The sequence below is a fragment of the Nonomuraea sp. NPDC050680 genome, from assembly GCF_040654555.1.
Classification (GTDB): domain Bacteria; phylum Actinomycetota; class Actinomycetes; order Streptosporangiales; family Streptosporangiaceae; genus Nonomuraea.
In genome coordinates this window covers 111,759-164,079 of sequence record NZ_JBFAIF010000020.1, presented here as the reverse complement: position 1 = coordinate 164,079, position 52,321 = coordinate 111,759, and the positions used below count along the sequence as shown (strand labels likewise).

Annotated in this window: 57 protein-coding genes and 8 pseudogenes (1 of these 65 running past the window's edge); 28 read left to right on the top strand and 37 right to left on the bottom strand. The window is 68.7% G+C overall.

What is annotated here, in order from left to right; genetic code table 11:
- A partial coding sequence (locus tag AB0H88_RS42015; RefSeq protein ID WP_357654187.1) for a ricin-type beta-trefoil lectin domain protein occupies positions 1-539 on the top strand: 539 nt, incomplete at its 5' end.
- Between the two features lie 205 nt (positions 540-744).
- Here AB0H88_RS42015 and AB0H88_RS42010 read toward each other — a convergent pair.
- Complete coding sequence (locus AB0H88_RS42010) at positions 745-2,574, bottom strand: ABC transporter ATP-binding protein (protein WP_357654186.1); 1,830 nt, start codon at positions 2,572-2,574, stop codon at positions 745-747.
- Between the two features lie 543 nt (positions 2,575-3,117).
- On the opposite strand from AB0H88_RS42010, the gene rox reads away from it, so the two are divergent.
- Positions 3,118-4,542, top strand: a complete 1,425-nt coding sequence (gene rox / locus AB0H88_RS42005; protein ID WP_357654194.1) for a rifampin monooxygenase — start codon at positions 3,118-3,120, stop codon at positions 4,540-4,542.
- Positions 4,543-4,681: 139 nt separating this feature from the next.
- Here rox and AB0H88_RS42000 read toward each other — a convergent pair whose 3' ends face one another.
- Positions 4,682-4,939: a DUF4158 domain-containing protein gene (locus AB0H88_RS42000; RefSeq protein WP_357654185.1), complete on the bottom strand. Its 258-nt coding sequence runs from the start codon at positions 4,937-4,939 to the stop codon at positions 4,682-4,684.
- 27 nt (positions 4,940-4,966) lie between these two features.
- Positions 4,967-5,554, bottom strand: coding sequence for a TetR/AcrR family transcriptional regulator (locus tag AB0H88_RS41995; RefSeq protein WP_357654184.1), 588 nt, complete (start codon positions 5,552-5,554; stop codon positions 4,967-4,969).
- 88 nt (positions 5,555-5,642) lie between these two features.
- Here AB0H88_RS41995 and AB0H88_RS41990 point away from each other — a divergent pair, with 88 nt between their 5' ends.
- Positions 5,643-6,434: an alpha/beta hydrolase gene (locus AB0H88_RS41990; RefSeq protein ID WP_357654183.1), complete on the top strand. Its 792-nt coding sequence runs from the start codon at positions 5,643-5,645 to the stop codon at positions 6,432-6,434.
- 22 nt (positions 6,435-6,456) lie between these two features.
- On the opposite strand, the gene AB0H88_RS41985 is transcribed toward AB0H88_RS41990, so the two are convergent.
- Genes AB0H88_RS41985 through AB0H88_RS41970 form a run of 4 tightly spaced genes read right to left on the bottom strand, consistent with a single transcriptional unit; the run spans position 6,457 to position 9,702 of the window.
- Complete coding sequence (locus AB0H88_RS41985; protein WP_357654182.1) at positions 6,457-6,741, bottom strand: inositol monophosphatase family protein; 285 nt, start codon at positions 6,739-6,741, stop codon at positions 6,457-6,459.
- A 47-nt stretch (positions 6,742-6,788) separates the two neighbouring features.
- Positions 6,789-7,547, bottom strand: a complete 759-nt coding sequence (locus AB0H88_RS41980; RefSeq protein WP_357654181.1) for an ABC transporter permease — start codon at positions 7,545-7,547, stop codon at positions 6,789-6,791.
- A complete protein-coding gene (locus AB0H88_RS41975; protein WP_357654193.1) occupies positions 7,544-8,488 on the bottom strand; it encodes an ATP-binding cassette domain-containing protein in 945 nt (314 codons plus the stop codon). Before AB0H88_RS41975 ends, AB0H88_RS41980 begins: the two co-directional genes overlap by 4 nt.
- A 5-nt stretch (positions 8,489-8,493) precedes the next feature.
- Positions 8,494-9,702 (bottom strand): cytochrome P450, encoded by a 1,209-nt coding sequence (locus tag AB0H88_RS41970; RefSeq protein ID WP_357654180.1) that lies wholly within the window; start codon positions 9,700-9,702, stop codon positions 8,494-8,496.
- A gap of 146 nt (positions 9,703-9,848) precedes the next feature.
- Between AB0H88_RS41970 and AB0H88_RS41965 the strand changes: the two genes are divergently transcribed.
- Entirely contained in the window at positions 9,849-10,532 is a 684-nt protein-coding gene (locus AB0H88_RS41965) for a helix-turn-helix domain-containing protein (protein ID WP_357654179.1), read from the top strand.
- Between the two features lie 279 nt (positions 10,533-10,811).
- Here the strand turns inward: AB0H88_RS41965 and AB0H88_RS41960 are convergent, their stop codons facing one another.
- The 4 genes from AB0H88_RS41960 to AB0H88_RS41945 all read right to left on the bottom strand — a co-directional run bounded on the left by AB0H88_RS41960 (position 10,812) and on the right by AB0H88_RS41945 (position 14,552).
- The gene (locus tag AB0H88_RS41960; protein WP_357654178.1) at positions 10,812-12,047 is read right to left on the bottom strand and encodes a DUF6596 domain-containing protein; all 1,236 of its coding nucleotides are present in this window, start codon (positions 12,045-12,047) and stop codon (positions 10,812-10,814) included.
- Positions 12,044-12,367 (bottom strand): YciI family protein, encoded by a 324-nt coding sequence (locus AB0H88_RS41955; protein WP_357654177.1) that lies wholly within the window; start codon positions 12,365-12,367, stop codon positions 12,044-12,046. The genes AB0H88_RS41960 and AB0H88_RS41955 overlap by 4 nt, the downstream gene beginning before the upstream one ends.
- Positions 12,368-12,419: 52 nt before the next feature.
- The gene (locus tag AB0H88_RS41950) at positions 12,420-13,016 is read right to left on the bottom strand and encodes a dihydrofolate reductase family protein (protein ID WP_357654176.1); all 597 of its coding nucleotides are present in this window, start codon (positions 13,014-13,016) and stop codon (positions 12,420-12,422) included.
- A 546-nt stretch (positions 13,017-13,562) separates the two neighbouring features.
- Complete coding sequence (locus AB0H88_RS41945; protein ID WP_357654175.1) at positions 13,563-14,552, bottom strand: LysR family transcriptional regulator; 990 nt, start codon at positions 14,550-14,552, stop codon at positions 13,563-13,565.
- Between the two features lie 107 nt (positions 14,553-14,659).
- On the opposite strand from AB0H88_RS41945, the gene AB0H88_RS41940 reads away from it, so the two are divergent.
- The 3 genes from AB0H88_RS41940 to AB0H88_RS41930 all read left to right on the top strand — a co-directional run bounded on the left by AB0H88_RS41940 (position 14,660) and on the right by AB0H88_RS41930 (position 16,930).
- Positions 14,660-15,283, top strand: coding sequence for a LysE family translocator (locus AB0H88_RS41940; RefSeq protein ID WP_357654174.1), 624 nt, complete (start codon positions 14,660-14,662; stop codon positions 15,281-15,283).
- Between the two features lie 740 nt (positions 15,284-16,023).
- Complete coding sequence (locus AB0H88_RS41935; protein WP_357654173.1) at positions 16,024-16,254, top strand: hypothetical protein; 231 nt, start codon at positions 16,024-16,026, stop codon at positions 16,252-16,254.
- 16 nt (positions 16,255-16,270) lie between these two features.
- Positions 16,271-16,930 carry a TetR family transcriptional regulator gene (locus AB0H88_RS41930; RefSeq protein WP_357654172.1) on the top strand — a complete coding sequence of 220 codons (660 nt, stop codon included), beginning with the start codon at positions 16,271-16,273 and terminating at the stop codon, positions 16,928-16,930.
- Positions 16,931-17,065: 135 nt separating this feature from the next.
- Here the strand turns inward: AB0H88_RS41930 and AB0H88_RS41925 are convergent.
- The 3 genes and pseudogenes from AB0H88_RS41925 to AB0H88_RS41915 form a co-directional block, all read right to left on the bottom strand.
- Positions 17,066-17,377: pseudogene (locus AB0H88_RS41925) on the bottom strand (hypothetical protein); the annotation flags it as partial.
- A 204-nt stretch (positions 17,378-17,581) separates the two neighbouring features.
- Positions 17,582-17,938 carry a hypothetical protein gene (locus AB0H88_RS41920; protein ID WP_357654196.1) on the bottom strand — a complete coding sequence of 119 codons (357 nt, stop codon included), beginning with the start codon at positions 17,936-17,938 and terminating at the stop codon, positions 17,582-17,584.
- Positions 17,939-18,041: 103 nt separating this feature from the next.
- Positions 18,042-18,299, bottom strand: a pseudogene (locus AB0H88_RS41915) (helix-turn-helix domain-containing protein); the annotation flags it as partial.
- 231 nt (positions 18,300-18,530) lie between these two features.
- On the opposite strand from AB0H88_RS41915, the gene AB0H88_RS41910 reads away from it, so the two are divergent.
- Both AB0H88_RS41910 and AB0H88_RS41905 read left to right on the top strand, forming a co-directional pair.
- Positions 18,531-19,466 carry an alpha/beta hydrolase gene (locus AB0H88_RS41910; RefSeq protein WP_357654171.1) on the top strand — a complete coding sequence of 312 codons (936 nt, stop codon included), beginning with the start codon at positions 18,531-18,533 and terminating at the stop codon, positions 19,464-19,466.
- Positions 19,467-19,540: 74 nt separating this feature from the next.
- Entirely contained in the window at positions 19,541-20,551 is a 1,011-nt protein-coding gene (locus AB0H88_RS41905; RefSeq protein WP_357654170.1) for an NAD(P)/FAD-dependent oxidoreductase, read from the top strand.
- Positions 20,552-20,577: 26 nt separating this feature from the next.
- On the opposite strand, the gene AB0H88_RS41900 is transcribed toward AB0H88_RS41905, so the two are convergent.
- Positions 20,578-20,877: a hypothetical protein gene (locus AB0H88_RS41900; protein ID WP_357654169.1), complete on the bottom strand. Its 300-nt coding sequence runs from the start codon at positions 20,875-20,877 to the stop codon at positions 20,578-20,580.
- Here AB0H88_RS41900 and AB0H88_RS41895 point away from each other — a divergent pair.
- The 4 genes from AB0H88_RS41895 to AB0H88_RS41880 all read left to right on the top strand — a co-directional run bounded on the left by AB0H88_RS41895 (position 20,876) and on the right by AB0H88_RS41880 (position 24,480).
- Positions 20,876-21,850: an NAD(P)H-binding protein gene (locus tag AB0H88_RS41895; RefSeq protein ID WP_357654168.1), complete on the top strand. Its 975-nt coding sequence runs from the start codon at positions 20,876-20,878 to the stop codon at positions 21,848-21,850. The genes AB0H88_RS41900 and AB0H88_RS41895 overlap by 2 nt on opposite strands.
- A 233-nt stretch (positions 21,851-22,083) precedes the next feature.
- A complete protein-coding gene (locus tag AB0H88_RS41890) occupies positions 22,084-22,491 on the top strand; it encodes a hypothetical protein (protein ID WP_357654167.1) in 408 nt (135 codons plus the stop codon).
- A 284-nt stretch (positions 22,492-22,775) separates the two neighbouring features.
- The gene (locus tag AB0H88_RS41885) at positions 22,776-24,017 is read left to right on the top strand and encodes an FAD-dependent monooxygenase (protein ID WP_357654166.1); all 1,242 of its coding nucleotides are present in this window, start codon (positions 22,776-22,778) and stop codon (positions 24,015-24,017) included.
- Positions 24,018-24,246: 229 nt separating this feature from the next.
- Positions 24,247-24,480: a hypothetical protein gene (locus tag AB0H88_RS41880; protein WP_357654165.1), complete on the top strand. Its 234-nt coding sequence runs from the start codon at positions 24,247-24,249 to the stop codon at positions 24,478-24,480.
- 157 nt (positions 24,481-24,637) lie between these two features.
- Here AB0H88_RS41880 and AB0H88_RS41875 read toward each other — a convergent pair whose 3' ends face one another.
- From AB0H88_RS41875 to AB0H88_RS41855, 5 genes are all read right to left on the bottom strand, one after another.
- On the bottom strand, positions 24,638-24,847 hold the full coding sequence (locus AB0H88_RS41875; protein ID WP_357654164.1) for a DUF4158 domain-containing protein: 210 nt from the start codon (positions 24,845-24,847) through the stop codon (positions 24,638-24,640).
- A gap of 182 nt (positions 24,848-25,029) precedes the next feature.
- Positions 25,030-26,322 carry a cytochrome P450 gene (locus tag AB0H88_RS41870; protein ID WP_357654163.1) on the bottom strand — a complete coding sequence of 431 codons (1,293 nt, stop codon included), beginning with the start codon at positions 26,320-26,322 and terminating at the stop codon, positions 25,030-25,032.
- A gap of 580 nt (positions 26,323-26,902) precedes the next feature.
- Positions 26,903-28,825, bottom strand: coding sequence for a BRCT domain-containing protein (locus AB0H88_RS41865; RefSeq protein WP_357654162.1), 1,923 nt, complete (start codon positions 28,823-28,825; stop codon positions 26,903-26,905).
- Positions 28,826-29,150: 325 nt separating this feature from the next.
- Positions 29,151-29,807: a hypothetical protein gene (locus AB0H88_RS41860; protein ID WP_357654161.1), complete on the bottom strand. Its 657-nt coding sequence runs from the start codon at positions 29,805-29,807 to the stop codon at positions 29,151-29,153.
- A 139-nt stretch (positions 29,808-29,946) separates the two neighbouring features.
- Positions 29,947-30,483: a helix-turn-helix domain-containing protein gene (locus tag AB0H88_RS41855; RefSeq protein WP_357654160.1), complete on the bottom strand. Its 537-nt coding sequence runs from the start codon at positions 30,481-30,483 to the stop codon at positions 29,947-29,949.
- Between the two features lie 87 nt (positions 30,484-30,570).
- Here AB0H88_RS41855 and AB0H88_RS41850 point away from each other — a divergent pair, with 87 nt between their 5' ends.
- On the top strand, positions 30,571-31,317 hold the full coding sequence (locus tag AB0H88_RS41850) for an enoyl-CoA hydratase/isomerase family protein (protein WP_357654159.1): 747 nt from the start codon (positions 30,571-30,573) through the stop codon (positions 31,315-31,317).
- 33 nt (positions 31,318-31,350) lie between these two features.
- Entirely contained in the window at positions 31,351-32,235 is an 885-nt protein-coding gene (locus AB0H88_RS41845; protein ID WP_357654158.1) for an NmrA/HSCARG family protein, read from the top strand.
- 25 nt (positions 32,236-32,260) lie between these two features.
- On the opposite strand, the gene AB0H88_RS41840 is transcribed toward AB0H88_RS41845, so the two are convergent.
- The 3 genes from AB0H88_RS41840 to AB0H88_RS41830 form a co-directional block, all read right to left on the bottom strand.
- Positions 32,261-32,446 carry a hypothetical protein gene (locus AB0H88_RS41840; RefSeq protein WP_357654157.1) on the bottom strand — a complete coding sequence of 62 codons (186 nt, stop codon included), beginning with the start codon at positions 32,444-32,446 and terminating at the stop codon, positions 32,261-32,263.
- A 26-nt stretch (positions 32,447-32,472) separates the two neighbouring features.
- Positions 32,473-33,447, bottom strand: coding sequence for an NmrA family NAD(P)-binding protein (locus AB0H88_RS41835; protein WP_357654156.1), 975 nt, complete (start codon positions 33,445-33,447; stop codon positions 32,473-32,475).
- Positions 33,448-33,573: 126 nt separating this feature from the next.
- On the bottom strand, positions 33,574-34,254 hold the full coding sequence (locus AB0H88_RS41830) for an alpha/beta hydrolase (RefSeq protein ID WP_357654155.1): 681 nt from the start codon (positions 34,252-34,254) through the stop codon (positions 33,574-33,576).
- On the opposite strand from AB0H88_RS41830, the gene AB0H88_RS41825 reads away from it, so the two are divergent.
- A complete protein-coding gene (locus tag AB0H88_RS41825; protein ID WP_357654154.1) occupies positions 34,253-34,549 on the top strand; it encodes a DUF4158 domain-containing protein in 297 nt (98 codons plus the stop codon). The two genes, AB0H88_RS41830 and AB0H88_RS41825, sit on opposite strands and share 2 nt — an antisense overlap.
- Complete coding sequence (locus tag AB0H88_RS41820; RefSeq protein ID WP_357654153.1) at positions 34,537-34,683, top strand: hypothetical protein; 147 nt, start codon at positions 34,537-34,539, stop codon at positions 34,681-34,683. The genes AB0H88_RS41825 and AB0H88_RS41820 overlap by 13 nt, the downstream gene beginning before the upstream one ends.
- A 597-nt stretch (positions 34,684-35,280) precedes the next feature.
- Here the strand turns inward: AB0H88_RS41820 and AB0H88_RS41815 are convergent.
- Positions 35,281-36,837 carry a carboxylesterase family protein gene (locus tag AB0H88_RS41815; RefSeq protein WP_357654152.1) on the bottom strand — a complete coding sequence of 519 codons (1,557 nt, stop codon included), beginning with the start codon at positions 36,835-36,837 and terminating at the stop codon, positions 35,281-35,283.
- On the opposite strand from AB0H88_RS41815, the gene AB0H88_RS41810 reads away from it, so the two are divergent.
- The 4 genes and pseudogenes from AB0H88_RS41810 (at position 36,836) to AB0H88_RS41795 (ending at position 39,285) form a co-directional block, all read left to right on the top strand.
- Positions 36,836-37,549: a TetR/AcrR family transcriptional regulator gene (locus AB0H88_RS41810; protein ID WP_357654151.1), complete on the top strand. Its 714-nt coding sequence runs from the start codon at positions 36,836-36,838 to the stop codon at positions 37,547-37,549. The genes AB0H88_RS41815 and AB0H88_RS41810 overlap by 2 nt on opposite strands.
- 517 nt (positions 37,550-38,066) lie before the next feature.
- Positions 38,067-38,153 (top strand): annotated as a pseudogene (locus AB0H88_RS41805) (hypothetical protein); the annotation flags it as partial.
- Between the two features lie 40 nt (positions 38,154-38,193).
- Positions 38,194-38,460: pseudogene (locus tag AB0H88_RS41800) on the top strand (transposase); the annotation flags it as partial.
- Positions 38,440-39,285 (top strand): Tn3 family transposase, encoded by an 846-nt coding sequence (locus AB0H88_RS41795; protein ID WP_357654192.1) that lies wholly within the window; start codon positions 38,440-38,442, stop codon positions 39,283-39,285. The pseudogene AB0H88_RS41800 and the gene AB0H88_RS41795, both read left to right, overlap by 21 nt.
- Before the next feature lie 54 nt (positions 39,286-39,339).
- Here AB0H88_RS41795 and AB0H88_RS41790 read toward each other — a convergent pair whose 3' ends face one another.
- Together AB0H88_RS41790 and AB0H88_RS41785 are read right to left on the bottom strand one after the other, a co-directional pair.
- Entirely contained in the window at positions 39,340-40,968 is a 1,629-nt protein-coding gene (locus AB0H88_RS41790) for a carboxylesterase family protein (RefSeq protein WP_357654150.1), read from the bottom strand.
- The gene (locus AB0H88_RS41785) at positions 40,965-41,198 is read right to left on the bottom strand and encodes a hypothetical protein (RefSeq protein ID WP_357654149.1); all 234 of its coding nucleotides are present in this window, start codon (positions 41,196-41,198) and stop codon (positions 40,965-40,967) included. The genes AB0H88_RS41790 and AB0H88_RS41785 overlap by 4 nt, the downstream gene beginning before the upstream one ends.
- Positions 41,199-41,290: 92 nt before the next feature.
- Between AB0H88_RS41785 and AB0H88_RS41780 the strand changes: the two genes are divergently transcribed.
- Entirely contained in the window at positions 41,291-41,932 is a 642-nt protein-coding gene (locus AB0H88_RS41780; protein ID WP_357654148.1) for a TetR family transcriptional regulator C-terminal domain-containing protein, read from the top strand.
- Between the two features lie 288 nt (positions 41,933-42,220).
- Here the strand turns inward: AB0H88_RS41780 and AB0H88_RS41775 are convergent, their stop codons facing one another.
- Positions 42,221-42,658 (bottom strand): tyrosine-type recombinase/integrase, encoded by a 438-nt coding sequence (locus tag AB0H88_RS41775; RefSeq protein WP_357654147.1) that lies wholly within the window; start codon positions 42,656-42,658, stop codon positions 42,221-42,223.
- Positions 42,659-42,723: 65 nt separating this feature from the next.
- Here AB0H88_RS41775 and AB0H88_RS41770 point away from each other — a divergent pair.
- Positions 42,724-42,909, top strand: a pseudogene (locus tag AB0H88_RS41770) (transposase family protein); the annotation flags it as partial.
- Between the two features lie 114 nt (positions 42,910-43,023).
- Here the strand turns inward: AB0H88_RS41770 and AB0H88_RS41765 are convergent.
- The 4 genes from AB0H88_RS41765 to AB0H88_RS41750 all read right to left on the bottom strand — a co-directional run bounded on the left by AB0H88_RS41765 (position 43,024) and on the right by AB0H88_RS41750 (position 44,953).
- Positions 43,024-43,512: a cupin domain-containing protein gene (locus AB0H88_RS41765; RefSeq protein ID WP_357654146.1), complete on the bottom strand. Its 489-nt coding sequence runs from the start codon at positions 43,510-43,512 to the stop codon at positions 43,024-43,026.
- A 190-nt stretch (positions 43,513-43,702) separates the two neighbouring features.
- Positions 43,703-43,900 carry an antibiotic biosynthesis monooxygenase gene (locus AB0H88_RS41760; protein ID WP_357654145.1) on the bottom strand — a complete coding sequence of 66 codons (198 nt, stop codon included), beginning with the start codon at positions 43,898-43,900 and terminating at the stop codon, positions 43,703-43,705.
- 129 nt (positions 43,901-44,029) lie between these two features.
- Complete coding sequence (locus AB0H88_RS41755) at positions 44,030-44,320, bottom strand: hypothetical protein (protein WP_357654144.1); 291 nt, start codon at positions 44,318-44,320, stop codon at positions 44,030-44,032.
- A 60-nt stretch (positions 44,321-44,380) separates the two neighbouring features.
- On the bottom strand, positions 44,381-44,953 hold the full coding sequence (locus AB0H88_RS41750) for an NAD(P)-binding domain-containing protein (RefSeq protein WP_357654143.1): 573 nt from the start codon (positions 44,951-44,953) through the stop codon (positions 44,381-44,383).
- 109 nt (positions 44,954-45,062) lie between these two features.
- On the opposite strand from AB0H88_RS41750, the pseudogene AB0H88_RS41745 reads away from it, so the two are divergent.
- Positions 45,063-45,203, top strand: a pseudogene (locus tag AB0H88_RS41745) (transposase); the annotation flags it as partial.
- A 72-nt stretch (positions 45,204-45,275) separates the two neighbouring features.
- Here the strand turns inward: AB0H88_RS41745 and AB0H88_RS41740 are convergent.
- The gene (locus AB0H88_RS41740; protein ID WP_357654142.1) at positions 45,276-46,109 is read right to left on the bottom strand and encodes a CPBP family intramembrane glutamic endopeptidase; all 834 of its coding nucleotides are present in this window, start codon (positions 46,107-46,109) and stop codon (positions 45,276-45,278) included.
- Between the two features lie 59 nt (positions 46,110-46,168).
- The gene (locus AB0H88_RS41735; protein ID WP_357654141.1) at positions 46,169-46,789 is read right to left on the bottom strand and encodes an NAD(P)-binding domain-containing protein; all 621 of its coding nucleotides are present in this window, start codon (positions 46,787-46,789) and stop codon (positions 46,169-46,171) included.
- Positions 46,790-46,938: 149 nt separating this feature from the next.
- Here AB0H88_RS41735 and AB0H88_RS41730 point away from each other — a divergent pair, with 149 nt between their 5' ends.
- Complete coding sequence (locus AB0H88_RS41730) at positions 46,939-47,409, top strand: MarR family winged helix-turn-helix transcriptional regulator (protein WP_357654140.1); 471 nt, start codon at positions 46,939-46,941, stop codon at positions 47,407-47,409.
- A gap of 137 nt (positions 47,410-47,546) precedes the next feature.
- Entirely contained in the window at positions 47,547-47,780 is a 234-nt protein-coding gene (locus AB0H88_RS41725; RefSeq protein ID WP_357654191.1) for a pentapeptide repeat-containing protein, read from the top strand.
- On the opposite strand, the pseudogene AB0H88_RS41720 reads toward AB0H88_RS41725, so the two are convergent.
- From AB0H88_RS41720 to AB0H88_RS41710, 3 genes and pseudogenes are all read right to left on the bottom strand, one after another.
- Positions 47,776-48,414, bottom strand: a pseudogene (locus AB0H88_RS41720) (ISAzo13 family transposase); the annotation flags it as partial. The gene AB0H88_RS41725 and the pseudogene AB0H88_RS41720 sit on opposite strands and share 5 nt — an antisense overlap.
- Positions 48,415-48,610: 196 nt before the next feature.
- Positions 48,611-48,751: a hypothetical protein gene (locus AB0H88_RS41715; RefSeq protein WP_357654139.1), complete on the bottom strand. Its 141-nt coding sequence runs from the start codon at positions 48,749-48,751 to the stop codon at positions 48,611-48,613.
- Positions 48,752-48,813: 62 nt separating this feature from the next.
- Positions 48,814-49,026: a tyrosine-type recombinase/integrase gene (locus tag AB0H88_RS41710; RefSeq protein ID WP_357654138.1), complete on the bottom strand. Its 213-nt coding sequence runs from the start codon at positions 49,024-49,026 to the stop codon at positions 48,814-48,816.
- Between the two features lie 265 nt (positions 49,027-49,291).
- Between AB0H88_RS41710 and AB0H88_RS41705 the strand changes: the two genes are divergently transcribed.
- On the top strand, positions 49,292-50,413 hold the full coding sequence (locus AB0H88_RS41705; RefSeq protein ID WP_357654137.1) for an NAD(P)/FAD-dependent oxidoreductase: 1,122 nt from the start codon (positions 49,292-49,294) through the stop codon (positions 50,411-50,413).
- A 537-nt stretch (positions 50,414-50,950) separates the two neighbouring features.
- Positions 50,951-51,413: pseudogene (locus AB0H88_RS41700) on the top strand (IS630 family transposase); the annotation flags it as partial.
- 63 nt (positions 51,414-51,476) lie between these two features.
- Here the strand turns inward: AB0H88_RS41700 and AB0H88_RS41695 are convergent.
- Positions 51,477-52,321, bottom strand: the 3' portion of a protein-coding gene (locus AB0H88_RS41695; RefSeq protein WP_357654136.1) for an MFS transporter. Its footprint extends 415 nt past the window's final position; 845 of the gene's 1,260 nt are visible here — the last part of the coding sequence; its start codon lies beyond the right edge, outside the window; its stop codon occupies positions 51,477-51,479.

The following is a 52,321-nucleotide window of genomic DNA, read 5'->3' as shown; positions in this document are numbered from 1 at the left end:
CGACATGGGGCGTCCGCGACAGCGACTCCTGGCTGGGCGCGAACGCCACCCCGCTGCTCTTCGACGGCAACGGCAACAAGAAGGCCGCCTACACCGCGGTGCTCAACGCGCTCAACGGCGGCAGCACGACGCCGCCGCCCGGCGGGGGCGACGCGGGGCAGATCAAGAACACGGCCTCCGGCCGCTGCGTGGACGTGCCCAACTCCAGCACCACCGACGGCACCGCGGTGCAACTGTGGGACTGCAACGGTCAGAGCAACCAGCAGTGGACGCAGAGCACGGCCGGTGAGCTGAAGTACGGCGACAAGTGCCTGGACGCCGGGGGCACAGGCAACGGCGCCAAGATCCAGATCTACTCCTGCTGGGGTGGCGACAACCAGAAGTGGCGCGTCAACTCCGACGGCACGATCGTGGGCGTACAGTCCGGGCTGTGCCTTGACGCCGTCGGCGGCGGCACCGGCAACGGCACGGGGCTGCAGTTGTACACCTGCTGGGGCGGCAGCAACCAGAAGTGGACCTACAACGCGGGCACCGCGTGAGCATCGTCTGCTGGTCGCTTCGACGCCTGGATCTGATGCCTCAGACCCGCTCCACCCGCTGAGCGCACCCCTGGTGCGGCCCCTCCCTCGGCCCCGATGGGGGTTCGAGGGAGGGTGAGCCACAACCGTTCGAAGCGGCCGGGTGTGGCTCGACAACAGTTCTCACACTCCAACTGCGGCTCTGCTGAAACTGCTGGAGGCCCCTTCATCGGCGGAGCGCGTCCGGAGTGTCGTCCTCCACCAGGAAGCCGCCGGACTGGTGACGCCAGAGCCGGGCGTAGGGGCCATCGGACTCGAGCAGCTCGCCGTGGGTGCCCTGCTCCACGATCTCGCCCCGGTTCAGGACGACGAGCCGGTCCATGCGGACGACGGTGCTCAGGCGGTGCGCGACCACCAGCGCGGTGCGCTCCTGCATCAGCTCCCACAACGCTTCCTGGACGAGGATCTCGCTTTCCGAGTCCAGGGCGCTGGTCGCCTCATCCAGCAGCAGGATCGGGGCGTCGCGCAGAATGGCGCGGGCGAGGGCGACCCGTTGCCGCTGGCCGCCGGACAGCTTGACGCCCCGCTCACCGACCAGGGTGTCGAATCCCTTCGGCAGCGACTCGACGAACTCCGTGACGTGCGCCGCCCGCGCGGCCCGCATGATCTCCGCGTCGGTGGCACCCGGCCGGGCGAAGGCGATGTTGTCCCGCACCGACCGGTGGAACATGGCCGGCTCCTGGGGCACGTACGCGATGAGACCGCGCAGGTCGGCCTGCCGCATGCGGGCGATGTCCTGGCCGCCGATCAGAATCCGGCCACCGTCGACGTCCATGAGGCGCAGCAACAGCCGGGTGAGCGTGGTCTTGCCGCCGCCGGACTGGCCGACCAGTCCGATCTTGGTGCCGCTGGGGATGTCCAGGTCCAGGCGCTCGAACAGGAGCGGACCGCCGGCGTGGGCGAACTTCACCCGGTCGAAGCGGATGCTCGCGTCAGCCTGGCGCGGCGGCTGCGGGTCGGCCGGATCGACCACACTCGACGGTACGAGCAGCAGCTCGGTGAACTGGGCGGCTTCGGTGAGCACGCTCTCGATGCGCCGGTAAATTTGATTGAACTCGAACATGACGCTGATCGTGTTCGAGTAATAGGTGAACGTCACCACGATGGCCTCCACGCCCAGACCGCCCCGGAGCGCGACGGCCAGCAGCAGGCCGAGGGCGCTGGTGAGGATCGAGATGGGGGCGACCACGGTGTCCACCCGCAGGTTGCCGTAGTCCCAGGAACGCAGCGACAGTTTCCGCAGCTCGGCGACCCTGACACGGTGCTCGGCGGCCTCGCGGTCCTCGGCGGCGAACGCGCGTACGGTGTCCATGTTCGCCAGGACGTCGGAGACGTGGCCCGAGACCCGCACCTTGGCGGCCTCACGCTTGTCCACCAGCGCCTGGCGGCGGCGGATGAGCGGCGCGACAACGCAGCCCGTGACGATGATGAGGCCCACCAGAACGAAGACCAGCAGCGGGTGATAAGTCCACAGCACCACCGAGGCGAAGGCGATCGGCACCACCTTGGCCATGATGGAGAAGGTCAACGTGTCGACGAAGTCCTCAAATCTGGAGGAGAACCCCAGCACCCGTTTGGTCAGCGACCCGGCGAAGTTGTTGTGGAAGAACGCGGTGTCCTTGGTCAGTAACTCGTCCATGCCCACCACACCGAGGTGCTCGATGCCACGGGCGTCCGTACGATTCAGGAAATGCAGCCCGATCCGCCACAGCACCTCACCGGCCAGCAGCCACCCGGCGAAGCTGAGCACATACGGCAGGAGCGCGCCGACGGAGCCGTCGCCGCCCGCGGACAGATGCCCCACGATGCCGGCCACCGCCAGCGGCGCCAGGTAGAACAGGCAGATGTTCCCGAGCGCGGGCATCGCCAGTGCGGGCACCGCGACGCGCCGTTGGCGCACCAGCTCACCGGAGTAGTGACGCAGCGCGAGCAGGACCGCCGACTTTCGTACGGATGAAGTGCCTTCGGTGCCCTGAAGTGATCCGAGCACAGCCATCCGCCCCTCCCGAACCCCGACAACCGACCGTGACCATGCTGCCGCAGGCCGTACGCGGAGGCGACTGATTTTCCGGCCACCTCAGTCGGGGGTCTTCTCCGAACGTGTCCCCAGCGCCGAGTAGCGCTGCGTAGATCACGGTCGCCAGACCGTCGACCGTGACCGGGACCAGCCTGCCGCCACGCCGGATTCGCCCGGCAACCGCACTGGCCCGTCTGGAGTCGTGATCACGTGGCTGGAAAAGGATTGGACGGGATGATGCTCGAACTTGTAGCTTGCGGTTGACCGTGACACCGCCCCAGGAGGTGAGACCCATGAACGCTGTATCGATGTGGGTGCTCCCCCTTGCCGTCACGGCCGGCGATTGACGTAGGTGTCGCCGGGAGCGCCTCGCCAACAAGGCACTCCTGAAAGGCAACACCTATGCACTCTCCGCAGTTCCCCGCCGAGCCGTCGTCGAACGATACGGTCGAGCGCGACTTCACCGTGGGCGATGTCTCCGGACTCCGGTCGCCGGGCTCCGACGCCGATCGCGCGCCCCTCATGTTCGACGTGATCATTGCCGGGTGCGGGCCGACCGGCGCGATGCTGGCCGCCGAACTGAGGCTGCACGACGTGCGTGTACTCGTTCTGGAGAAGGAAACCGAGCCCAAGTCGTTCGTTCGCATAGTCGGTCTGCATATTCGCAGTCTCGAGCTGATGGCAATGCGCGGACTGCTGGATCGCATTCTCCAGCATGGAAGACGGCGTCCGGCCGGCGGCTTCTTCGCCGCCATCAACAAACCCGCGCCCAGGGGCTTGGATTCCGCGCACGCCTATCTGCTGGGCATCCCGCAGCCGGTCATCGAGCGCCTGCTCGAAGAGCATGCGGTCGAACTGGGTGCGCAGGTCCGGCGCGGTTGTGCGGTGGCCGGTGTCGAGCAGGACGACGAGGGTGTGACCGTCGAGCTGGCCGACGGAGAACAGCTGCGTGCGCGCTATCTCATCGGCTGTGACGGCGGGCGCAGTACGGTGCGCAAACTGCTCGGCGTCGGCTTCCCCGGCGAGCCCTCGCGGACCGAGACGCTGATGGGCGAGATGGAAGTGGGTGTACCGCAGGAGGAGATCACCGCGAAGGTGACCGGAATCCACGAGACCCATCGGCCATTCTGGATCCGGCCCTTCGGCGAAGGAGTTTACAGCGTCGTAGTCCCCGCCGCGGGCGTCAGCGGCCGCGCGGAACCACCCACCCTCGAGGATTTCCAACAACAGCTGCGCACCATCGCCGGAACCGATTTCGGCGTGCACTCCCCGCGCTGGTTGTCCCGCTTCGGGGATGCCACCCGGCTGGCCGAACGTTATCGCGTCGGGCGGGTGCTGCTGGCCGGCGATGCGGCACACATCCATCCACCCATCGGCGGGCAGGGCCTGAACCTGGGCGTTCAGGACGCATTCAACCTCGGCTGGAAACTGGCCGCACAGATCCGCGGCTGGGCGCCGGAAACACTGCTGGACACCTACCACGCCGAACGTCATCCGGTCGCCGAGGACGTGCTGGACAACACCCGCGCCCAGATGGAACTGCTGTCCACCGAACCGGGCCCGCGGGCCGTGCGCAGGCTGCTCGCCGAACTGATGGACTTCGACGAGGTGAACCGCCTTCTGATCGAGAAGATCACCGCGATCGGCATCCGCTACGACTTCGGCGAAGGCCCCGACCTGCTCGGCCGCCGCCTGCGCGACATCGAGGTGAAACAGGGCCACCTCTACGGTCTGCTGCATCGCGGCCGCGGCCTGCTGCTGGACCGCACCGAACGCCTGACCGTGGGCGGCTGGTCAGACCGGGTCGATCACCTCGCGGATCCCACTGCGGTACTGGATGTTCCGTGCGTCCTGCTACGCCCCGACGGCCACGTCGCCTGGATCGGCGACGATCAGCAGGACCTGGACGATCACCTCTCCCGCTGGTTCGGCAAGCCCGCCAACTGATTTCGCCCGAGCAACCGAGAAGGGCCCTGGGTCGGAACGGCCAGTAGCCACTGACAGTGCGGGATGGATGTCGTAGCGGACGATCAGCTTCTCACCCGGGAGAACGCCGAGCAGGAACAGGCTGATGTACTGCACCACGTCACCGCTCATGCCGCACCATCGGAGGCGAGCCGCAGCCGCAGCCGCAGCCGCAGTCGCACGAGCCGGGGGGTCGTCCGCCCGGTCCGCCACGGTCTCCGCGAACAGTTCGTCCGACGAACGGATCGACCTCCACCTGCTCGGCGGCGAACTCGACCACCTCGGCCGGCACTTTCAGCGCAGTGTTCGCCAGAAACGTCACCAGCATCCGGACCGTGCCCCACCGCACCGCCCAGCCCAACTTGGTCGGCGGGCGCACGTTCCCGACCGCAGGCGGCGCTTGGCCTCAGGAGGTGGTGAGCTGGCGGAGGAGGGGCAGCAGGATGTCGTCGACGATGGAGGCGATCGCGTCGTCGGCGGGTGGGTGGCCGTGGAGCACCACCTCATTGCGGATCAGGTCGAAGGGGAGCCGGAGCACCCGTGGTGGAGGTTTCACCGCGCGGATCTCGTGCCGGTCCGCTGCTCTGGCGAGGACGGCCGCCGTCATGTCCTCGCGGGTGGAGCGCGCGATCCAGGCGTGCAGGGCGGCGCTGGCGTCCGGGTCGCGGGCCGTTTCCGCGGCCAATCCTGCCAGCACCTCGCCGCGTACGGTGCCGAACCCGTTCACCGTCTGGCGCAGCAGCTCGACCAGGTCCGAGCGCAGGCTGCCGGTGTCCGGCGCCTCGGCGCCGGGCGGGGCGGCGTGGTCCATGGCCGCGAGCGCGAGCTCGGCCCGGGTGGGCCATCTGCGGCTGAGCACCGGGCGGCTGGTGCCGGCCAGCGCGGCGACCGCTTCGAAGGTCAGCCTGGCATAGCCGACCTCGGTCAGTATCTGCCACGTCGCGTCCAAGATGGCGTGCTCCAGCCGTTCTCCCCGCCGCCGTGTGGCCGTCAATGGATCACTCCTTAGGATGCGCTTCGCATCTTACGCGTGTTAGCGTACTCGAACGCAATTAGATGCGCCCAGCATCTTAAGGAGAGTCATGGTCACCACAGAGAGCGTTCACACCGAGGGTGCGCAGATCGTTTACGACTACCAGGGCAGCGGCCCGCTGCTGCTGCTGATCTCCGGCGGTGGCGGCGATGCCGCCCGCCACCGGGGCCTGGCCGCCCTGCTCGCCGGGGAGTACACGGTGGTCAGCTATGACCGGCGGTGCAACTCCCGCAGCACCGGCGACCTCACCCGGGACATGGACATGGCCCAGCAGGCCCGCGACGCCGTCGCCGTGATCCACGCCATGGGCCACGAGCGGGCCTACATCTTCGGTAACAGCTGCGGCGCCTCCATCGGCCTCGAACTGGCCGCTCACCACCCGGAAGCGATCACGAAACTGATCGCCCACGAGGCTCCGGTCATGTCCATCCTGCCCGACGGCCGCGCCTGGCAGACGTTCATGGACGGCGCCCACGACACATTCCTCAAGGACGGCGAGGTCGCGGCCATGAAGGTGTTCCACTCCTCTTTCGTGGGCTTCGAGGAGTCCACGATCGCCCGCATCTCGGCGGAGAACATCACCCCGAACAGCCACTTCTTCCTGTCACGGGAGTTCCTGCCGATCACCTATTACACTCCGGACCTCGACCGGATCCGCGCCAACGGCGTGGCGATGGTCAGCGCGGCCGGCAGCGCCAGCACCGGCGCGTTCTACGCCCGTACCGCGCCCATCGTCGCCGAACGCACCGGCTGCCCCTACGTCGAGTTCCCGGGCAACCACATCGCCTTCATCAGCGACCCGGGACCCTTCGCCCAGGCGCTCCGCGACACCCTGCGCTGACGGCTTCTCATTCGACTGGAGGTCAACCTTGACGGAGCACACCACCGAGGCCCGGCCCGAGCTGCCGACTGTCACATCCTGCCCTAACGACCGGATCCCCGTCGACGCATGCGGTGATGCACACGCCGAAGTACGGCACTCCCATTACGCAGTTGTTCGTGCCATCGAGGGGATCGACGAGCCACTGCATCTCGGAGGTCGTTGAGCCGTGCCGGCCGGTCTCCTCGCCGAGGATCGCATGGTGAGGAAACTGCTTCCGGATGCCGTCGATGATCAGCCCTAGGTCGACGCCGAGAATCTGCACCATGTGAAGGCGGCGATCGAAGGGCTCGGATTCTTCCGATCCAGTGAACCTCACCGGTTGTAGAGCCTGCGTGCCCACAGATAGCTGACCAGGGCGATGCCCGCGCTCCACACAGCCGCCTCCAGGAAGCCGGACCCGGCTGGACGCCCGGCCAGCAGCGCGCGCAGCGTCTCGACGACGGGGGTGGCCGGCTGGTGCTCGGCGAACCACCGCAAACCGGTCGGCATCGACTCGGTCGGGACGAAGCCGCTGCCGAGGAACGGCAGCAGCATCAGCGGCATCGGCAGGTTGCTGGCCGTGGCCACGTTCTTGGTGACCATGGCGAGCGCGACCGACAGCCAGGTGATCGCGAAGGTGAACATGGCCAGCACCCCGACCACGCCGAGCCAGTCCAGTACCGAGGCGGACGGGCGGAACCCGATCAGCAGTGCCACCACGCTCACCATGGCAATCGCGAGGAACGTCTGCACCATCGCCCCGAGCACGTGACCGGTGAGCACCGAGACGCGGGCGATGGCCATGGTCTTGAACCTGGCGATGATGCCCTCGGTCATGTCGGTCGCCACCGAGATCGCGGTCCCCTGCGCGGCCCCGACGATCGTCGTGATCATGATGCCGGGGGTGAGGTAACCGACGTAGGCGGCGCGGTCGGCGCCGATGCCCGCGCCCATGGTGCCGCCGAAGACGTAGACGAACAGCAGCAGGAACACCACGGGCACGGCCGCGAACGTGAGGATCAGCGTGGGGTAGCGCCAGATGTGTTTGACTTGGCGCCGCAGCATCGTCGCCGAGTCGGTGATCGCTCTCATCGGGAGGGCTCCTTGGCCGAGGGCTCCTGGGTCAGCGTGAGGAAGACGTCGTCCAGGTCGGGCGTGTGTACCGACAACTCGGCGACCTCGATGGCATGCGTGTCCAGCCACTCCAGGAGCTTCCTCAGCGTCCGGACTCCGCCGGAACCGGGGATCTGGACGGTGAGTGCCGCGTCGTTGCTGGAGGTGGCGCCGACGCGGCCGGCCGCCCTGCGGTACCCGTCGGGGTCGGCGAAGCGTACGACGATGTGGCCGCCGGGGACCATTCGCTTGAGTTCTTCGGGCGTGCCCTCGGCCACCAGCCGGCCCTGGCTGAGCAGGGCGATGCGGTCGGCGAGTTCGTCGGCCTCCTCCAGGTATTGGGTGGTCAGGAAGATGGTCACGCCGTCCTGCTGGACGAGGTCCCTGACGATCTGCCACATGGTGCGGCGGCTGCGCGGGTCCAGGCCCGTGGTCGGTTCGTCGAGGAAGATGAGCCTGGGCGTGCCGACCATGGTCATGGCGAGGTCGAGCCGGCGGCGCATGCCGCCCGAGTAGGTGGCCGCGGGCTTGCGCGCGGCGTCGGTGAGGTCGAAGCGCTCCAGCAGTTCGCGGGTGCGCGTGCGGCCCTTGGCTCGGCCGAGGTGGAGCAGGTCGGCCATGAGCCGCAGGTTCTCCTCGCCGGTGAGGAAGCTGTCGACCGCGGAGAACTGGCCGGTGACGCCGATCGCGGCACGCACCTCGTCGGGTTCCTTGGCCAGGTCGTGCCCGGCCACCCGGATCTCGCCCGCGTCGGCCTTGATCAGGGTGGACAGGATCTGCACTGCGGTGGTCTTGCCCGCGCCGTTCGGGCCGAGCAGCGAGAAGATGGTGCCCTGCGGGATGGTGAGGTCGATGCCGTCCAGGACGCGGTGGGCGCCGTAGGACTTACGCAGCCCCGTCACCGAGACGAAGGTTCGCATCGTGTTCACCCCCGATCCCAGGTGACGGGCAGGCTGTGCACGCCGTACACCTGCGCGGGGTCGGTGCGCAGCGACAGGGCTTCAGCCGGTACGGCGAGCCGCAGCGTCGGGAAGCGGGTGAGTAGCGCGGGAAACGCGACACGCATCTCGATGCGGGCAAGCTGCTGACCGAGGCACTGATGGACGCCGTGGCCGAAGGCCAGATGCCCGGCGGCCGAGCGGCGCAGATCGAGCATGTCGGGGTCGGAGAACCTGGCCGGGTCCCTGTTGGCGGTGTTGATCGCGATGATGACCGTGTCGCCCGCCTTGAGTTGCCTGCCGCCGAGCTCCACGTTCTCCAGGACGCCGCGCATACCGGTGGCGGCGACGGACAGGTAACGCAGCAGTTCCTCCACGGCGCCGACGGCCAGGTCAGGGTCGCCGCGCAGGGCGGTGAGCTGGGCCGGGTTGCGCAGCAGGGCAAAAGTGCCGAGCGCGAGCATGTTGGCGGTGGTGTCGAGCCCGGCGCCGAGCAGGAAGGCGGCCACGCCGCCGAGCTCCTCGTCGGTCAGGTCGCCGCTGGTGGCCAGGTCGCTGAGCAGGTCGTCGGTCGGCTTGGCACGCTTGGCGAGCGCGAGCTCCCGCAGGTATGTGCCGAGCTCGGCGAAGGCGTCGTACTGCGCCCCAGCGGTCCCGGCGTCCGACAGAGCCCGGGTGGAGCTCTGGAACTGGTTGCGGTCCTCGTACGGCACGCCGAGCAGCTCACAGATCATCAGCGCTGGAACCGGCTGCGCGAAGACCTCGACGAGGTCGGCGGGCGGCCCCTGCCGCTCCATCGCGTCGAGCCTCTCACGGGTGATCTCGGTGACCCGATCGGTGAGCAGGTTCATCCTGCGGACGGTGAACTTGCCCGCCAGCAGTTTGCGGAAGCGGGTGTGCTGGGGGGCGTCCATGCCGGTCAGGTCGCCGACGGGGGCGGGCGGCAGGTGGCCGCCCGCCAGGGGGTGGTAGTGGGTTTCGTAGCGGGAACTGAAGCGCGGGTCGGCGAGGATCTGGCGGACCAGGTCGTATCCGGTGATCATCCAGACGCCGGGGGCGCCCTCGGGCGCGGCCAGGCGGGCGATCGGCTGCTCTGCGCGCAGAGCGGTGAGCGAAGGGGCGGGATCGAAGGGACAGGCGGGTGCGCGGTCGAGGGACGGGGTGACCGGTACTTCGCGATAGTACGTGTTCGGCATGATTGAAAGCTACGTTGCTTTCAGAAATTATGTCAATCATTCAATACACGTAAGCGCAGCTGAGAGCCGATATATTGATGCATTGGCACTGAAACTGAATGCACTGAAACGTTGCATTGTGTGGCGCCGAACGCAATAATGGCGTCATGCCAGAAGGAAGGTTGACCCGGCAGGACCGCCAGCGCATCGCGACCGGCCTGGCCGAAGGCCGCTCCTACGCCGAGATCGCCAGGCGGCTGGACCGGCCGACCTCGACGATCAGCCGCGAGGTCGGCCGCAACGGCGGCCCTGGCGACTACCGGCCCGAGCGTGCGCACCAGGCGGCGGCGCGGCGGGCGCGGCGCGGCACCGCGGCCCGTTCGCCCGAGGCCGAATCCCAGGACCGCAAGGTGGTCGAGGCGGAAGAAGGAGCCGTCGAGATGGCGATCGGGATGGGCCTGCCGAAGATGATGGCGCGCGTGCTCATCGGCCTGTGGCTGAGCGAGGACGGCAGGCTCACCGCGGCCGAGCTGTCGCGCGGGCTGAAAGTCAGTCCCGCCTCGGTCTCCATGGCCGTGGGCTACCTGACCCAGCAGGGCCTGATCAGGCGCGAGCGTGATCCGCAGCGGCGGCGCGACATCTATGTGGTCGACGACGACGCCTGGTACCACTCGACGGTGATCGGCTCGCGGCAGACGCTCGCGGCGGCGGAGGTCGCGAAGGCGGCGGGGGAGACGCTCGGGCTCAACACGCCCGTGGGACGCCGCCTGGCCAGGGGCGGTGCATTCCTGGAGCGGATCAGCCTGGACGCTCTGGCGTCGGCCGAACGCTGGCGCGACCTCCCGCCGTGATCAGACCGCAGGGATTGTGCCCCAGATTCCCGCCTGCCGAGTTCGCGCGCAGCGGACTTCGACGCGATCGTGACCTACTCCGAGCTGCCCGGCCGTGCGACATCGCCGCTTGGCGCCAGCCGCTTGGCGACGCCCGGCCGACCTCCGGCATGGCCTGGTAGGTCGGGTGGGAGGCGGGCTCGGAGCGTGTGGATGATCTTCCGCTCCCGCTCGTGGATCAGCGCCGCCAGCAGCAGGACCGTGAGCTCGTGGCTTCGTAGCAGGGGAGGATGCTGGGCGCTACCGCAGTTGATCGCGGCGGCGGGTGAGGTAGGCGGTCTCGCCGGTGTTGCCGGTCAGCTCGATGGCCCGGTCGTAGGCCGTGCGTGACTGCTGGCTGTGGCCCAGCCGGCGCAGCAGGTCGGCGCGGGTGGCGTGGTAGGCGTGATAGCCGGCCAACGCCTCGGCGAGGCGGTCAACGATGGCCAGCGCCACCTCCGGCCCGTCGAGCTCGGCGACGGCTATGGCCCGGTTGAGGGCGATGATCGGCGAGGGGTCGAGGCGGACGAGCTGGTCGTAGAGGGCGAGGACCTGCGACCAGTCGGTGTCGCGGATGTCGCGGGCGGAGGTGTGCACGGCGTTGATCGCGGCGAGGATTTGATAGCGGCCCGGAGCCACCCCGGCGGCGGCAGCGGCCAGGCGCTCGCGCACCAGCCGATGACCTTCGGCGATCAGTTTCACGTCCCAGGCGCCGCGGTCCTGCTCGGCCAGGGGGACCAGTTCGCCGCTGGCCGAGACCCGGGCGGGGCGGCGGGCCTCGATGAGCAGCATCAGCGCCAGCAGGCCGGCCACTTCTCCGTCCTGCGGCAGGAGCGCGCGGATCAGGCGGGTGAGCCGGATCGCCTCGGCGGTCAGGTCGTGACGTACGGGATCAGTGCCGGGGCCGGTCGCCAGGTAGCCCTCGTTGAAGACGAGGAACAGGACGGCCAGGACGCCGGAGACACGAGCCGGCAGATCGTCGGCGGACGGCATCCGATAGGGGATGCGAGCCGCCTTGATCTTGGCCTTCGCGCGGGTGATCCGCTGCTCCAAGGTGGTCCCCTGCACCAGGAAGGCACGGGCGATCTCGGGCGCGGTCAGACCGCCGACCATGCGCAGCGTCAACGCCACGCGCGCTTCCACCGCCAGCGCCGGGTGGCAGCAGGTGAAGATCAGCCGGAGCCGGTCGTCGTCGATGGCGCCCAGCGGCTTGGGTGGGGTGTTGTCGTGCAGCATCTGAGCCTCCTTGTGCTTGTCGTCGCGTTTGTTCTCTCGCCGGATCCGGTCGATGGCCTTGCGGTTGGCGGTGGTGGTCAGCCACGCGCCCGGGTTGGGTGGCAGGCCGTCGGCCCGCCACCGCTCGACGGCGGTCGTGAACGCCTCGGCCGCTGCCTCCTCGGCGATGTCGAGGTCGCCGAAGCGCCTGGTCAGAGCGGCCACCACCCGCGCCCACTCGTCGTGGTGGACCCGGGTGATCGCCTCCTCGACGTCGCTCACTGGAACGGCCGCACTTCGATCTTCCGATCGCAGACCTTCGACGCCTCGGCGGCGAGCTTGAGCGCCACGTCCAGATCGGGGGCCTCCCACACCCAGACGCCGGCGAGGTACTCCTTCGACTCCACGAAAGGCCCGTCGCTGAACACCGTCTGCTCACCCCGGTTGTCGATGACCGTGGCCGTGTCGGTGTCCGCGAGTCCGCCCGCGAAAACCCAGTAGCCCTCGGCGATCAGTCGTTCGTTGAACGCGCTGATGGCAGGCTGCCTATCCGTGCTGCCCGGATTGCTCTTGTCATCGATCACGGAAACCAGGTATCGCATCTGACGATCATCTCCTGTTGTGTCAAGACAGCGTGGTTCGGTGGTTGGGACTTCAGGCCGTTGCATATCGAGGGCGCCCGGCCGGCCGGTAGACCTGGATCGTCACGCCCTTCGAGTCGACCCGCGACTCGACCAGGTCGAGCGCAAGATCCGGACCGCTCTTCGGGAACAGTCTCGCGCCCTGGCCGAGGATCACCGGGATCACGATCAGAATCATCTCGTCGACCAGGTCGTTCTCCAGCAGCCACCGGGTCAGGATGCCACTGCCGTGCACCTGCAGCTCACCCCCGGGCTTGGCCTTCAGCTCACTGATGGCCGCCGCGAGGTCACCGCGGAGAACGGTCGTGTTCTCCCAACGCGGCGCGGTGAGCGTGGTCGAGGCAACGTACTTGGGGGCCTCGGTCAAGGCCACGCCGATGGGATGTGCGCTTGATCCCCAGGAGGTGAACAACTCGTAGGTGCGCCGGCCGAACAGGAACGCCTCGGCGCGCTGGTAGGTCTGCGTGATGAACGTCCTGGTCTCGTCGTCACCCGCCCCCAGGGCCCATCCGCCGCGCTCGAATCCGTTCCGGCGGTCCTCCTCCGACGCACCGCCGTTTCCCTGCGTCACTCCATCGATGGTGACCTGAGTCACGGTCGTCAGCTTCATGATCGCGCTTCCTTTGCCTTGGCGCCGCCCCTTGCGGGCGGCCTCACCCCTGCTACGAACACCACCGCCCCGATCCGACACCGCCTCCCCGACTTCTTTGCAGAATTTTCCGCGACGCCGGTCGCCGGCGATCCGACAGCACGACAATGTCGCGGCGACCCCGCTCCACCTCCTCAAGCGCGCCCAGTGCGGACAAGCCCGAAGGAGGCGGACAAGCTCACCGACGCGGACCGCTGGGCCTGTCACCGCTGTTCTGGACGCATGTGAACCCGTACGGCCGGTTCGAGCTCGACATGAACAGCCGTCTCGATCTTGGCCTCGCCACCCCCATCCCCGGCCAGCGGACGGAGGAACCGCAGCCCGCAGCCGCCGGGTGAAGCGCCGACGACGCGGCGCGGTGGTTGAAGCCGGCTGCCGTGGCTTCGACCGCGGCGGGGCTCCGGCTACGGCGGGGCTCCGGCTGCGGCGGGGTCGACGCCGGGCCGGCTGCCGGCGTCGATGGCCGGTCGGAGCGGGGCCGGCCGCTCCGGACCAGGCGGTGTCGATTCAGAACCGGGGTTTCAGGCTCCGTGCGGTGCGTTCGATGAGCGTTGGCTTTTCTTGCAGGGGAGCCTCCCAGGTGGCGGTGATGTCGCGGGCGACATCACGTAGGAGGTCGATGAGGATGTCTGCGAGCGGTGTGAGACTGGCGTCGGTTTTGGTCACGGCGTAGAGCTGGCGGTAGGGCCTGGGGTGGGCCAGTTCGCGATGGGTGGTGCCAGGCGTATGGGTCAGGGCCAGACGCGAGACGAGGGCCACCGCGATGCCTGTGCCGACGAGGGCCTGGGCGACGTCGTAGGACTCGGTCTCGAACCGTACGGTGGGAGTGAAGCCGGCCTCGCGGGCAGCGTCGTGGAACTGCTCGCGGGCGGCATGGCCGGCCAGGATGGAAACCCACGATTCGTCGCGCAGTTGTTCCAGGTGAAGTTCGGTGTCCGGGGGGTGCCCGGTGGCCAGTGGGTGGTCATCGGGGAGAACCACGACCATCGGGTCCAAGAGGAGCGAGTGGGCCCGTAGGTGTGGGGGCGGCGCGAGCGGTGTGCCCCAGGACGCGACAATGGCGAGGTCCAGGCGCCCCGCGCTGATCTCGTCCGCTCCGCGTCCGGAAACCACGTCTACGACCGAGACGTCGGCGTCCGGATGGCGGTGGCGCAGGGCCGTCAGGGCGGGTGGCAGCAGGTGCAGGGCAGCCGCCTGGAACGTCCCGATCCGCAGACGGAGCGAGAGGTGGCCGAGCAGTGCGGCCAGTTGCGCCTCGGCCCTGTCCGATGCCTCCTCCACGGTTCGACCGTGGGAGGCCAGCAGCGCACCGGCCGCGGTGAGCGTCGCCCCGCGAGGACCACGGATGACCAGGGACACCTGCCAGTCGCGTTCGGCCTTGACCACCTGCTGTGTGACCGCTGCGGGCGTGAGATGGAGTGCGTGAGCCGCCGCCGTCATGGAGCCGTGCCGCTCGATCAACGCGAGAAGGCGCAGCTGTCCCGGGTCCACCAGCATTCACTAATCCTAACGCTGCACCCTTCTCTTTTAACTTCTGTTACGAGTACGGGAGAGGAAGACTGGGGGACACCATCGGCCGCATCCCCCGGAAGGGGTTCTCTCCCATGCCCACGCATGTGCCCGTTTTCATCGCCACCACCTTGCTGCTGGCGATGCTGCCAGGCGCGAGTCAAGCCCTGATGATCCGGCAGGTTCTGGAAGGCGGGCAACGCACAGTCCGAGGCACGCTCGCCGGCAACGCCACCGGCTTCCTGCTGTGGTCCACGGCCGCCGCGGCCGGGCTGTCCGCCGTCCTGCTGGCCAGCCCCACCGCGTACGCGGTGCTCCGGATCGCAGGCGGCATCGTGCTGATGATCCTCGGGGTGAACACGCTACGGACCGCGCTCATCACCGTCTCCACCCCTCCGCCCTCCGAGGGCGGGCTCCGCACCGGCTTCGCGGGTGGATATCTCACCGGCCTGATCACCAACCTCGGCAACCCCAAGGCGGGCGTGTTCGCCGTCTCGGTGTTGCCCCAGTTCGTGACCGCGAAAGGCCCGGTGTTCCTGTCGACCGTTGCCCTGGGAGCCCTGTGGGCGCTCGTCAGCGCCTCCTGGTACATGTTGCTCACCTGGGCCGTCGGCCGGGGGCGCGCCCTGGTATCGCAGCCGACGGTCCTGCGGGGACTCAGCGTGACCACCGGCGTCGTCCTGCTGGGGCTGGGCGCCGCGGTGGCAGCGGGTGTCTGAGGGCCGGGCCGGTACTTCTTCCAGCGCCCGACCGCCCGAGGCATCTGCCGCCCTTGTGCCGCAGATCTTGATCGAGACAAAGGATCGACCGCTATCACGTGTCCAACATCTCGGCATGGCTGCGAGAATCCACACTCGCTTTGTGCGCGCCGAACTACGACGATCCCGATCGTCCCCGACATGCTGATAGAGCTGGAGGCGGCCCACCTGTGTCCCGACCAGAGCGATCTCGACGGCCTTCTCACCAGGGCGCTGAGAGGCGTCGACCGGTTGGATGCGATCCTTACCTGCGAGTGCTCGGCGAAATGGAGGTGGCACGCCGCCTGGATGACCAGGGCACGGGCCTCGGTCGGGCGATCGCCCGCGACATCGGCCAGACGCACATGGGCACCCTCCACGACGGGGGATCCGCAAGCGGCGGGGCTTGCTTCGTCCTGAGGCTTCCCCTCAGTGCAACAGCCCCCATCGCGGCCGCTTGACCCGCTCCCGCTTGTGGTGGTGATGAACTGGCGCTCGAACAGTGCCTCGGCCGCGCTGACCACCCGCTCGATCCGGGTCGCGGCGTTCCGCCTGTCCAAGAAATCTACTTTGTAAAGGCGCTCGGGCGAAGTCAAAACCCAAACACACAATCGAATAAGTACCCTCTTTTACAAGCAAGGCGCACGGAGAGTCACCAGTAGAGCCGGTCGGCGACCTCGCGGACGCGGGTGGTCACCTGCAGCAGGCGGTGCAGGTGCTCGATGTCGAGGTGGATGTTCGACTACTTCACCCACATCACCGGCTCGCACGTGCGCCGCGACGACCTCGACATCACCCTGGCCGCCTTGACGGTGGCGCGCTCATGCAACGTGGGCTTGATCCCGGTGAGCAAGGCCGGGACGCCCGCGCTGACCGCGGCCCGGCTGATCGGCGTGGAGACGGGGGCTTCGGCTCGGCGTGACAAAATGGGGGGCCATTCGTCCGTCCTTTGATGCTGCGAGGTTCTCCGTGAGCAAGCACGTGGCCCGTGAGCCGCTGCGCCGTAATTCGCGGTCCAACCGGGCACGCATCCTGGCCACGGCCCGTGAGGAGCTGGGGCGGAACCCCGATGTCACGCTGGAGGAGTTGGCGCGGGCCGCCGGGGTCGTCCGGCGCACCCTCTTCGGGCACTTCCCGGGGCGGGCGGCGCTGCTGGAGGCGCTCGCCGAGGAAGCCGCCGAGACGTTGCGGAACACGGTGGAGGCCGGGCCGGAGTCGGGGGAGCCGGCGGAGTCGGCCGAGTGGGCGCTGGCGCGGTTCGTACTCCGGATGTGGCCCGTGGGCGACCGCTACCGCCTGCTGCTGGCGCTCACCCGGCGGGACCTCGGCTCCGAGCGCCTCGACGAGGTGCTCGCGCCGGCCCGGGAGGCCGCCACCGGGATCCTGGAGCGCGGGCAGCGGGACGGCGTCTTCCACTCCCATCTGCCGCCGGCCGTGCAGAGCGCAGGCCTGATGGCGATGATCGTAGCTCTGGTGGAGTCCGTCAACACCGGCGCGCTGGAGGACGACGGGCACCGGATCGCCACGGCCACCCTCATCGCGGCCGGCGTGCCGGAGGATCGGGCGAGCGCGGTGGTCGAGGAGGTTGCGTCGGCGATGGCTACGGCTCTTCCGGCCCCCGGCACCTGATTTCTCTCCGGCCGACCCGTTCGACGAGGTGTCCCGGGCGTCGTCGCGGCGGAAGGTGACCGACTTGCCGGAGAAGTGGGCGGTGAGGCCCTGCTCCGTGGTGGTGACCGAGCGCAGTCGGAGGCCGTAGGGGATGTTCCGCGGCGATCGGCTCGGCGAAGACCTGGCCGAGCAACTCTCACCGGCCTCGGGCAGGGCGACGCGGCCCGCGACCTTGAAGTCCTTGAAGGTGACGCGGTTGCCGGAGGCCGCCGAGACGGTCGTCGTCGCGGTGACCTCGAAGCCGAGGGTGGTCAGGACGCGGGCGCGGATCCGGTCGGAACCGTAGCCCGGGGTCAGTTCCAGGCCTAGGGCGTCGGACAGGTCCGCGTACGACAGGAAGACGGTCGCCTCCGCCGAGCGGGCCCGGGCCTCGCTGTCGTCGTCCGGCTTCGTCAACCCGTCCATCCGCGGGGCGAGTTCGGTCACCGGCAGCGGGCGGTCGGAGCCGTCGGCGGGTTCGTGCGAGTTCGAGTACGAAAACTCGCACTCCTGGTCACGGTCGTGCTCGGGGCGGGGGCGGTACATCGGCCCTCCTCCAAAGGGCTTCGGGGGGCAGGGAGTTGGGGGCGGACATTTGTGTGAGTGCGAGTGGGGGTGCGGGCACGGGTTTCAGACGGGACTCGATCGCGACCCGGTCTTCCGTACGTGATCGACCTTCGCGGCGGCGGTGTCCGGGGCGACTCCGGCGGCGATGAGGGCGGCGGTTGCGGCGCCGGTGCCGTCGTCGGGGCACAGGCCGCGGTCGACGCAGTCGAGCAGGGCCAGCAGTTGGGCCTCGATGGCTCGGGCGAGCGGCTCGGGCGGGACGGTGGTCTGGAAGACGCCCTGTCGGCGGCCGTGGGCGAGGGCTCTCGTGGCCATGTCGCGGGCGGGGGTCAGCAGTTCGTCGACGCGTGCGGGGGCGAGGTCCTGGCCGCGGGCCAGCCGGATGAGGGTGCGGTAGCGGTCGCCGACGGGCCACATCATGAGGACGAATCGCGCCAGGTCCGCGACGGCGTCGGGGGTCGGGGCCGGGACACCCGCGCCGGATCGCCTCCGCGGCCTCGGCGGCCAGGCACTCGACGAGCGCGGTCCGGCCGGCGAAGTGGACGTACACGGTGCGCCGGGCCACACCGGCGGCGGCGGCGATGTCCTCCAGGCTGCTGTCGGGGTCGCGGGTCAGTTCCCGCCGAGCCGCGTCGAGGATCCGGGCACGGGTGGCCCGCGCGTCCCGACGCTGCGCCGAAGTCGAGGTCGAAGTTGGAGCAGGAGGGGGCGGCGTCTCGTGGGGCCGGGCCGGAGACCGTCTCGGCCTCGTCGTCGGTGTTCGTGCTGGTCGGCTGGTCACGTCGGTACCTCGAGGGCGGGTGGGAGGAGGGAGTCGTCGCGATATTTGCACATCAATGGGCAATAAACTAGTCTGCACATCAATGGGCAATTAAGCGATTCCGCTCAAACATGGTCCAGCAGATCGGCTCCGTGATCGGCGTCAGCGTCCTGGTCGCCGTCAGCCGTACTTGCTGCTTGGTCCGGGCTTGCCGGACCGCGACGCCGCGAAGGCGGCTTGGGGGTTGAACTCATGACACCGGTGACCCAGCGACAGCCCTTTGGCGAGGGCTCCCCGGCCAGACGGTCCCAGGCGACCGACCGCGTCCGTCATCGGACGGTTCAGGCAGGCGGGCTGGAGGTTCCGATCCTTGAGGCCGGCAGCGGGCCGCTCGTTGTGTGCCTCCACGGGTTTCCTGACCATGCCGCCAGCTGGACAGGGATCCTCGACCGCCTTGCGCAGGAAGGGTACTGGGCGGTCGCGCCCGCACAGCGCGGATACTGGCCCGGCGGGGCGGCTCCCGACGGCTCCTACCGCATTACCTCGACCGGCCAGGACGTCCTCGCCCTGATCGAAGCGCTCGGGCGCGAGCAGGCGGATCTCATCGGCCACGACTTCGGAGCCGCGGCGGCGTACGCGGCTACGAGCCTCGACCCGAGGCGTGTCCGCAAGCTTGTCACCATGGCGGCTCCCCATGGCCGTCAACTGATGACCTCATTGGTCACCGACGGTGACCAGCAGCGACGCAGCTGGTACATGTTCTTCTTCCAGACAGCCATGGCGGAGGCGGCCGTCGAGCTTGACGACTTCGCCTTCATCGACCGGCTCTGGCGGGAATGGTCACCCGGCTACGAGCTGCCGGACGCGGAGCGTGCCGCGCTCAAGGAAACCCTGGGTGCTCCAGGAGTCCTGACCGAGATCCTGGGCTACTACCGCCAGTTGTTCACGCCCCCCGCGGACGAGGCGGCCCAAGCCCTGGAAGCCCGGGCGTTCGGTGCCCTCACCGTTCCGTCGCTCTACCTCCACGGGGCCGACGACAACTGCTTTTCCGTGGAGTTGAGCGACGGCATGGACGACCTGTTCGCGAACGGCCTCGAACGCATCGTCATACCCGGCGCAGGGCACTTCCCGCACCTGGAGCAGCCCAAGACGGTCGCCGACCACATCCTGGGCTTTCTGAACGGCTGACCCCCCTCCCACCACCCAGAACTCGAAGGGTTGACCGAACCATGACTGATAAGGAAAGGCAGGAGGCCATGGCTGTGACGACTTCTCCGTACGCGAGCGACGCACTGGCCGAGGGGACCGTCGACGCGGTGGTGATCGGCGGGGGCGCCGCGGGGCTGAACGGTGCACTGATCCTCGCCCGCTCCCGCCGCTCGGTCGTCGTGATCGACAGCGGCTCCCCGCGCAACGCGCCCGCCGAGGCCGTGCACGGCCTGATCGCCCTGGACGGCACCCCGCCGCCCGAGATCCTTCGACGGGGCCGGGAGCAGGTGCGCCAGTACGGCGGACGCGTCGTGCTCGGCGAGGTGGTCTCGGCCGAGTCTGCCGCCCCGTCGGCGGACGGGGACCTGCGGTTCACCGTCACCCTGGCCGACGGCCGCAGCATCACCGCTCGCCGCATCCTGGTGGCTACCGGCCTGACGGATGTGCTGCCGGAGGTGCCCGGGCTCGCCGAGCACTGGGGGCACAGTGTGGTGCACTGCCCGTACTGCCACGGCTGGGAGGTGCGCGATGAGCCCATCGGTATCCTCGCCACCGGTCCGGTCTCCATCGGCCACGCGTTCTTGTTCCGTCAGCTGAGCGAGGACCTGACCTACTTCACCCACGGCACTGACCTGGACGAGGACAGCCGCGCCCGCTTCGCCGCCCGCGGCATCCGCGTCATCGACACCCCGGTCACCGAGGTCGTCAACGACACGGGCGGTGCCCTCGCCGGGGTGCGCCTGGCCGACGGCCAGGTCGTGGCCCGCCGCGTCCTCGCGGTCGCCGCGCAGTTGCAGGCCCGCACCCAGGGCCTGGAAGGTCTGGGCCTGCCGGTGCAGGACCTGCCGAAGGGCCGCGGTTTCGCCTCCGGCACGGCCGGCACCACCGAGGTGCCGGGTGTGTGGATGGCCGGCAACGTCACCGATCTGGTCGCCCAGGTCGGGGCCTCCGCAGCGGCCGGCGCACTGGCCGGCGCCGACATCAACAGGATGCTGGCCATCGCGGACACCGACGCGGCCCTCCAGGGGATCGCCGAGGCAAGCCCGCAAGGGGCCACAGGATGATCTTGAAGCCCTGAGATCTCAGCCCGTCACCCGCCCGCCTCACCTTCATCGGTGAGGAAACCGATCTGTTTTCCCGTCTGGAAACTGATCAGTTTCCAGACGGTTTTCAGCCATGCCCAGCAAGCGGGCAGCAGGAGCGTCGCACCGAGGTCAACGCCACACTCCTCGACTTCCTCGCCCGCCTCGACGACTCCACATCCTCGGCTTCCTGAACGGCCGACCCACCCCAACCAGATGGAGGACACAACAATGTCGGAGCGCAATCCCATTCTGATCACCGGCGCCGGCGGCCAAATCGGTGCTGTGAGCAGGGTGATGGTCGACATGCTGCTCGAACAGGGCCACCCGGTGCGCGCGTTCGTGCGACGGGACGACGAACGCGCGCAGTCGTTGCGCGAGGCCGGGGCCGAGGTCTTCGTCGGCGACCTGCTCAAATTCGCGGACGTGGCCGCCGCGCTGAAGGGTGTCCGGCGCATCTACTTCAGCATGAGCCTGTCGCCGTACTACGCCGATGCCCTCACCCTGATGGCCGCGGCGGCGCGAGCCCAGGGCGACATCGAGGTCTTCGTGAACATGTCCGACTACGAGCAGTCGTACATGACGCTCGAGAAGATGACCACACCGGATGAGGAGCGGCGTTCTTGGCTCGGCGGACTGGTCACGGACTGGTCACCGCAGCAGCGGGCGCACTGGGTCTGCGAGCAGGTGCTGGACTGGTCCGGCATCCCGACCGTCAACGTGCGTGCGACCCTGTTCGTCGAGAACCCCTTGATGACCTGGCTGCCACTGGGCCCGCTGAGCAACGGTGAACTGCGCCTGCCCTTCGGCAACCAGCGGCTCGCGCCCATCGCCGTTCACGACGTGGCAGAGGTGTGCGTGAAGATGCTGGTCGACCCCGCACCGCACATCTCGAAGTCCTACGAGCTCACCGGCCCGGAGCTGAAGGACATGTACGGGTTCGCTGAGGACTACGCAGCCGCGCTGGGACGCCAGGTCGCCTACATCCCCGAGGAATTGGAGGCCTGGCACGAGGCCTTCATAGACGAGACCTTCCTGCAGGAAACCCTGGGCGACACTGCGGCCCAGCACGTGGCGGCGCACATGAGGACCCTGACCAGGCTGGTCGCCGGCGGGCGGTACGACGTCGTCACCGACCAACTGGAAACCCTGCTCGGGCGCCCACCGCGGACCATGCGGTGGGCGCTGCAGAACAATACTCGCCTGCGCGAACTGGCGGTTGCCCCGAACCACGAGCGTTCCGGAGCAGAACATGACGCCACACCGGAGTCCTCAGCCTGAGGGGTGGCTCTCAAGGCGTCGGGGCGGGCGAACAAGGGGCGCTGTTGACGAGCGGCGAACCAGGCGACAAGTAACCTCAGAGTAACTTTCGGAGCTGGATCTTCCTCGTCGGACTCGTCGTGGCCCTCGTCCTCGCGGGGATCGGGCCAGCGGCCGAACGGCTCGACCTGGTCAGAGCCTTCGGCTCCGAGTGCCCCGGGGCCCTTCGTACGGTGCGACACCAAGGATCACGCGTGCTCCCCTTGGTGTCGGGCATGCGCGAGCAGCGCGGCCACGACGTCGTTCGCCTGGTCCTCGGTCTGTTCAACGACCGTGCCCACCGCGTCGGTGGTGCCGCTTCCGGGCCCGGTGAGGTCCACCCGGGTCGGCCGGCGCGGGGCGATGATCTCCGGCCCGGCCGGGGCGCCGGTCTCCTCAGCTTCGGCGAGCGCGCGGTAGACGGTGGCGACCGAGGGGTGCTGTCCGGCGTTCTTACCGGTCTTGATGGTCGGCTGCTTCGCGATCTCGGGACGGGGACGCCTTTGTCCTTCAGTGCGCGGGCGAAGGTGAGCATGTCGTCGTCGATGACCTTCGGCCGTCCGCCGTGGTTGCCCCTGGCCGCGGCGGTCACCTGGCCCTCCAGGGTCTTCTCCCGGATGTAGTCGCGCTGGATCTGGGCGGCGGCGGCCAGGACGGCGAAGAACATCGCGCCCATTCAGCCCGTCACCCGCTCGCCTCGCCTTCGTTGGTGAGGAAACCGATCTGTTTTCCCGTCTGGAAACTGATCAGTTTCCAGACGGTTTTCAGTCATGCCCAGCAAGCACGCAGCAGGAGCGTCCCGCCGAGGTCAACGCCACACTCCTCGGCTTCCTCGCCCGCCTATACGACTTAACATCCTCGGCTTCCTGAACGGCCGACCCGCCCCAACCAGATGGAGGACACGACAATGTCAGAGCGCAATCCCATGGACAAGAACACGACATCGCGACAGCGGGCCCTGGTGGTCGGCCTCGGGATCAGCGGGATCGCCTCCGCGCTGCGACTGCATCACGCGGGCTGGGACGTGGTGGTGCTGGAGAAGGCCCCCGAGCGGCGCCGCGGCGGATACTTCATCGCCCTGTTCGGGACCGGGCTCGCCGCCGCCGAACGGCTGGGCATCGCCGATGCGGTGCCGAATCGCTTCGCTCTGGAAGGCGTGAGCTACGACGTCGACCGTACGGGTCGGCGCCGCCGCGGTGTGGGCTACGCCGATGTGTTCGGCGGGTCTCGAATGGTGATGCGGGGCGACATCGAAGACGCGGCCTTCACCGCCCTGCCCGACGAGGTCGAGATCCGGTACTCGACCGTGCCGATCGCGCTGGACCAGTACCTCGGCGGGGTGGACGTCGAGATCCGCGACCTGACGACGGAGACGACGGCCGTCGAACGGTTCGACCTGGTGGTCGGGGCAGACGGACTGCGCTCGACGGTGCGCCGGCTTGCGTTCGAGCCCGAGCAGAGCCCGATCCGTCGGCTGAACTACATGATCGCCGTGTACAGCCTGCCCGAGCCGGTACCCGGCTACCGCCTGCAGGACGGGCTGTACATGGGCGAGGCGGGCCGATCGGTGTGGGTGTTCTCGTTCGCCGACCGTCCGCCGTCGGTGCTGTTCTCCTACCGCACCGACGACGTGGACGCCGAGTTCACCCGGCCGGCTATCGACTCGCTGCGCGCCGCCTACGGCCCCGAGCCCACCGGCTCCACGCTCGGTTGGCTGCTCGACCAGTTCGAGAAGGCCCCGGACCACCTGTTCGACTCCGCCGAGCAGGTGCGCCTCGACCACTGGCACCGCGGCCGAGTCGTGCTCGTCGGCGACGCCGCGTGGTGCCTGACCGTTTACTCCGGCATGGGGGCATCCACCGGCCTGGCCGGGGCGGACCTGCTCGGCACCATGCTGGAACGCCACCCGCACGACGTGCCACGAGCGCTGCAGGACTGGGAGGACCGCCTGCGCCCGTTCATCGACCACCACCTCGGCAGCGGTGTGAGCATGCGCGGTTTCTTCACCCCGGGCAACCGCGCCGAGTTGCTGCTTCGGTCCGTGATGATCCGCCTCGCCCGGCTGCCGATCGCCGGCCGGCTGCTCGCCAAGATGATGACCAACAGGGCGCGGATGAAAAGTCTGGATATCGCCGCCGCTGCAGCGTGAGTGGAGTTCCTCGAATACGAGCGGGAGAACGAGGTCGTCTGGGCCCGCAACTTCGTCGAACGAATGCTCGGACGCAGGTGCATCGGGGTTCACCCGAGCTGCTTGCTCCACGCGTCGTAGCAGCCGCGGTAGACCTTGTCCCGGTAATCGCCACAGCTAGAGGCATTGATCAACTCCGTGTCATAGGTTGTCAGATTCCGCGCGCTCCCTCTGCAGTGAGATTGAGCCCGTGGAAGCCAACCACTCGGCCAATCTGACCGAGCTGCTCAAAGCGCGCGGGCTGTTAGTGACAAACAGGGACGACGGCTCACTAAACGTCAGAAATCCTCTGCACCCACACGTCCGCGAGGCCGTTGGCGCCGTCAACGGTAGCTACCTCACGGATGACGGATACGAGCTCAGCGAGCAGGGCGATGAGCCGGCCACCGCCGACCGCGTCGCCTTCCTGGCTCGGGCTGCCTGACACAGCCGGGCCGCACCGAGCAGGCCCCTCCGCCCAGGCACGACACGACAAACGACCAGCCCACCGGGCCCGGCAGCCCCGGCAGCCCCAGCACAACGCCGAGGACCCCAGCTCCTGATCACGGATGGGAGGACCCCACGTGACACCACACCATGCGCTACCGGAAGAACGCCAGCAGGCCCGGCGGCACGTCGGCCGGGCCGGAGTCGGTCAGAAACGTGCCGAGCATGCGCACCGTGCCCCATTGGATGGCCCAGCCCAGGCGGTTGTGCAAGCGCCGCTTGTCCCGCGCTTCCTTCAGCGCGGCGGCCCAGGAAGAAGAACCTCTCCAGTTCTTCCGGCGTCGGGTCCGCCACGAACCGGCCATACCGGTCAACCTGGGCGACGGACAAATACTCCTGTGCCACAACGCGTCACGCTACGCGCGCTTGGTGTCACTACCCGCTGGTACATCCAAATCGAGACCGACTCTCGCGCCGCGCGCTGGACGCGATCGCGTTACCGGTGGCTTAGCGGGAATTTCCGGCCGGATATGACCACGACGCCGACTCAGCCAAACGACCGATCTTCGGCCGGTTCCATGAGGGTCAGCGCGCCCGCCGGCTTGAGCAGCCCGCCGAACTCCGGGTCGCCGTGCCGTACCTGGAGACGGTAGTCGCGCGCCAGCAGCGACGTCAGCGCCATGAGCTGGATCTTGGCCAGCGGGGAGCCAGGACAGCCGCGCGGGCCCGCGCCGAACGGGAGGTAGCGGCCGCGTTTGGGCGCCTGGTGCCAGCGTTGCGGTGAGAACGCCTCCGGGTCGTCCCACCAGCGGGGATCGCGGTGGATGAGGTAGGTGCAGACCATCACCTGCTGGCCGGTGTCCAGGGGGTAGGGCCCCAGCCGAGTGGGTCGCAACGCCGTACGGCTGAGCATCCACTGGGGCGGATGGAGGCGCAGCACCTCGCGCAGGAAGCCGTCGGCGAGTGGGAGGGCGCGCGCGCCGACGGCCTGGCCGATCGAGAGGGGCCCGGCCGCCTCGTCGGCGATCTCCGCTGCGAGTTCCGGGTGCTCGGCCAGCCGGAGGGTGAGCCAGGAGGAGGCGGCGCCGGGGACGCCGGGCGCGGTGAAGACCACCAGGCGCGCCGCCGCCGCGACGTCGGCGTCGTTGTCGCTGATGCGGAGCAGCTCGTCGAGCAGGTCGCGCGAGTGGGGCAGTGGGGTGGCGGCGCGGCGGCCGGCGATCTCCTCCTTGATCAGGGCGCGCAGTGCCTCGTTGGCCTGGATGGCCTTCTTGGCGGCCGGGCGCGGGAGCCAGCGGACGCGGACCTCGCCGATCTCCAGGATTTTCAGGATTCCGTAGAAGGCCGCCAGGGAGGCGTCCGCGATCTCGGTGACGCGGGAGTCTCGGGTGCCGCCGCCGAAGCAGAACCAGGCCGTGGCCGTGCCGCAGATCGCGGTGGTGGTGGTGAACAGGTCGGTGGAGCGGCCCGCGTGGGCGCGGAGCTGGTCGCTCAGCGTGGCCACCTGGCGGTCGATGTGCTCCGGCGTGAGATGGTTGGCCATCGCGCGGCTGGCCAGTCGGCGGCGGCGCATCAAGACAGGGAGGCGGGCCTCCTGTGCGGCTCGCGCCCGGCGGCTGACCACAATCGCGTTGTCGAGCATGTAGGTGTCGTTGGTCTGTGTGAAGATCTGCTGGGCGGCATCAGGGTCGAGGACGACGACGGCGTGGGGAGCCAGGCGGATGATGTCGCCGTAGTCCGCCTGGTTGGTACGCAGCCAGGACATGCGGTCGCGCTCGTAGGCGGGGAGTTGGCCGACCAGCCACTGTCCGCGAGGGCCTGGGATTCCGGTCTCGGTCATACCAACCAACCTCGGGGGGAGCGTGGGTGGGGCGGCGCGGGGCCGCCCCAGGGGACGTCACTCGTTACTGCATTCCACGTGGGCATAGACGCCGTTGGCCCGAGCACGACCCAGCCGTCCCACCAAGATCCGGAAATAGCGTCGCATGATGCACCTCCTTCACTTTTGGATCACGATTTCGACCTTAAGTCATCATTTTTTGCAACAAAAGGGCCCTACGGGAAAGATCACTCGTCATTGACTCCCGAGTCGGTGCAACCCGGCTGGCGTGCGCCAAGTTGGAGCGTGTGAGGACTCGCGTGCTTATCGCCCAAGACCATCCGCCGCGTTCTTGACGCCGCCGGCGCCCGCTACCTGTCTGGCCCGCTCGACATGCCCCCAATCCGCCCCGGCGAGCTGGACGATGTGCTCGCCCCACAAGTGGACGTGGTCCTCGACGTGCCCGGACGACTCGCCGATCTCCTGCGCGTCGCTGGGGACGAGGCCGTCCGCCTGGCCCTCGTCTCAGGACGGATCAACGGCAAGCCGCTCAACTCCGCTCTGCAAACGGGACTTTTCGTTCGGATGCTCGTCATGCCCGTCACCGGCGGAGGAACGCCCTCGCCGTCTCGACGTCCGGGGCGACGTCGAGACGGCCCCAGCGGACCGGCCAGGCGAAGCGGCGGTCGATGGTCCAGGCCAGGACGCCGTCGAGGCCGTCCAGCTGGTTCTCGCCGGCGATCACCAGAGCGGCGGCGGGCTCGATGGCGGGGTCGGCGATGGCGCACCAGGAGGAGTCGGTCAGGGGGAAGGCGTCCGCGTGGAACATCCCGAACAGCTTCGCGAACTCCTCGTCGAGGGAGCTCCGTTCACCGTCGAAGTAGCGGCCGAACAAGAAGTCGCCGATCAGGGCACCGGTGAACGCGTCGGTGAAGCGGAGCGTCCGCTCGCCAATCAGGACGAGCACGCCGCCCGCGCCCCACAGCACCGCCTCCGTCCCCTCGGGCGTCTCGGACGAACGGGCCAGGGCCGGTTCGTCGCCAAGGAACCACACCTCCAGCCGTCCGTCGCCGGTCAGGCACGCGCCGAACTCTCCCGCAGGCTCCCAGGCCCAGGGACGCTCCTGTCCGTCGAAGAAACCCTTGCCGTTGCGCCTGGTGGTGGCGATGGGCAGGTGGTAGCGGTGCCCGCCGTTCTCGTCGTAGACATCGACCCCGCCGCCGTCGTCCACCACGACCGCCAGCCGGGCCTCGGCCCCGCGCATACCCCAGTGCAGGGACCCTTCGGCCTGGATCACGGGGTCGCTCACCGGCTGCCCGGTGTCGGCGTCGAGCACGGTCAGCAGCGCCGAGCGGCCGGGTCTCAGGGCTGCGGCGCGCCGGTCGTCCGGGCTCCACGCGACGTCGCCGACGGTCAGCGTCAGCCAGCGCAGCCGCCCGTCCGGGAGATCGAGGGCGGCGGCCCAGAACCCGTCGTGCCCCAGCAACCGCCCGCCGTCGCGGGACCACCGCACGCGGCGGAAGCCCAATTCGTTGCGCTTCAGCCGTTCCTTCGCCTCATCCGGCAGCGGGGCGGTCAGCATGGCGGGCTCGGGGCCCTTGTTGTGCAGGCGGTAGTCGTTATAGAAGACATCGCCCTGGTCCAGCGCCGCGACGCAGCCCTTCACCTCGTGCCCGCTGTTCATCATGATGTAGGCCCGCCTGCCGTCGGGGGCCAGGGCGAAGGTCGCCGCGGCGTCGTGGCCATCCGTCACGTCGGCGCTGCCGAAGGGGTTGAGGCGCGCGCCGAACGGGTCCCACACGCCGACGTTGTTCGTGCAGTACGCCGACGCGACCCGGGAGCCGTCCGCCGCCCACTGCACCGTGTCGCGGTAGCCGGGCCAGCCGGCGCCGTACTGGAGGTCGAACCCGTTGACGAGGCGGCCGGTGGCCAGCTCCCACACCTGCAACGGGCCGTCGTCGTAGTACTCGTCCGCCCACACGCCCCGGGCGGTGGCGAGGTAGCGGCCGCACGGGCTGAGCGCGTAGTCATGGAAGTCGCCGCCGGACTTGGTGTAGGGGTGACGCAGCCGCGCGCCACGCTCGCGCAGGCGGTCGGTGGCCAGCCGGTGCGCGTCGGTGACGCCGTGCCGCGCTTCCATGTCGGTCAGCAGGTCTCGCAGCAGGGGCAGATCCCGTTCCGGCTCGAACGCCAGCCAGTCGGCCTCCTCCAGCAGCGCGAGCAGGGCTCCGGGGTCGTGCCGGGCCGCTTCCAGGGCCGCGCTCGCGGGGAATGAGCCGCCGGGCTCGCGCCGCCGGATGGTCAGCACCTCCTCCGCCGATAACACGGGCACACCCAGCCGTTCCGCGGCGCGGACACGCTCGTTGGGGTTGGTGTCGTCGATGCCGTCGATCACGGCGTCCACTGCGGGAGACACCTCGTCCACGACGTTCACCCCGGCGCCTTGCAGGCGCATCTTCAGCTTCTTGATGGACTCGGTACGGTATCGGCCCGCCACGACGACGGTGAGGCCACGAAGATCCATGGCCGTGGAGCCTACCGGTGCTCTCCTCAAAGGCCGCGCATCTCAGGACGGATCATCCGCCGCGGCCCCGGCTATTCGGTCCGTATGGTGGCCCCGCTTGCGCTTCACCGCGCCATGCTGGAGCAAAGTGCTGCCGCCGACAGTGCCGGCCCGGCTGAGCACAAGGCGCACCGGGCGTACGTTGCCCGCGTTGCAACCGTCGAGGCCACCCAGCCGCATAGGCCGTGACCTGCGGAAAACCCTTCAGCGAGACACATCCGAACGGAAAGTCACGGCAAGCCGCTCAACTCCGCTCTGCAAACGGGACTTTTCGTTCGGATGCTCGTCATGCCCCGTGCCAGCCCGCGATGCCCAGTACGGCCGCGGCCGCGCCGCCGCCCAGCATCCAGCGCATCCGCCCGCGCATCAGCGGATCCGGGATGCCGCGATAGCTGATCGCGCCCCAGAGCGTCCCGGCCACCAGTACCAGCGCCACCACCGCAGTCTGAGCGCTGTGCAGCAGGCCGAGCCATCGCAGCGCGTCAGGCGCCACCAGCGCCGCGACCCCGCTCCACGCGGCCATCGCGGTCAGGGGCGCGGCGTATGCGAGGGCGATCGTCTTGCGGGTACGGGGCGACAGAGGCTGGCGAGCCGTGAACGCGAGCACGAAGGCCAGGAACGCTCCCCAGCCGATGGAGTGGACGCTCTCGCCCAGGCCAGGAGGAGAGACGGCGCCGAGCCCGTCGGCCAGGCGCCTGCCCGCGACGGCGATCACCAGGTCTCCGGTCCGCAGTCCAGGCCCCGAGGGCGCGGCCGGCATGTCCACCACGACGCCGTCGAGAGGCCACGTCGACCAGTCCAGCCGCACGATGCTGCCCTCGGACGCCGCGTCCAGCGAGACGGCGGTCGCGACGACGCCCAGCACCACCAAGACGATCGCGACCCCGGCCGGAACCCTGCGCGAGCGTCGCACCGAAGCCAACCAGGACAGCCGCGCGAACACACCCATCCTCACCGACAACCGGCCGCGAAGCCACCGGCCCGCCGGACAGGACCGTCCTGAACCAAGGGAACCCCTGCCGTTGCGGTCTTTCAGTGGCCGCCGCCGATCATGGGCATCGTGTCGATGTCGTCGGCCCGGATCATGGAGTCAGGCCGTGGAAGATCAGGTCGAGCAGGGAGGCCGCATGCCCGGCCGCGTCCGGCTCCGTCTCGGTGACCAGCGCGATGGCGTTGACCAACCTGAACAGCTGCTCGACCGGTATGCCCGGCCGGACGTCGCCCGCCTCCTGTGCCCGCGCCAGCAGCCCCCGTGCCGCCTCGAACACCGCCGCGCGACACGACGAGCCATCCTGGCCCAGCGCCACCAGCAGCGACGCGGCTAGCCCGCGCTCCGTGCTGCCCTGCGCGATCACGGCGCCCAGCCACTCCCTCAGCGCCGCGCCCGGCGACGGCGCGGACATCAGCTCCCCGGCCTTGCGGCACAGGGCGTCGATGTGGTCGCGGAAGACCGCCTCCAGCAGCGCCTGACGGGTGGGGAAGTGCCGGTAGAGAGTGGCGTTGCCGACTCCCGCGCGCTGGGCGATGTCATCCAGCGGCGCATCGGCCCCCAGTTCGGCGAAGGCCACCCGCGCACAGGCCACCAACCGGTCGTAGTTGCGCCGGGCGTCGGCCCGCATCGTCGCCTCCCGGGGTTGCCTAAGCGGAGACTATCCCCGTATCGTACCCGAACAGAAACCGGGGAGAGTCCCCGTTTAGGAGGTGTCATGAACTCCCATCCACCGGAGTACGCCGCCCGGCACGCCGAGCACTTCGCGATGGAGCGCCGCGACGGAGTGCTCCTGCTGCGCATGCACACCGGCGGCGGCCCGGCCGTCATGTCACTCGCGCTGCACCACGCCTGGGGCGAGGTCGTGCGGGAAGCAGGCGCGGACCTGGACAACGAGGTGCTGATCCTCGCCGGCACCGGCGAAGCGTGGACCGGCGGGCTCGACCCCGCCCTGAGCGACCGGCCGCCGACGCAGCGGGGCGAGGACCGCTACGACCTCTACCGCGACGGCATCGCGCTGTTACGTAGCCTCGTCTTCTCCGTGGACGTGCCGACGATCGGCGCGCTCAACGGGCCCGGCTACCACCAGGAGCTGGCCCTGGCCTGCGACCTGACGCTGTGCACTCCCGGCACCGTCTTCGACGACACCCACTTCCGCTCCGGCGCCGTGCCCGGTGATGGCCAGCACCTGGTCTACCAGGAGCTGCTTGGCCTCAAGCGGGCCGCCCGGATGCTCTACACCGGGGCCGGGGTCGGCGCCGCCGAGGCGCTGGAGCTGGGCTTGGTCAACGAGGTCGTGCCGGACGAGCGGCTGCTGCCGCGCGCCTGGGAGCTGGCCGCCGAGATCATGGCCGCGCCGCGCGCCACCCGCCGGCTCACCCACGCCATCCTCCAGCGCCCGTGGCAGCGCCGCCTGGTCGACGACCTGGCCTTCGGCCGTACCCACCACCTGCTCAACACCTGACCCCGTTCTCGACACCCCACCATCGGAGGAAACATGATCACCGTTCTCGTGACCGGCGCCACCGGCACCCAAGGCGGCGCCACGGCCCGCGGCCTGCTGGCCGCCGGGCAGCGGGTCCGCGCTCTCGTCCGCGACCCCGGCACCCCCGCCGCGCGGGCGCTGGCCGCCGCCGGCGCTGAGCTGGTCCGCGGCGACATGGGCGACCGCATCTCGCTCGAGGCGGCCACCCGCGGCGTCGACGGCGTCTTCAGCGTCCAGCCCACCCTCGGCTACCCTGGCACGCCGCCCGGCTTCACCATCGACGACGAGCTCCGCTACGGTCGCAACGTCGCCGACGCAACCGTGGCGGCCGGCGTCCGCAGCTTCGTGTACGCCTCCGTCGGCGCGGCCGACGCGGCGCACGGCATCGCGCGCTGGCAGACCAAGGACACCCTGGAGCGGTACGCCCGCGACCTGGGCCTGCCCATGACCGCGCTGCGGCCGGTCCGTTTCATGGACAACCAGATTCACCCGCAGATGGGCGTGCGCGACGGCGTCCTGACCGACGTCGTCCTGCCGGACATGCCAGTCCAGCTCATCGCGGCCACCGACATCGGCGCGTTCGCCACGCTGGCCTTCACCCGTCCGGCCCAATACACCGGCCGTACGATCGAACTGGCCGGCGACGAGCTGACCATGCCGCAGATCGTCCGAGCCATGGAGCGGGCGCTGCGGCAGCCCATCACCTACCGGAATATCCCGCGCGAGGCACTGGCTGGCCGCGGCGCCGACGCCGTGGCCGGCTACGACTTCGCCAACCACGGCGGCGGCTGGCACGCCGACATCGACGCGCTACGCAAGGAACACCCGGGCCTGATGGACTTCGCCACCTGGCTCGACCGCAATGGCGCCGCCGCCTTCGCAGCGGCCCGCGCCTGACGGCTGCAGGCCTCGGCGCGAGCTTTCAGAAGGTGCGCACGGCGACCTTCACCCGCCGGCTCGCCCGCAACGCGGCGCGCAGCTTGTCGGCCGGCAGCGGCGCGGCGGGGGCCTGGAGTATGCGCTCGACCGGTACGTCGGGGGCGGCGATCTGCGGGATGTGATGGGCCAGGATGTTGTTGAACGCCTTGACCAGCAGGACATCGGGCAACAGCTGCTGGGCCGGCTCGGTCGTGGTTACCTTGCCGCCATTTTCCGGATGCGCGGATGGTTCTCCAGCGCCCACCGCACGGTCTTCGGCGCGCGCCCGAGCAGGGTCTCCAACTGGTCGGTGACGCCGCGGTACCCTCCGCCGCCGATCAGCCGGGTCAGGGTTCTCATGTGCTCCGCAGTGTGCGGAAACTCGGCCAGGGCGCTGTCGACGTAGGTCTCGTTCCAGGTTTCGACCTCTTCGGGAACGTAGGTGACCGGGCGTCCCAGCACGGCCGCGAAGTCCTCCGCGTAAGCGTGTATGTCCTTCAGTTCCGGACCGTTGAGCTCGTAGGACTTGGAGATGTGCGGCGCCGGGTCGGCCAGGATCTTCGCGCACACCTCTGCCACGTCGTAGCCCGCGATGGGCGCGAGCCGGTGGAGGCCGAAGGGCAGGCGCAGTTCACCGTGGCTCAGCGGCTCCAGCGCCAGCCAGGTCATCAGGGGGTTCTCGACGAACATGGCCCCCCGGATGTTGACGGTCGGCAGTCCGGACCACTGCAACACCCGCTCGGCGATCCAGTGGGCCCGCTGTTGCGGCGACCAGTCCGCGACGAGGCCGCCGAGCCAGGTACGCCGCTCTTCCTGCGGTGCGGTCATCTTGTCGAATGTCATGAACGACTGCTCGAACTCGGAAATGTTGACGAAGACCTCGATGCCGCCCTGGGCCCGCGCGGCCGCGGCCATCAGGCTGACGGCATCGGTGTAGTACGGCGACAGGCTCATGCTGAAGTAGATGCGCCGGACACCCTTCAGCGCGGCGGCCACGTCCGCGATGTTGAGCAGGTCTCCGACGAAGACCTCGGCCCCGGCCTGGCGGAGCGCGTGCGCGCGTTCGTCGTCTTGCCGCACGAACGCGCGCACCGGGTGCCCTTGGTCAAGCAGCATGTCGATCATCGTTCGGCTCACACCACCGATATGGCCGGCGGCTCCGGTGATCAGGATGGGGTTGCGCTCTTGCATGAAGGTGTCCTTTGTCTGGTTGGGGGAGTCCGCTGTACAGAAGGCCCAGGGTGTGGTCGGCGACCGTCGCGGGCCGTGGGTCCTGTTGCGGTTGGACGGTGCCGGCCAGGCGGATTGTGCGCAGTGTCATCGGGGTGTTGAGTCGTCGATGCGGGCGAGGAAGTCCAGGAGTGCGGTGTTGACCTCGGCGGGACGCTCCTGCTGCGTCCAGTGGCCGCATCCTGGCAGCACCACCGGGCCGTGCAGGTGAGGCGCGAGGGCGCTCAGCGGGTTGCCCGGCCCGCCCTGGCCACGCAGAAGATCGCTCAGCGAGCTGCCCCCGTCCGGGCCGCGCAGCGAGGTGACCATGTCACGGTCTCCCACCACGTACAACGCGGGGACGTCGATCCCGAGTCCTTGGAAAGGCGCGATCAGTTCGTTGTTGAGTTCGATGTTGCGGTACCAGTTGAAGGCGCCGGTGAACGCCTGCTCCCCGTGCAGGGCGAAGTCCTCGGCGTAGGCCTGGATGTCCTCCTCCGTCAGCCAGGCCGGCAGAGCGGGCGACTGCGGCATGGTGTCCAGCAGGCCCAGCCCGTCGGGTACGACCAGCGGGCGGGGCTGTCTGCCGAGCGGGTTGTCGCCTGAGGCACCGACCAGGAGGCGGCGAAAGGACTCCGGGATGTCCTTGGCGAACTCCGCGTCGGCGACTCCCGGCTGCTGGACGTAGATCTGGTAGAAGCCCTCGCCGTACTGGGCGCGGGTGATCGAGGGCGGGACCATCCCGCCGGGTAGGATCGGCGGAATACTGAGCCCGGCGCTGGAGTTCATGGCGGGGCAGGTGAAGGTCGACGCGCAGCTGTTCGCCGCCTACGACTGGTCCGGCCGGACCATCAAGAACCACCGAGCGCAAATCCGGGAGTTCCACGGCTTCCGTGAGCCGACGGCAGGCGATGAGGACAAGCTCGCCGACTGGCTGGCCACCAAGATCTGCCCGGTGGAGATGTCACGGGATCGGCTGCCGGCGCGCTGCCGGCGCGCTGCCGCGAGGACCGGATCGAACCGCCGAAGACGACCCGGATCGAACGCGTGCTGGGCGCGGCCGAGGCGTTCTTGCAGGAGCTGAAGGAGGACCCGGGGCCACTGCAGCTGGAGACGCTGCTGGCGGAGATCGTGAAGCTGGAGCGGGTCAAGGCGATCGGTCTGCCTGCCGCGTTGTTCGAGGGGATCGACGAGCAGCGCTCGCGCCTTCAGGGGTAGTGCTTTGGCTATGACGGCGACTGTGATGATGCCGACGATGCCCGGTATGAGCAGTGATCCGAGCAGTGTCGGCAGGGCGATTCCTTGTGGGTCGCTTTCGGGTAGCGGCGCCACATCATGGACTCGCAGGTGAAGCCCGGCTCTGGTGGCTACCTGCTGGGCCAGCGCCGTGATGCTCTGGCTGACCTTGGGCCCTTCGCCGCCGGCGATGATGGCGGTGAGTGCGGTGGAATCTCCACAAAGGGCAGCGACCACCTCTCGGTTCCGCACTGCCTGTTCGGCCGCGCCGACGCTGGTGTAGGGCCGTATTCGAAAGGCCCCGTGCTGTCCGGTGGCCAGTTGTCGGCCGATGTCGTCGGCGGTGTGAGGTGGGCCGGCGATGCCGAGCGGCATGGCGTGCGGCTCCATATCGCTGATGGATGCGCCCGTGAAGAACCCGAAGATCAGAACCGCGATGGCGGGCAGCAGCATGATGAGGACAGACAGCCGCCACCTTGGGGAGGTGGCGGGTCCGGCTGTCGGATCGGGATCATCGGGGAGCGGACTCAGACCGTCGGTTTCGGAGCTCGGCCGCGAGGTGTTCACGATGCGAGGTGTTCATGAGTTGTCGTTGCTATCGGCCGAGTGTTGAGCAGGCGGAAGCAAGAGGTGGCGTTCGCTGTAGGCGGGGTCGTTCGCTGCGGTGACGAACGTGTCGAAGCGCATGGTGCAGCGGCGAAGCTCGTTGTATGCCTCCCACACCGGGACGCCCGGGGTGTTCGGATTCCCGGTGCGGACAAAGGCTGTCACGGCGCGTCGGAAGGTGTGGCCGGTCGGTTCGACGCCGGCGGGGTCGACATCGCGGAACATGGGAGAGGTCGACCAGGCTGGAAGATTGTCAAACAGCAGCGGGATGTCCACGGTGTGGCAGGCGCCGAGGGCCGATCTCCAGTCCACCTGGTAGACGAAGCCGGGATGACCGTGACGAGCGCGCGCCTCGGCGACCTGGTGTGCCGGTAGCCTGACCAGGCGATCGGTGGTGATGTCGGCCAGGACTTGAGAGGCGGACGCGCCCGGCCGCCGGGCCGTGTAATGGTCGTAGACGGCCTGTGGGGCCGCGTCGGGCGCCAGGCGTTTCACAAGCTGCAGGACGGCATCGCGGGTGATGGCCGCGGACGCGGGGTCGATGGTCAGGAACGGGTTCATCTCCTCGGCGGTGGCGCCGATCAGGACGTCGATGCCGGGGGCGGCGCCGGCGGCGACGGCGGGCAGAACAGGACCGGGCAGCCCTGGGGCGCCGGCGATCGGATGCATCGGCGGGGCCGGGGCGCCGATGCGTCGCCGGCCGCTGTCGGCGACGAGTCGCTGGTAGCCGATGATCAGCTCTTCGGCCGGAAGGTCTCGCAAACGATGGGCTGTCGTGACGCTCAGGCCCAGGAGGCGCAGGTAGTCCTCTCCGGCCTGTTCGGCCTCGTGCGGGGATGGCATCGCGATGCCGAGGGGGCCGCTTTGGGCGAAGACCCGATGGAAGAGGCCTGTGGCTGAGGGGGAGCTCAGGAGCGCCACGGCGGTCACCGCGCCTCCGGACTGGCCGGCCACGGTGACGCGGTCGGGGTCGCCGCCGAAGCCGGCGATGTTCTCCCGCACCCAGCGCAGCGCCGATATCGCATCCAGAAACCCCATGTTGCCCTCGGCGATGCCGGGGACGCGCAGGAAGCCCAGCGGGCCGAGCCGGTAGTTCGGCGTGACGACGACGATGTCCTCGGCGGCGGCCAGGTTGCGGCCGTGGTAGCCGGGCCAGGCGCTGGCGCCGCTGAGCCAGCCGGAGCCGTGGATCCAGACCAGCACGGCGCGGGGCCGGCCGGTGACGCCGGGGGTCCAGATGTTCAAGGTGAGGCAGTTGTCCTCGGCCTGGGCCAGCGTCGGCGAGCCGGTGAGCAGTTGCATCGCATCCGCGGGTCTGGCGGGGTCGGCGGGTGGCTGCGGAGCGGCAGGGCCGAAGGCGGTCGCCGGACGGATGCCCTGCCAGCGGGCATGCGGCTGCGGAGCGGCGAAACGCAGCCCGCCGATGGGGGCGGCCGCAAAGGGCACGCCGAGGAAGGACGCGACGCGCCCGTCCCAGCTTCCCTCAACAGCGCCAGGCTCGGTGGTGACCACGGGGTGGGGATCGTTCATGACCATCCTTGCGAAGGAACGTTCGTTCCCATCACTTCAGCACATCCCGGGCGCGGTTGACAAGAATGAACGTTCATTCCATCCTCGGATGGTGCCCGTCTCACACAGTCCAGCCGCCGACACGCGCCGTCAGCATGTCCTGGCAGCCGCGCGCCGCTGCTTCCTCGCCAACGGCTTCCACGCGACCTCCATGCAGGACATCTTGCGCGAAGCGCAGATGTCGCCCGGCAACCTCTACCGGTACTTCCCCGGCAAGGACGCCATCGTGCTCGCGATCGTGGAGGCCACCTTGGCCGAGGTCACCGCCGCGTTCGAACAAACACTCCTTGACGAGCCGCCCCCGTTGCTGCAGGCGCTCACCGAGATCCTGCGCGCGATCGAACGGCTGGACGACCACGAGGGCACGCCACGGCTCGCGATCCAGATCTGGGGGGAGGCCCTACGAAACCCGGCGATTGCCTCACTCTTCGCCGAGGCCATCACACCCGTCAGGCAATGGTTCGTCCACCTCGTCGAAGCCCAACGGCATCATGGCCTCACCTCCGGCCCGGTTGCACCGGAGCACCTGGCCAATGTCCTGCTCGGCGCCATCCACGGGTTCATCGTCCAAAGAGCGCTGCTCAAGCTCGATGCAGCCAGCTACGCCGAGGGGCTGCGAGGCCTGCTCGCGGCCCCGGCCAGCCCACAAAACGATGCAAGCGGAACGTCTTGACCTCCGGATCCCCACCGACCACGGACGCGGATCGATGGGGTCGTCCTCCTGGAAGACGAGGGAAGAGAGTAACCCTGAGCGACAGGGCTACGTGGGGAGCGACACCTTCAATAAACCTTCGTTTCTCGGCAAGATCGAGTATGGAGGGGGGGAGACGCCGCGCCGCTCGTCCACTTGGTCCAGTTCGCCACGTGGTGCGCCTCTTCAGCCCGGTCGCGCCCAAGTCTTAGAGCCTGCTGACGAAGGGATATGGTGCTGGGCGCGGGTCAGGAGATCGTCGAGGCGTGGTCATCGTTGGGCTGTTGCCCGGTGAACGGGAGCGGGCTCCCGGTAGCTGAGGTGGTGTCTAAGCAGCTCAGCGGCCAGGAGCCCGTGGTCGTCTGTCTACACGCCTGCGGCCGTGAACACCAGCGGTTGCGCCTCACCGGGGTGCGCATGTCGGGGTCGCAAACCGGCATACCCTTCCGATCTGGCCGATGCGGAGTGGTCGGTGCTGGAGGGTGAGGCGCGGGCGGTGATGGCCGAGTTGGTCGCGGTCGCGGGCCGGCCGATGGTGCATGACCTGCGCGCGGTGCTGGACGCGATCGGTTATGTGACCCGGTACGGGATCGAGTGGCGGGCCCTGCCGGTCGACTACCCACCCCATGAGGCGGTCGTTCTTCGTGCACTGGTCGCGGCGTGGTCTGCCGGAACGACTGGCCGGGAGGTTGCGCGGCCGGCTGCGCAACCTGGCCGGACGGGCAGAGCTTCCGACCGCCGGCTGTATGGACTCCCAGACGGTCCGGGCGGCCGAGACCGTCGAGGCGGCGGCCTGCGGGTACGACGCGGGCAAGAAGATCAAGGGGCAGAAACGGCACATCGTGGTCGACACGCTCGGACTGCTGTTGTGCGTGATCGTCACCGCCGCATCAGTGCAAGATTGCCTGATCAACCTGGACGCCGGGCCGAAACCCGAGGTGGTCACGACGGACCAAGCCAGCGACAGCGACATGGTGTTCGGGATCTTCTCCATGCTCGGCTACCGGTTCGCGCCCCGCTTCGCCGACCTGGGCGACCAGCGGTTCTGGCGCGCCGAGCTGCCCGACGGCACCACCAGCGCATACGGGGTGCTGGAGGCGATCGCCCGGAACAAGCTGAACACCAAGAAGGTGATCACCCAGTGGCCGGACATGCTCCGCGTCGCCGGATCGCTGGTGACCAACCAGGTGCGCGCCTACGACCTGCTGCGCATGTTCGCCCGCCAAGGTTCTCCGACACCGCTGGGGCGGGCATTCGCCGAGTACGGCCGCATCGACAAGACGATGCACCTACTGAGCATGCTGGACCCGATGGATTCCAGCTACCGCCGGAGCCTGGGCAAGCAGTTGTCGGTCCAGGAGTCCCGACACCGCCTGGCCCGCAAGATCTGCCACGGCAACTCCGGCCGGATCCGACAGGCATATCGGGAAGGCCAGGAGGATCAACTCGCGGCTCTTGGACTTGTCGTCAATGCCGTCGTGTTGTGGAACTCACAGTATCTGTCGGCGATCGTGGACCAGTTGCGTGCCCAGGGTGTGCCGGTCAAGGATGAGGACGTGGCGCGGCTGTCCCCGCTGGGCCACGCCCACCTCAACTGCCTGGGCCGCTACGCGATCGCTTCCTCGGCCCCGGACAAGGGCCTGCGACCGCTCGGCGCGGCGGCGCTGCCCGAGGTCAGTGCCGCCAGCACCACTGTCGTGGACGATGACGGTGTCTGAACCGCTGACCGATAACCGTCTGAATGACGGCCCAGCTCATGGGCTGGAGCTCTTTCACTTGCGTGTGTCCCAAAAGCGGCAGTGGTGTTCGGTGGAGCCGTCGCCATTGCTTCGGGCCGAGGAAAGGGAGCGGACGCGGTTCGCGCTCTTGCTGGTCAGGGGCTTCCATCGGGGCAGGCTCGGGTCGTTGGGATCGCCGGTGGCGGCGAAGCGGGTCCAGTAGGCGATCATCTGGTCGGCCAGCCGACGTTGGCTTGCCGAGAGGGGCCGGTCGGTGGCGGCGCCGGGGCCGTCGAAGAGGTAGGGCAGTTCCCCACCGTGGTAGGCGCCCAGAGGGAAGGCGGCGGGGATGGGAAACCCGGATGGTCTGGGGGCGGGGTCGTCGGCGAACTCGTATTGGTAGACGGGGGTCTTGCGGGCGAGCAGGCGGTTGCCCGCCTGGGTGGGGCAGGTCCAGCCGCGGTCGGTGGCGATGGCGGCCCATGCCAGGGAGGGGGAGCCGTGTGCGCTGACGGGATACCTGACCGCGACCCGCCGGGCGTCGGTGGCGAAGGCGGTGCGCAGGAACTGCTGATAGGTCTGCCGGCTCAGGGGCTGGCCCGGCCCGTCGAAGTACATGGCCACGAAGTATCGGGCCTCGTGCGCGGTGGTGCCGACCATGAGCGGCACCGGGTGGACGCGTCCCTCGGCCGCCGCCCGGCGCGGGTCGAGCGGCAGAGTGTCGCTTCCGTACGAGGGCGCCCAGGTGGCGGGAATCTTCTGCTGCGCGGCAAGCAGGGCCGGGGCCGGGGCCCGGCGCAGGCAGGCCATCGTCTGGGCGGCGTCGGTGCATCCGATCTGTTCGGCGGCGGCTGCGGCGATCTGTTCGCCGGACTGCCGTGATGGCCACACGGTGTCGCCGCCGGCGGGGTCGAGGCCCATCTGGCGCATCGAGCAGGTGCCGCTTTGGATGATCGCCTTGTCGAACAGCCCCGCCGCCGTGGGGGATGTCAGCTGGGCGCAGGTGCTGAACGCGCCCGCGGACTCGCCGAACAGGGTGATGTTGCGCGGGTCGCCGCCGAAGGCCGCCGCGTTGTGCCGTATCCAGCGCAGCGCGCCCTGCTGGTCGAGCAGGCCGAATGCGCCCGAGCCGGGCAGGGCGGGGTGGCCGAGGAAGCCGAAGATGCCCAGCCGGTAGTTGACGGTCACGACGACCACGCCCGCCTTCGCCAGCCGCCGGGTGTCGTAGTCGCCGCCGGCGCCCTGGGTGAAGCCGCCGCCGTGCAGCCAGACCATCACCGGCAGCCGTTGTCCGGCGGGCACGGCCCGGGGGGCGGTGACGTTCAGGTACAGGCAGTCCTCGGCGGCGCTGGCCGGGTTGGAGTCGGCGGGATTGGCGTTCTGCGGGCAGCGCGGGGCCGTGCGGGTGCCGTCCTTGACGCCTTTCCACGCTTGGACGGGCTGGGGCGGCTGCCAGCGCAGTGCTCCGGTCGGCGGTGCGGCATAGGGGATGGCGTTGAACCGCTGCAGGTCCTGGCCGATGTGAGCGCCGGTGACGGCGCCGGACGAGGTGTGCGCGACAGGCTGGCGCGAGCTCGATGCGGGGCCGGTGGCGCTCCCGCAGGCCGCGACGACGGACAGACCGGCCACCGCCGTGACCAGCCGCACGCGCGCCGTCCTGCGCGCCGTTCCTCGGGGTCTCATCGGCGCACCGCCCGATACGTCGCGCTGAGCAGGAACACGGCTCCGAGGGTGCCCAGGGCGAGATCGGCCCAGCCGGGGACGCCGACGGCGCGCAGGATGCCGGCGATTCCGAAGCTGGTGCCCCACTGCGCCTCGGTGATCGCCGAGCCGAACCCCTGCACGGTGAACAGAGCTCCGGCCAGCCACAGCGCCTTGTCGGCTGTGCGGTTGCGTGTTTGCGAACGACTCATGGGGCCTCCCCTTGTTCCGATGCGTACGCATCAAATAAACCGGAAAAGTTGATACGATGCAACCGCATCGAAACGTTGGCGGAAGGAACCCCATGCCCAAGCAGGTCGACTACGAGACGCGACGCCGCCACATCGCCGAAGCGGTCTGCGACCTGATCGACCGGCACGGCCCCGAAGGCGCGACCCTCCGGGACGTGGCGCAGCAGGCTGGGGTGTCCATGGGAGCCGTGCAGCGATGCTTCGCCACCAAGGACGAGATGCTCGCCTTCGCCCTGCACCACATCACCGAACGCATCACCGCGCAGGGCCAGGAGGAAATCGACGCCTCCGCCGCCAAGGAGTCGGCGGTGACCCTGCTCACCGCCACCCTGCGTACGCTCGCCCTGATCGAGCCACACCAGCGACGCGACGCCAGGATCCTGGCGGCCTTCACCGCCCACGCCACGGCCATCCCGTCCCTAGCGGAAATCCTGCGCCAAGCCCACGCCGAAACGCGCGACCTGCTGGCATGGCTGATCCGCTATGGCCAGCGAACCGGCGAGTTCCGCGACGACCTCGACGCCGACCTGGAGGCCGAGACCCTCCTGCCACTCGTCGAAGGGCTGACCTCGCTCGCCCTGCTTGGACACCGCCCCACCGTGCCCGCCCACGACACGCTGACTCGTCGTATCGACGGCCTGCTCATGCAGCCATCCCGGCCAAGCCGACCGGCCTCATCGACCGCAATCACCTGAGGGTGCCTTGCGAGCGCGACACCAGCGCTGCGTCCGTCACGCCACGTACGCCAAGACGCCTTCCAGAGGCGCCAGACGTTCACCGCCACGCTTGCCGTGTGATGTTCTTCACCGCCGGCGTCCGCAGCGGCCCTCAGCCGGTTGCTCTATGCGAGCGGGCCTTGCGGTGCGAATCAGCAGGATGGAGACCAATGGTTACGGGATAACCGTTGTTATCTGGGAAGATAGCGATCACGGACGTAGCGCGAGCTGGGCGGCCGTCGCCGACGCGGAGGCTTCGTTTCCCGGTTATCTGGCAACCCGGCGGATGGTGGAGGTCGACACGCTGGAACCGGTCATCGCCGAGCAACTCGGCCGTGCCCACCCGCTCGCCCGTGCGTGGCGGTGCTCCAGGTCGAGGTCCTCGACGTTCAGCGCCAGGATCTCCGCGGCCCGGGCCGCGGTCTCGTACAGCATCCGAAGCAGCGTCTTCTCCCGCAGCGGGATGTCCCGGCGCGACAGCAGCCGGTGGATCGTGACCTTGGCGACCGCGCGGGTCTCCTCGGCATTCTTTTTGCGGCGTCCGGCGTCGGCCGGGACCGACGGCACGGCCCGGTGCTTCCTGGTCTGGCACCACAGCAGCCAGGAGGCGATGGTGGCGCGGTTGCGGTTCCAAGTCGCCGGCGCGCTCGCCCCCCACAACTCGGTGAGCGCAGTGCCAATCTCGGCGTCGGTGACCTCGGCCACCGGCCGGTCCCGGCCCAGCAGGGCGATGACGCGATCGATGGCCGAGGCGTAGGCGCGATGGGTGGTCGAGTTGGCCGCACGCGGGCATCATCACCCTGGCTGATAAGGCGTATCAGGGTGCCGAGGGCCCGGTCCGCACTCCGTACAAGGGCAAGAACAAGCCCGCCTCCCAGAAGCAGGCCAACCGCGCCCATGCCCGCCTTCGCGGACCCGGCGAACGCGCCAACGCCCAGCTGAAGAGCTGGAAGATCCTCTGCAAGGCCATCGCCATCCTTCAGAACCACCGCGTTGCTCAGGCCGCCTGAGGATGAAAAAGGGTCATTGTTAAGGCTCGTTGATTTTGTGGGTGGGGTGCTCTCGTTGATTTACTGCAGCGGGGGCCCGACATGCTCGGTATCGTACTTGACCGCAAGCGCCTCGATGCGCGAGTCATTATCATTGATGACCCCGCCATTTTCCTGAGCGAGTGCGGCGATCTCGTAGAACAGCCCGTCCGGGCCGGCGGGCGCGAACATGACCAGGAACCTGGCCCGCTCGCGTCCGACCACCCGGGGCGCGTGGACCGTTTCGCGCGGCACCATGACGAGCGTGCCAGGCGTGGCGCTTACCCGCTGGTCGCCGATCTGGAAGTCCATCTGGCCCTGGAGGACATAGAAAAGCTCCTCGCTGCTGTGATGGATATGAAGAGGGGGCCCGAAGCCGGGCTCCGCCGTCCCCTCCATCACGGCGATGGAGCCTGAGCCATGGTCGGCGGTGACCTTGCCAAGCAAGTTGGGGATCAGCAGACCGTCGCCGGGGATCGGCCGGCCCTCGCCGGCCGGTAGGACGATCGCCCCATTTGGCAGGTAGCTCACGAGATTCCCTTCTGGACGGAAGCGGACTTTACGTGCAACATAAACGGACTATACCCCGTTTGTTTCGTCTCCGTAAGGTGGTGTTCTGGATGAGTAGCTGACATATGTTCGATCCACCTGTCTGCTGCGCGGGCATGAGCGTCCGGATTTGCGGATGGGCACGACTGCTGACGACTTTCAGGTGACTAGATCATCTGACCGTGGTGTGCGCCCGTCCTCGACAGGCTTGTGAATCGAGTAGTGGACGCACCCGGGTTTGGCGTGCATGGAGGTGGACGCACCCGGGTTTGGCGTGCATGGAGACGGCGAACTCCCTGAGCAGTTCGATGAACTCGTCGCGTCGCCCGTCCTTGACCTGCAACCGGTTTGCGAATACGAATGCCGACATGGCTGACTCCTTGGTGACGATTGTCTTTCTTAGCCGGGTCTTTTCCGCAGCCGCTGCGGGCGGCTGCGGAAAAGACTTCATTTCCAGTTCAGTATGAGAGTTCACCTAGTGTCTCGTGATCCCGTTGTATTACTTCGTGTTGTTGTCGACGAGCTTCTTGATGTTGGTCTGGACGAGGCGGACTTTGGTGAGGATCTCGCCGGTGGTCGCGGTCCAGGTGAAAGGTTTCGCGTTCTCGTTCCAGGAGCCGATGTAGTCGCGGATCTGCTTGATCAGGACGTTCACGCTGGAGAAGGTGCCACGGCGGATGGACTGCCGGGTGATGATGCCGAACCAGGTCTCTATCTGGTTGATCCACGATGACCCGACGGGAGTGAAATGAAATTGGATGTGGGGGTTCTTCTCCGCCGCGAGCGCCACGGATCGCGGCCGGGTGGCCGATGTCGGCGTCTTCAGTACGGATGGAGAAGGTGCGTATGGTCAGTCGCGGACGGTGAGGCCGATGGAGAAGCTGCTGCTGCGGACGGCTTTGCCGAACATGGCGCGCATCAACAGCACGCTCGTTCCTTCGAGCCAACGAGCGCTCGTCAGGTCGCCGGCGTCGAGCAGGCGCAGCGCGAGGCTTTCGACGAACAATGACACGCGCGCCTTGGCCCCGGCGTCGTCGCCAGCGATGAACACCTCCAGCGGGCGGGGATCCTCGGACGTGTAGGCGGCCAGCACGTGGCCGAAGACGGTGTTGAACGCCTTGACGACGTGCGCTCCCGTGGGAGCGCACTTGGCGATCTCCTGCGCGGCGGAACTGCCCTCTGGCGTGACCAGTCCCGTGAGGTCGGGATTGAACGGGTTGGTGATGTCGACGATCACCTTGCCCGACAGCGCGTTGCCGAACTGGCGCACGAGCGGTACGGCGTGGGCGTAGGGCACGGCGAGGATGACTATGTCGCCGGCCGGGGCTGCGCCGATCGTCCCCGCCGTGGCGCCGCCGATCACCCTGGCCAGAGCGTCGACCTTGGAAGCATCGCGCCTGGCCGACGCCGAAGCCGTCCTCAAACTCCGCGCCGTCCACACCAACGACGACCTGGACGGCGGGCCTTGATCCTTGATCTTGGACACACGAGACACTGGATCCTCAGGATCTGAGGACGAACATCTCGTGGTCATGAAGAACTATCCACCGCAGTTCAAGGCGGACGCAGTCGCGCAGTACCAGTCGCGGCCCGAGGCGACGATCCGGCAGGTCACCGCCGATCTGGGGATCAACTCCGAAACCCTGCGCAATTGGGTCCGGGACGCTGGTGCGAGCCGGCCAAGGGGGCGCCGGACACAGGTGCCGGCCGAGCCGCCGACGCCGTGCGCGCCGGCGGGCGTTCGATCACCTGGCGAGCCTAGCGGTCACGTCCGCCCGAGCCGAGCGACGGACGGGGACCACGTGACCACGCCGGTGTGCCAGCCACATGAGCACGACGGTGGCCACCACGCCGAAAACCACGGCGTACACACTGCCCTCCGGTCCGAAGTCGCCGCCCGTGACCAGCGCGGGACCCGACATCGTCGCGTCCAGTAGGCCCTGCGGGGTGTTGCTGCCGGACACCTTGGTGCTGAAGATGGCGCTCGCGGCAATGTTCCAGCCGAAGTGCAGACCGATCGGCACCCACAGCTTGCGGGTGGCGATGTACGCGGCGGTCAGCATTCCGCCTGCCTCGATGGCGATAGCGATGGCGCCCCACAGGGTGGCGTTCGCGTTGAGCAGGTGGATCAGGCCGAACAGCGAGCCGGTCAGCACGAGCGCGATCCAGGTTCCGGTCCAGTGCTCGACGTTCCGGAACAGGACACCGCGGAAGACCAGCTCCTCGGTCACGGCGGCACCCGCCATGATGCCGAGCAGGCCGACGGCGCTCGCCGGCGTGCCCAGGCCGTTGATCGTGTAATCGCCTAAGAAGGCGATGTTCGCGATGACTGCCCCGAACAGCGCGATGCCGAGCAGCGTGCCCCAGCTGATCCCCGCGCCTGCTCCCTTCAGCGACACCTCGACGGGGGCCCGGTGCTCGGTGCGCCGCACCACCCAGCCGTAGACCAGGACCGCGACGACCGCCGTCAGCAGGCCGGCGACGAGCGCCAGCCAGGGGTTGTCCTTCACCGCCGCGGTGCCCAGATTGCCGAGGATCCAGACCGCCGCAACCGCCAAGAGCTGCCATATCAGACGCACGATGACTCCTTCGTGAGAATCCGCGGCGGGAGCGCCGCGGGCTACTGGCAGGGGTGCGCTCAGCCGGGGAGGTCGACGCCGAGGGCGATGTCGAAGGTCCCTGCGCCGTTGCGGGCCAGGCCCATCAGCAGCGGCCCGACTCCTTCCAGCCAGCGGGCCATCTCCAGGCCGCCGACATCGAGCGGGCGCAGTCCGAGGCTCTCGATGAACGCCGACACGTCGGCCTTGGCCCGCGCGTCATCTCCGGCGAAGAACACGTCCAACGGACGCCCCTGGGCCAGCACGTGGCCGAAGACCGTGTTGAACGCCTTCACGACGTGCGCGCTCGCCGGGACTGCCTTGGCGATCTCCTGCGCACCGGACGTGCCTTCAGGGATGACGAGCCCGGTGGCGTCGGCGTTGAACGTGTTGGAGATGTCGATGATGAACTTGCCGGCCAGTGCATCCCCGTACTGGGCGACGACCGGTACGGCGCTGGCGTATGGCACGGCCAGGACGACGATGTCGCCGGCTGGGGCGGTGCCGAATGTCCCGGCCGTGGCGCCGCCGAGCGCGGCGGCCAGCTCCTTGGCTTTGGCCGCGTCGCGACCGACGACCTCGACGGCGTGGCCGCCCTCGACCGCGCGGGCGCCAATGGCGCGGCCCATACCCCCCAGGCCGATGATGCTGATGTTGCTCATGGTGTGCCTGCTTTCTGGAGCTGGATAGGACGCCACGCCCCACCCGTCGTTGTCAACGGCTGTGTCATCGACGCCCATTTGGTTAATGTGTGAACCAGAATGTACGTGGCACTTGGTTACCATGTCAACCAGACGGTAAAGTGGCGCGCGTGACCGAGCCGCGGTGGTTGGACGAGCGAGAACAGCAGGCCTGGCGCAGCTTGATGAAGATGCAGGACGGGCTGTCGGAGTTCATCGAGCGGCAGCTGCGCAACCGGTGCGGGCTGTCCGGCGCTGACTACCAGGTCCTGGCCCATCTCTCTGAGGCGCCCGAAGGGCGGCTGAGGTCGCTCGAACTCGGCCGGCTGTTGCGCTGGGAGAAGAGCCGCCTGTCGCAACACCTGGGCCGGATGCAAAATCGCGGCCTGGTGTCCCGCGAGCGGTACCTCGCCGACCAACGGGGGGCGGTAGTCGCCATCACTCCCCGGGGCAGCGACCTGATCAAGATCGCGGCTCCGCAGCACGTGGCCGACATCCGCGACGTGCTCATCGATCATCTCACCGCGACAGAGATGGCGATGCTCGTCACCATCGGCGACAAAGTCGCCGAACGGCTGGCGGCGCTGGAACACAAGCACTGATACCCGATCCGGACCTCATCGCTCACGAACTGCGTGCGTGTCAGACCGCTGCCTACAGAATCCCGCGGGCGCCGGCACAGCGGTTCGCGATGCACGACCCACAGCTACGACCCGCTTAACGCCTGACTTGATCAGCGATATGCCCTTGGAAGGCGCGGCTCACGGGTGCGGGGCTGAACTGGACGACGCTCACCCGCGCGGATCTCACCAACGCGACGCTGACGCACGCGAACATGGGATTCGCACGACTGCGCTCACCAAAGCCGGCCAACACCGAGTTAGATGGTGCGGATCTGTGCGGGGCGGCGCCGAAGGATGCCGACTTGCGGGGGTGCGAACCTGACCGGGCGCGGAGGGCTGGAACTCCTTGAGTTCGGTCTCGGTTGTCGTCGCGGCGATGGTCTCGATGACGACTTGGTAGCTGGTCAGTGGGCGGCCCCGCCAGTCGGCGGTGATGTGGCAGAACATCCGGTGCTCGATCTTGTTCCACTTCGAAGTTCCAGGAGGAAAAGGGCAGACCGTGATCTCCAGGCCGCTTTCGCGGGCGAAGTCGTGTAGTCGCTTCTTCCATGTCCGGTAACGGGGATTGTTGGAGCCGCCGGCATCCGCGGCGATCAGCAGCCTGGTGGCGTGGGGGTGGTCGAGACAGCCTCGGCGTCGCCACCAGCGGCGGATGGACTCCACCGCGAACTCGGCGGTGTCGTGATCGGTTCCGACGTTGACCCAGCCGCTGTTGGTGGCCAGGTCGTAGATTCCGTAGGGGATGACCACCGGGTGGTCGCTGGTGACCAGGGTGTGGCAGTCCACCTTGATCGGATCCTTTCCCGGCCGCCAGGTGCGTCCCGGCCGGTCGCGGTTACCGAGCCACTCCTTGGCCTTGGCATCGACGCTGATTACTGGCTCCCCGGCGTCGAGGAAGGCGGTGGCGGTGGCGTTGAGGTGGGCGAACTGGGCGTCACGATCCGGATGCCGGGTGCCTTCGGTGGTCTTGGCCGTGCCCTGCAGGTGGGAGAGGAATGCCGTGATGGCGCCGGCGTCGAGGTGGTCGAGGGTGAGCCTGGCCGGTGGGACGGACCGCTCGTCACGGAACCAGGCGATCAGAGGCTTGAACGTGTCGCGGTAGGAGGCGATCGTGCTGGGCGAGCAGCCGCGGAGCCCGGCCGGGTAGGAGGTGAGGAAGCGGCGCAGGGCGAGCGCGAAGTCAGTCGCCATCGGCCGGTCCTTCGGTGACGGGCGGCACGATGCCGCCGTACTCGCGCTGGAGGCGGGCGGCGATGTGCGGGTAGGACTCGGCGGTCAGCCGCAGGTAGTAGGCGGTGTCGCCGATTGAGGAATGGCTCATGTATGCCTGCAGGACCGGCAGCAGCGCTGACGTCCTCGCCGGCGGCGAACCATGTCCGCAGGTTATTGCCAGCCCGGCTGCCCGGCCATGCGCACGCGGTAGCCGCCCAGCCGTTCGCGCAGTGGCCCGGAGACCGGCACCTGCCGGTCCTTGCCGCCCTTGGCGTCGCGGATCTGCAGGACCCCGGTGCTGATGTCGACGTCGCCGGGGCGCAGCAGCCGGGCCTCGGAGACGCGCAGCCCGCAGGCGTAGACCGTCCGGAACAGCACCGGCATGACCAGGTGCCGAAACGGAGCCTCGGCACTCTAGCGGCAGCGGTCCGTCGCAGCGTGAGCGGCCCCGGTCATCGCGAGGCGGATGCCGAGTTATAGTTACAAAGTCGCGAAAAACGATGTTCCGCGGGTCCACCCGCCTGACATCGCTCGTACATCGATGCAGATGGTTCTGATCGGTGAGCGTCTCCTTGCCGAGATCGGGCGTCCCGTCCGCTTTTGGCGCTGACCATCGCCGACGCGTGTCGGCGCGACAGAGGAGCGCAGCATGCAGAAGACCATCGCCATTGTCGGAGCGGGACTGGGCGGGCTGACGCTCGCCCGGGTGCTTCAGGCTCACGGTGTCGCCGCGACGATCTACGAGAGTGAGGCTTCGGCGACGACCCGTGCGCAGGGCGGTCTGCTCGACATTCACGTAGAGACCGGACAGGTCGCGCTTCGCGCAGCCGGTCTCTACGACGAGTTCCTCACTCTGGTCCGCCCGGGCGAGGACGCCAAGCGCGTGGTCGACCGCCACGGCACGATCCTGTTCGACATGCCTGCGGACCCCGGTTCGGCCCGTCCAGAGGTGGATCGTGGCGAACTCAGGCGCCTGCTCATCGACTCGCTGGCGCCCGAGACGATCAGGTGGGGCCATAAGCTCGCCTCGATCCGGCACCGTGTGGAGGGCGGCTACGACCTCACCTTCGTGGACGGTTCCGCCACGCGCGCCGACATCGTCATCGGCGCGGACGGTTCCTGGTCGAAGGTGCGTCCGTTGCTGACTCCCGCCAAGCCTCTCTACAGCGGAATCTGCTTCATCGAGATCGCCCTCGCTTCGGGCGGCCAGGACTGTCGGGCGAGCGTGGCCGCGATCGGCAGCGGCACGCTGATGGCGGTCGCGCCGGGCAAAGGCATCATCGCCCATCGCTACGCCGACGGGCACGTGCACGGATACGTGGCGCTGAACAAGCCCGAGGAATGGATGAGGTCGATCGACTTCGGCGACCCGTCCGCGGGCCTGCGTCAACTTGCCGACGAGTTCGATGGCTGGTCGCCGCTGCTTACCGCCTTTGTGACACAGAGCGACGCGGAACTGTGGCTGCGACCCATCTATGCCCTGCCCGTCGGGCTCAACTGGGACAGGGTGCCCGGCGTGACGCTCGTCGGCGACGCCGCGCATCTGATGTCGCCCTTCGCCGGCGAGGGTGCCAACCTCGCCATGTACGACGGCGCTGACCTGGCGAGCAAGCTGGTTGAGCAACCCGACGTCGAGGTCGCGCTCACCGGCTACGAAGAGCGGCTGTTTCTACGTAGTAGCGACGTCGCCGGCCGCTCGGCGAAGAACCTGGAGATCTTCTTCGGCCGGGAAGCACCGCAGAGCGTAGTCACTCTGTTCGATCACTCCTGATGCCTCAGTCCGGTTTCGCGATCTTGTCGTGGACCCGGCGGGGAACGGGTACGGCCATCGCGTGATCATCGGGAGTTGTGTGGACTCCTGAAGATCGTGCGATGGCCGCACGGCATAGCCCAGACCCTGCCCGTTGGTGGGCGATGTTCGACCAGGTCATGGGCCCGGATCGCCACCGCCCAGATCGTGATCAACGCCCACAATCTGGCCTTCTGCGACTCCCATGGCCTGTGGATCCTGATCAGGGGCAACGCCGCGCCGAAGAGCGGGGCGGCGCCGCCGGCTGATCGGCGTGCACGGCGCGCTGGCCCGGCTGCTGAGCGTCACACAGCTCGTTGACCTGTTCCCGCCCTATGCCGGTCTCTCGCAGGCCGGCACCTGGCCGGGGCGGGGCTGACGGCGCGCGCTCACCTCCAGCGATCCGCTGTCCTGGCCTGCCGACCGTTTCCATCCGTCCCAGGCGTCCTGCCGTCGGGACGAAGGTGGTCATCGGTGACCGTCCCCGCATGTTCGCGCTCGCTGACGCGATTCGGCCGGCCGCGCGGGGCGGTGGTGTGAGCCACTGATGAGACCCATGTCAACTGGCTGCCGCACGTCCGGGCCAGCTGGACATTGCGCCCGGGCCGGCCAGGTCCCCACGCCGGGCAAGAACCGGCAGGTCACCGTGCTCGGCGCGCTGGAAATGACCACCGGCCGGTGGGTGTATCGGCTGGGCCGCCGGTGCGCGGCCGACTTCCTGCTCCTGCTGGATCAGGTGCTCGCCGCGTTCCCGGCCGCCCCGGCCATCGTGGTGATCTGCGACAACGACAGCATCCACCACGCCAAGGCGGTCACCGCCTACCTGACCGAGCACCCCCGGCTGGAACTGCTGTACGCGGCGCGTTACAGCCCGCACGACAACCCCGTCGAACGGATCTGGGCCGCGCTGAAAGCCTTCATCGCCAACACCGCCGTCACCTGGCCCGGCCGTCTGAGACAGATCCACGCCTTCTGCCGTGCACCGCCGTCACCTGGCCCGGCCGTCTGAGACAGATCCACGCCTTCTGCCGTGCACCGCTGCCGGTCAGGGGCCGGGGCGGAACGCCGAGCGTCGGCCGAGGCCGACCGCGATGAGTGCCACGGCTGCGAAGGCGATCATCACCGCGGGCAGGGCTTTCGCTCCGATGCCGTCGACGAAGACCGCGCCTACCGTGCCGGCTGCGAAGATCGCCAGGTTGAAGGCTGTGGTGACCATGGAAATGGCCGCGTCGGCGTGCTCGCCGGTGGCTGCTCCCGCGGCGGTCTGCAACTGGGTTGCCGAGCCGCCGAAGGAGAGTCCCCACAGGACGATGGCGAGGATCGTGAACGGCTTTGACCCCTGGGTGGCGAGGAGGACCAGGCCGGCGACGATGAAGAGGCCCACACTGGCCACGGTGAGGCGGCGGAGCATGCGGTCGACGAGCATTCCGGTGATCCCGATACCGCCGATCGCGGCGACGCCGAAGATGACAAGGACGAGGTCGGGCTTCATATCCAGGTGCTCCTGCCGCAGGTAGGGGGCGATGTAGGTGTAGAGGAGGTTGTGCGCGAGCAGCCAGAGGAAGACGACGCCGAGGATGGTCGCAAGGCCTGGGATGCGCAGCACCTTGAGGAGTGGAATACGCGTGCCCGCGTTCTGGCCCGGAGCGTCGGGGACGAGGATGAGCGCACTGATGAGGATGACAGCGGTGAACAGGGACGATCCGGCGAAGGCCCATCGCCATCCGACCGTCGAACCGAACCAGGTGCCCAGCGGAGTCCCTGCCGCGAGTGCGATCGGGATGCCGGCCATGGCGATGGCCAGGGCGCGTCCGGCGCGTTCCGGTGCGGTGATGCGCATCGCGTATCCGGCGAGCATGCCCCACAGCAGACCGGAGAACGCGCCTGCGA

Bases quoted from the DNA above. Each gene is read 5' to 3' on its own strand.
- AB0H88_RS41825 (WP_357654154.1), top strand. From the start codon at position 34,253: ATGGCGGGGCAGGTGAAGGTCGACGCGCAGCTGTTCGCCGCCTACGAC.
- AB0H88_RS41855 (WP_357654160.1), bottom strand. From the start codon at position 30,483: ATGCGGGCCGACGCCCGGCGCAACTACGACCGGTTGGTGGCCTGTGCG.
- AB0H88_RS41760 (WP_357654145.1), bottom strand. From the start codon at position 43,900: ATGTCGGCATTCGTATTCGCAAACCGGTTGCAGGTCAAGGACGGGCGA.
- AB0H88_RS41910 (WP_357654171.1), top strand. From the start codon at position 18,531: ATGACACCGGTGACCCAGCGACAGCCCTTTGGCGAGGGCTCCCCGGCC.
- AB0H88_RS41900 (WP_357654169.1), bottom strand. From the start codon at position 20,877: ATGTCGACCATCACCCTGCTCACAGCACCGATTTGGCCGCCGGCGCCG.
- AB0H88_RS41965 (WP_357654179.1), top strand. From the start codon at position 9,849: ATGCCAGAAGGAAGGTTGACCCGGCAGGACCGCCAGCGCATCGCGACC.
- rox (WP_357654194.1), top strand. From the start codon at position 3,118: ATGTTCGACGTGATCATTGCCGGGTGCGGGCCGACCGGCGCGATGCTG.
- AB0H88_RS41835 (WP_357654156.1), bottom strand. From the start codon at position 33,447: ATGCAAGAGCGCAACCCCATCCTGATCACCGGAGCCGCCGGCCATATC.
- AB0H88_RS41955 (WP_357654177.1), bottom strand. From the start codon at position 12,367: ATGCGATACCTGGTTTCCGTGATCGATGACAAGAGCAATCCGGGCAGC.
- AB0H88_RS42010 (WP_357654186.1), bottom strand. From the start codon at position 2,574: ATGGCTGTGCTCGGATCACTTCAGGGCACCGAAGGCACTTCATCCGTA.
- AB0H88_RS41975 (WP_357654193.1), bottom strand. From the start codon at position 8,488: ATGCGAACCTTCGTCTCGGTGACGGGGCTGCGTAAGTCCTACGGCGCC.
- AB0H88_RS41970 (WP_357654180.1), bottom strand. From the start codon at position 9,702: ATGCCGAACACGTACTATCGCGAAGTACCGGTCACCCCGTCCCTCGAC.
- AB0H88_RS41935 (WP_357654173.1), top strand. From the start codon at position 16,024: ATGTCGAGGTGGATGTTCGACTACTTCACCCACATCACCGGCTCGCAC.
- AB0H88_RS41980 (WP_357654181.1), bottom strand. From the start codon at position 7,547: ATGAGAGCGATCACCGACTCGGCGACGATGCTGCGGCGCCAAGTCAAA.
- AB0H88_RS41845 (WP_357654158.1), top strand. From the start codon at position 31,351: ATGATCACCGTTCTCGTGACCGGCGCCACCGGCACCCAAGGCGGCGCC.
- AB0H88_RS41735 (WP_357654141.1), bottom strand. From the start codon at position 46,789: ATGAGCAACATCAGCATCATCGGCCTGGGGGGTATGGGCCGCGCCATT.
- AB0H88_RS41870 (WP_357654163.1), bottom strand. From the start codon at position 26,322: ATGACCGAGACCGGAATCCCAGGCCCTCGCGGACAGTGGCTGGTCGGC.
- AB0H88_RS41875 (WP_357654164.1), bottom strand. From the start codon at position 24,847: ATGGCCGGTTCGTGGCGGACCCGACGCCGGAAGAACTGGAGAGGTTCT.
- AB0H88_RS41990 (WP_357654183.1), top strand. From the start codon at position 5,643: ATGGTCACCACAGAGAGCGTTCACACCGAGGGTGCGCAGATCGTTTAC.
- AB0H88_RS41705 (WP_357654137.1), top strand. From the start codon at position 49,292: ATGCAGAAGACCATCGCCATTGTCGGAGCGGGACTGGGCGGGCTGACG.
- AB0H88_RS41815 (WP_357654152.1), bottom strand. From the start codon at position 36,837: ATGAACGATCCCCACCCCGTGGTCACCACCGAGCCTGGCGCTGTTGAG.
- AB0H88_RS41865 (WP_357654162.1), bottom strand. From the start codon at position 28,825: ATGGATCTTCGTGGCCTCACCGTCGTCGTGGCGGGCCGATACCGTACC.
- AB0H88_RS41920 (WP_357654196.1), bottom strand. From the start codon at position 17,938: ATGATGTGGCCCGTCGGCGACCGCTACCGCACCCTCATCCGGCTGGCC.
- AB0H88_RS41790 (WP_357654150.1), bottom strand. From the start codon at position 40,968: ATGAGACCCCGAGGAACGGCGCGCAGGACGGCGCGCGTGCGGCTGGTC.
- AB0H88_RS41895 (WP_357654168.1), top strand. From the start codon at position 20,876: ATGCTGCTCGAACAGGGCCACCCGGTGCGCGCGTTCGTGCGACGGGAC.
- AB0H88_RS41785 (WP_357654149.1), bottom strand. From the start codon at position 41,198: ATGAGTCGTTCGCAAACACGCAACCGCACAGCCGACAAGGCGCTGTGG.
- AB0H88_RS41780 (WP_357654148.1), top strand. From the start codon at position 41,291: ATGCCCAAGCAGGTCGACTACGAGACGCGACGCCGCCACATCGCCGAA.
- AB0H88_RS41710 (WP_357654138.1), bottom strand. From the start codon at position 49,026: ATGCCGGTGCTGTTCCGGACGGTCTACGCCTGCGGGCTGCGCGTCTCC.
- AB0H88_RS41945 (WP_357654175.1), bottom strand. From the start codon at position 14,552: ATGCTGGTGGACCCGGGACAGCTGCGCCTTCTCGCGTTGATCGAGCGG.
- AB0H88_RS41985 (WP_357654182.1), bottom strand. From the start codon at position 6,741: ATGGTGCAGATTCTCGGCGTCGACCTAGGGCTGATCATCGACGGCATC.
- AB0H88_RS41850 (WP_357654159.1), top strand. From the start codon at position 30,571: ATGAACTCCCATCCACCGGAGTACGCCGCCCGGCACGCCGAGCACTTC.
- AB0H88_RS41810 (WP_357654151.1), top strand. From the start codon at position 36,836: ATGACCATCCTTGCGAAGGAACGTTCGTTCCCATCACTTCAGCACATC.
- AB0H88_RS41950 (WP_357654176.1), bottom strand. From the start codon at position 13,016: ATGAAGCTGACGACCGTGACTCAGGTCACCATCGATGGAGTGACGCAG.
- AB0H88_RS41885 (WP_357654166.1), top strand. From the start codon at position 22,776: ATGTCAGAGCGCAATCCCATGGACAAGAACACGACATCGCGACAGCGG.
- AB0H88_RS41940 (WP_357654174.1), top strand. From the start codon at position 14,660: ATGCCCACGCATGTGCCCGTTTTCATCGCCACCACCTTGCTGCTGGCG.
- AB0H88_RS41830 (WP_357654155.1), bottom strand. From the start codon at position 34,254: ATGAACTCCAGCGCCGGGCTCAGTATTCCGCCGATCCTACCCGGCGGG.
- AB0H88_RS41715 (WP_357654139.1), bottom strand. From the start codon at position 48,751: ATGAGCCATTCCTCAATCGGCGACACCGCCTACTACCTGCGGCTGACC.